General features: G+C 53.1%; 68 protein-coding genes and 2 pseudogenes (1 of these 70 only partly in view). 8 read left to right on the top strand and 62 right to left on the bottom strand.

Translation table 11 applies throughout. The features are described from left to right. Positions 1–40: 40 nt before the first annotated feature. The 7 genes from PT964_RS21010 to PT964_RS21040 all read right to left on the bottom strand — a co-directional run bounded on the left by PT964_RS21010 (position 41) and on the right by PT964_RS21040 (position 4,537). Positions 41–286 carry a hypothetical protein gene (locus tag PT964_RS21010; RefSeq protein WP_274365318.1) on the bottom strand — a complete coding sequence of 82 codons (246 nt, stop codon included), beginning with the start codon at positions 284–286 and terminating at the stop codon, positions 41–43. A gap of 261 nt (positions 287–547) precedes the next feature. Beyond that, positions 548–1,435 (bottom strand): SU10 major capsid protein, encoded by an 888-nt coding sequence (locus tag PT964_RS21015; RefSeq protein ID WP_274365319.1) that lies wholly within the window; start codon positions 1,433–1,435, stop codon positions 548–550. Between the two features lie 15 nt (positions 1,436–1,450). Continuing rightward, entirely contained in the window at positions 1,451–1,861 is a 411-nt protein-coding gene (locus PT964_RS21020) for a hypothetical protein (protein ID WP_274365320.1), read from the bottom strand. Positions 1,862–2,103: 242 nt separating this feature from the next. Next, on the bottom strand, positions 2,104–3,360 hold the full coding sequence (locus tag PT964_RS21025; RefSeq protein WP_274365321.1) for a hypothetical protein: 1,257 nt from the start codon (positions 3,358–3,360) through the stop codon (positions 2,104–2,106). A gap of 181 nt (positions 3,361–3,541) precedes the next feature. Next, positions 3,542–3,778: a hypothetical protein gene (locus tag PT964_RS21030; RefSeq protein WP_274365322.1), complete on the bottom strand. Its 237-nt coding sequence runs from the start codon at positions 3,776–3,778 to the stop codon at positions 3,542–3,544. A gap of 217 nt (positions 3,779–3,995) precedes the next feature. Beyond that, a complete protein-coding gene (locus PT964_RS21035) occupies positions 3,996–4,274 on the bottom strand; it encodes a hypothetical protein (protein ID WP_274365323.1) in 279 nt (92 codons plus the stop codon). Beyond that, positions 4,271–4,537 (bottom strand): DUF7667 family protein, encoded by a 267-nt coding sequence (locus tag PT964_RS21040; RefSeq protein WP_274365324.1) that lies wholly within the window; start codon positions 4,535–4,537, stop codon positions 4,271–4,273. Before PT964_RS21040 ends, PT964_RS21035 begins: the two co-directional genes overlap by 4 nt. 183 nt (positions 4,538–4,720) lie before the next feature. Between PT964_RS21040 and PT964_RS21045 the strand changes: the two genes are divergently transcribed. Further along, positions 4,721–4,933 carry a helix-turn-helix domain-containing protein gene (locus PT964_RS21045; protein ID WP_274365325.1) on the top strand — a complete coding sequence of 71 codons (213 nt, stop codon included), beginning with the start codon at positions 4,721–4,723 and terminating at the stop codon, positions 4,931–4,933. Positions 4,934–4,992: 59 nt separating this feature from the next. On the opposite strand, the gene PT964_RS21050 is transcribed toward PT964_RS21045, so the two are convergent. The 30 genes and pseudogenes from PT964_RS21050 to PT964_RS21190 all read right to left on the bottom strand — a co-directional run bounded on the left by PT964_RS21050 (position 4,993) and on the right by PT964_RS21190 (position 29,015). Further along, positions 4,993–5,544 (bottom strand): hypothetical protein, encoded by a 552-nt coding sequence (locus PT964_RS21050; protein ID WP_274365326.1) that lies wholly within the window; start codon positions 5,542–5,544, stop codon positions 4,993–4,995. Between the two features lie 178 nt (positions 5,545–5,722). Next, positions 5,723–5,953 carry a hypothetical protein gene (locus PT964_RS21055; RefSeq protein ID WP_274365327.1) on the bottom strand — a complete coding sequence of 77 codons (231 nt, stop codon included), beginning with the start codon at positions 5,951–5,953 and terminating at the stop codon, positions 5,723–5,725. A 2-nt stretch (positions 5,954–5,955) separates the two neighbouring features. Then, entirely contained in the window at positions 5,956–6,933 is a 978-nt protein-coding gene (locus PT964_RS21060; protein WP_274365328.1) for a tyrosine-type recombinase/integrase, read from the bottom strand. 161 nt (positions 6,934–7,094) lie between these two features. Then, a pseudogene (locus PT964_RS26675) lies at positions 7,095–7,283 on the bottom strand (sporulation initiation factor Spo0A C-terminal domain-containing protein); the annotation flags it as partial. A 4-nt stretch (positions 7,284–7,287) separates the two neighbouring features. Beyond that, positions 7,288–8,025, bottom strand: a pseudogene (spo0A, locus tag PT964_RS21065) (sporulation transcription factor Spo0A); the annotation flags it as partial. A gap of 148 nt (positions 8,026–8,173) precedes the next feature. Beyond that, the gene (gene spoIVB, locus PT964_RS21070) at positions 8,174–9,502 is read right to left on the bottom strand and encodes a SpoIVB peptidase (RefSeq protein WP_274365329.1); all 1,329 of its coding nucleotides are present in this window, start codon (positions 9,500–9,502) and stop codon (positions 8,174–8,176) included. 121 nt (positions 9,503–9,623) lie between these two features. Then, positions 9,624–11,318 (bottom strand): DNA repair protein RecN, encoded by a 1,695-nt coding sequence (gene recN / locus PT964_RS21075; protein ID WP_274365330.1) that lies wholly within the window; start codon positions 11,316–11,318, stop codon positions 9,624–9,626. A gap of 33 nt (positions 11,319–11,351) precedes the next feature. Continuing rightward, complete coding sequence (gene ahrC, locus PT964_RS21080; protein WP_274365331.1) at positions 11,352–11,801, bottom strand: transcriptional regulator AhrC/ArgR; 450 nt, start codon at positions 11,799–11,801, stop codon at positions 11,352–11,354. 1 nt (position 11,802) lies between these two features. Continuing rightward, positions 11,803–12,258: a hypothetical protein gene (locus tag PT964_RS21085; protein WP_274365332.1), complete on the bottom strand. Its 456-nt coding sequence runs from the start codon at positions 12,256–12,258 to the stop codon at positions 11,803–11,805. Positions 12,259–12,278: 20 nt separating this feature from the next. Next, a complete protein-coding gene (locus tag PT964_RS21090; RefSeq protein ID WP_274365333.1) occupies positions 12,279–13,160 on the bottom strand; it encodes a TlyA family RNA methyltransferase in 882 nt (293 codons plus the stop codon). After that, on the bottom strand, positions 13,153–15,042 hold the full coding sequence (dxs, locus tag PT964_RS21095) for a 1-deoxy-D-xylulose-5-phosphate synthase (protein WP_274365334.1): 1,890 nt from the start codon (positions 15,040–15,042) through the stop codon (positions 13,153–13,155). Before dxs ends, PT964_RS21090 begins: the two co-directional genes overlap by 8 nt. A 552-nt stretch (positions 15,043–15,594) precedes the next feature. After that, positions 15,595–16,512, bottom strand: a complete 918-nt coding sequence (locus tag PT964_RS21100) for a polyprenyl synthetase family protein (protein WP_274365335.1) — start codon at positions 16,510–16,512, stop codon at positions 15,595–15,597. Further along, positions 16,499–16,753 carry an exodeoxyribonuclease VII small subunit gene (xseB, locus tag PT964_RS21105; RefSeq protein ID WP_274365336.1) on the bottom strand — a complete coding sequence of 85 codons (255 nt, stop codon included), beginning with the start codon at positions 16,751–16,753 and terminating at the stop codon, positions 16,499–16,501. The genes PT964_RS21100 and xseB overlap by 14 nt, the downstream gene beginning before the upstream one ends. Continuing rightward, positions 16,746–18,053 carry an exodeoxyribonuclease VII large subunit gene (gene xseA / locus PT964_RS21110; protein ID WP_425262778.1) on the bottom strand — a complete coding sequence of 436 codons (1,308 nt, stop codon included), beginning with the start codon at positions 18,051–18,053 and terminating at the stop codon, positions 16,746–16,748. Before xseA ends, xseB begins: the two co-directional genes overlap by 8 nt. 63 nt (positions 18,054–18,116) lie before the next feature. Next, entirely contained in the window at positions 18,117–18,983 is an 867-nt protein-coding gene (gene folD, locus PT964_RS21115; protein WP_274365338.1) for a bifunctional methylenetetrahydrofolate dehydrogenase/methenyltetrahydrofolate cyclohydrolase FolD, read from the bottom strand. Between the two features lie 18 nt (positions 18,984–19,001). Continuing rightward, positions 19,002–19,463 carry a transcription antitermination factor NusB gene (nusB, locus tag PT964_RS21120; RefSeq protein ID WP_274365339.1) on the bottom strand — a complete coding sequence of 154 codons (462 nt, stop codon included), beginning with the start codon at positions 19,461–19,463 and terminating at the stop codon, positions 19,002–19,004. Positions 19,464–19,557: 94 nt separating this feature from the next. Then, entirely contained in the window at positions 19,558–19,803 is a 246-nt protein-coding gene (locus PT964_RS21125) for a DUF2273 domain-containing protein (protein WP_274365340.1), read from the bottom strand. A gap of 9 nt (positions 19,804–19,812) precedes the next feature. After that, the gene (amaP, locus tag PT964_RS21130; RefSeq protein WP_274365341.1) at positions 19,813–20,358 is read right to left on the bottom strand and encodes an alkaline shock response membrane anchor protein AmaP; all 546 of its coding nucleotides are present in this window, start codon (positions 20,356–20,358) and stop codon (positions 19,813–19,815) included. Positions 20,359–20,452: 94 nt separating this feature from the next. Further along, the gene (locus tag PT964_RS21135) at positions 20,453–20,866 is read right to left on the bottom strand and encodes an Asp23/Gls24 family envelope stress response protein (RefSeq protein ID WP_274365342.1); all 414 of its coding nucleotides are present in this window, start codon (positions 20,864–20,866) and stop codon (positions 20,453–20,455) included. A 99-nt stretch (positions 20,867–20,965) separates the two neighbouring features. Continuing rightward, positions 20,966–22,309 (bottom strand): acetyl-CoA carboxylase biotin carboxylase subunit, encoded by a 1,344-nt coding sequence (accC, locus tag PT964_RS21140; RefSeq protein WP_274365343.1) that lies wholly within the window; start codon positions 22,307–22,309, stop codon positions 20,966–20,968. Positions 22,310–22,331: 22 nt separating this feature from the next. Beyond that, entirely contained in the window at positions 22,332–22,847 is a 516-nt protein-coding gene (gene accB, locus PT964_RS21145) for an acetyl-CoA carboxylase biotin carboxyl carrier protein (protein ID WP_274365344.1), read from the bottom strand. A 182-nt stretch (positions 22,848–23,029) separates the two neighbouring features. Further along, entirely contained in the window at positions 23,030–23,740 is a 711-nt protein-coding gene (locus PT964_RS21150; RefSeq protein WP_274365345.1) for a SpoIIIAH-like family protein, read from the bottom strand. Positions 23,741–23,828: 88 nt separating this feature from the next. After that, on the bottom strand, positions 23,829–24,458 hold the full coding sequence (spoIIIAG, locus tag PT964_RS21155) for a stage III sporulation protein AG (RefSeq protein ID WP_274365346.1): 630 nt from the start codon (positions 24,456–24,458) through the stop codon (positions 23,829–23,831). Between the two features lie 28 nt (positions 24,459–24,486). After that, positions 24,487–25,263, bottom strand: a complete 777-nt coding sequence (locus PT964_RS21160) for a stage III sporulation protein AF (RefSeq protein ID WP_274365347.1) — start codon at positions 25,261–25,263, stop codon at positions 24,487–24,489. Positions 25,264–25,289: 26 nt separating this feature from the next. After that, complete coding sequence (gene spoIIIAE, locus PT964_RS21165) at positions 25,290–26,519, bottom strand: stage III sporulation protein AE (protein ID WP_425262775.1); 1,230 nt, start codon at positions 26,517–26,519, stop codon at positions 25,290–25,292. 39 nt (positions 26,520–26,558) lie between these two features. Then, positions 26,559–26,948: a stage III sporulation protein AD gene (gene spoIIIAD / locus PT964_RS21170; RefSeq protein ID WP_274365348.1), complete on the bottom strand. Its 390-nt coding sequence runs from the start codon at positions 26,946–26,948 to the stop codon at positions 26,559–26,561. Between the two features lie 11 nt (positions 26,949–26,959). Continuing rightward, positions 26,960–27,160 carry a stage III sporulation protein AC gene (gene spoIIIAC / locus PT964_RS21175; protein ID WP_274365349.1) on the bottom strand — a complete coding sequence of 67 codons (201 nt, stop codon included), beginning with the start codon at positions 27,158–27,160 and terminating at the stop codon, positions 26,960–26,962. A 27-nt stretch (positions 27,161–27,187) separates the two neighbouring features. Continuing rightward, complete coding sequence (spoIIIAB, locus tag PT964_RS21180; RefSeq protein ID WP_274365350.1) at positions 27,188–27,709, bottom strand: stage III sporulation protein SpoIIIAB; 522 nt, start codon at positions 27,707–27,709, stop codon at positions 27,188–27,190. Between the two features lie 5 nt (positions 27,710–27,714). Further along, on the bottom strand, positions 27,715–28,677 hold the full coding sequence (gene spoIIIAA, locus PT964_RS21185) for a stage III sporulation protein AA (RefSeq protein ID WP_274365351.1): 963 nt from the start codon (positions 28,675–28,677) through the stop codon (positions 27,715–27,717). Positions 28,678–28,748: 71 nt separating this feature from the next. After that, entirely contained in the window at positions 28,749–29,015 is a 267-nt protein-coding gene (locus PT964_RS21190) for a YqhV family protein (RefSeq protein ID WP_274365352.1), read from the bottom strand. 172 nt (positions 29,016–29,187) lie between these two features. Between PT964_RS21190 and comA the strand changes: the two genes are divergently transcribed. The 3 genes from comA to PT964_RS21205 are packed head-to-tail and all read left to right on the top strand — an operon-like array spanning position 29,188 to position 31,294. Beyond that, positions 29,188–30,003 carry a phosphosulfolactate synthase gene (gene comA, locus PT964_RS21195; RefSeq protein ID WP_274365353.1) on the top strand — a complete coding sequence of 272 codons (816 nt, stop codon included), beginning with the start codon at positions 29,188–29,190 and terminating at the stop codon, positions 30,001–30,003. Positions 30,004–30,035: 32 nt separating this feature from the next. After that, positions 30,036–30,785 carry a 2-phosphosulfolactate phosphatase gene (locus tag PT964_RS21200; protein ID WP_274365354.1) on the top strand — a complete coding sequence of 250 codons (750 nt, stop codon included), beginning with the start codon at positions 30,036–30,038 and terminating at the stop codon, positions 30,783–30,785. A gap of 44 nt (positions 30,786–30,829) precedes the next feature. Further along, positions 30,830–31,294, top strand: a complete 465-nt coding sequence (locus PT964_RS21205) for a DUF441 domain-containing protein (RefSeq protein WP_274365355.1) — start codon at positions 30,830–30,832, stop codon at positions 31,292–31,294. 78 nt (positions 31,295–31,372) lie between these two features. Here the strand turns inward: PT964_RS21205 and PT964_RS21210 are convergent, their stop codons facing one another. The 5 genes from PT964_RS21210 to PT964_RS21230 all read right to left on the bottom strand — a co-directional run bounded on the left by PT964_RS21210 (position 31,373) and on the right by PT964_RS21230 (position 35,546). Then, positions 31,373–32,626 carry an aspartate kinase gene (locus tag PT964_RS21210; RefSeq protein ID WP_274365356.1) on the bottom strand — a complete coding sequence of 418 codons (1,254 nt, stop codon included), beginning with the start codon at positions 32,624–32,626 and terminating at the stop codon, positions 31,373–31,375. A gap of 145 nt (positions 32,627–32,771) precedes the next feature. After that, positions 32,772–33,329 carry an elongation factor P gene (gene efp / locus PT964_RS21215; RefSeq protein ID WP_274365357.1) on the bottom strand — a complete coding sequence of 186 codons (558 nt, stop codon included), beginning with the start codon at positions 33,327–33,329 and terminating at the stop codon, positions 32,772–32,774. A 60-nt stretch (positions 33,330–33,389) separates the two neighbouring features. After that, positions 33,390–34,472, bottom strand: coding sequence for a M24 family metallopeptidase (locus tag PT964_RS21220; protein WP_274365358.1), 1,083 nt, complete (start codon positions 34,470–34,472; stop codon positions 33,390–33,392). A 7-nt stretch (positions 34,473–34,479) separates the two neighbouring features. Then, positions 34,480–34,923 carry a type II 3-dehydroquinate dehydratase gene (gene aroQ, locus PT964_RS21225; protein ID WP_274365359.1) on the bottom strand — a complete coding sequence of 148 codons (444 nt, stop codon included), beginning with the start codon at positions 34,921–34,923 and terminating at the stop codon, positions 34,480–34,482. Positions 34,924–35,027: 104 nt separating this feature from the next. Continuing rightward, a complete protein-coding gene (locus tag PT964_RS21230; RefSeq protein ID WP_274365360.1) occupies positions 35,028–35,546 on the bottom strand; it encodes a YqhR family membrane protein in 519 nt (172 codons plus the stop codon). Positions 35,547–35,720: 174 nt separating this feature from the next. On the opposite strand from PT964_RS21230, the gene PT964_RS21235 reads away from it, so the two are divergent. Both PT964_RS21235 and PT964_RS21240 read left to right on the top strand, forming a co-directional pair. Further along, a complete protein-coding gene (locus tag PT964_RS21235) occupies positions 35,721–36,716 on the top strand; it encodes a DUF1385 domain-containing protein (protein WP_274365361.1) in 996 nt (331 codons plus the stop codon). Between the two features lie 6 nt (positions 36,717–36,722). Beyond that, positions 36,723–37,034, top strand: a complete 312-nt coding sequence (locus tag PT964_RS21240; RefSeq protein WP_274365362.1) for a hypothetical protein — start codon at positions 36,723–36,725, stop codon at positions 37,032–37,034. On the opposite strand, the gene PT964_RS21245 is transcribed toward PT964_RS21240, so the two are convergent. From PT964_RS21245 to mntR, 4 genes are all read right to left on the bottom strand, one after another. Continuing rightward, positions 37,028–38,044 (bottom strand): patatin-like phospholipase family protein, encoded by a 1,017-nt coding sequence (locus PT964_RS21245; protein WP_274365363.1) that lies wholly within the window; start codon positions 38,042–38,044, stop codon positions 37,028–37,030. The two genes, PT964_RS21240 and PT964_RS21245, sit on opposite strands and share 7 nt — an antisense overlap. A gap of 120 nt (positions 38,045–38,164) precedes the next feature. Continuing rightward, positions 38,165–38,431, bottom strand: coding sequence for a hypothetical protein (locus PT964_RS26610; RefSeq protein WP_425262776.1), 267 nt, complete (start codon positions 38,429–38,431; stop codon positions 38,165–38,167). Between the two features lie 75 nt (positions 38,432–38,506). Then, positions 38,507–39,025, bottom strand: coding sequence for a C40 family peptidase (locus tag PT964_RS21255; protein WP_274365364.1), 519 nt, complete (start codon positions 39,023–39,025; stop codon positions 38,507–38,509). Positions 39,026–39,114: 89 nt separating this feature from the next. After that, positions 39,115–39,537, bottom strand: a complete 423-nt coding sequence (mntR, locus tag PT964_RS21260; protein WP_274365365.1) for a transcriptional regulator MntR — start codon at positions 39,535–39,537, stop codon at positions 39,115–39,117. Between the two features lie 187 nt (positions 39,538–39,724). On the opposite strand from mntR, the gene splB reads away from it, so the two are divergent. Next, positions 39,725–40,786, top strand: a complete 1,062-nt coding sequence (splB, locus tag PT964_RS21265) for a spore photoproduct lyase (RefSeq protein ID WP_274365366.1) — start codon at positions 39,725–39,727, stop codon at positions 40,784–40,786. Positions 40,787–40,789: 3 nt separating this feature from the next. Here splB and PT964_RS21270 read toward each other — a convergent pair whose 3' ends face one another. The 11 genes from PT964_RS21270 to PT964_RS21320 form a co-directional block, all read right to left on the bottom strand. Then, a complete protein-coding gene (locus PT964_RS21270; RefSeq protein WP_274365367.1) occupies positions 40,790–41,500 on the bottom strand; it encodes a cytochrome c biogenesis CcdA family protein in 711 nt (236 codons plus the stop codon). A 22-nt stretch (positions 41,501–41,522) separates the two neighbouring features. Continuing rightward, complete coding sequence (locus PT964_RS21275) at positions 41,523–42,329, bottom strand: metal ABC transporter permease (RefSeq protein WP_274365368.1); 807 nt, start codon at positions 42,327–42,329, stop codon at positions 41,523–41,525. A 13-nt stretch (positions 42,330–42,342) separates the two neighbouring features. Continuing rightward, positions 42,343–43,134: a metal ABC transporter ATP-binding protein gene (locus PT964_RS21280; protein WP_425262779.1), complete on the bottom strand. Its 792-nt coding sequence runs from the start codon at positions 43,132–43,134 to the stop codon at positions 42,343–42,345. Positions 43,135–43,155: 21 nt separating this feature from the next. Beyond that, on the bottom strand, positions 43,156–44,142 hold the full coding sequence (locus tag PT964_RS21285) for a metal ABC transporter substrate-binding protein (protein WP_274365370.1): 987 nt from the start codon (positions 44,140–44,142) through the stop codon (positions 43,156–43,158). 185 nt (positions 44,143–44,327) lie between these two features. Then, positions 44,328–46,355: a methionine--tRNA ligase gene (gene metG / locus PT964_RS21290; RefSeq protein ID WP_425262777.1), complete on the bottom strand. Its 2,028-nt coding sequence runs from the start codon at positions 46,353–46,355 to the stop codon at positions 44,328–44,330. A 325-nt stretch (positions 46,356–46,680) separates the two neighbouring features. Beyond that, entirely contained in the window at positions 46,681–46,944 is a 264-nt protein-coding gene (gene yidD, locus PT964_RS21295) for a membrane protein insertion efficiency factor YidD (RefSeq protein WP_274365371.1), read from the bottom strand. After that, complete coding sequence (locus PT964_RS21300; protein WP_274365372.1) at positions 46,931–47,362, bottom strand: Fur family transcriptional regulator; 432 nt, start codon at positions 47,360–47,362, stop codon at positions 46,931–46,933. Before PT964_RS21300 ends, yidD begins: the two co-directional genes overlap by 14 nt. 294 nt (positions 47,363–47,656) lie before the next feature. After that, the gene (locus tag PT964_RS21305; protein WP_274365373.1) at positions 47,657–48,682 is read right to left on the bottom strand and encodes a Gfo/Idh/MocA family protein; all 1,026 of its coding nucleotides are present in this window, start codon (positions 48,680–48,682) and stop codon (positions 47,657–47,659) included. Positions 48,683–48,750: 68 nt separating this feature from the next. Beyond that, positions 48,751–50,217 (bottom strand): amidase family protein, encoded by a 1,467-nt coding sequence (locus PT964_RS21310; RefSeq protein ID WP_274365374.1) that lies wholly within the window; start codon positions 50,215–50,217, stop codon positions 48,751–48,753. A 35-nt stretch (positions 50,218–50,252) separates the two neighbouring features. Then, positions 50,253–50,804 (bottom strand): signal peptidase I, encoded by a 552-nt coding sequence (lepB, locus tag PT964_RS21315; RefSeq protein ID WP_274365375.1) that lies wholly within the window; start codon positions 50,802–50,804, stop codon positions 50,253–50,255. Beyond that, a complete protein-coding gene (locus PT964_RS21320; protein ID WP_274365376.1) occupies positions 50,804–51,328 on the bottom strand; it encodes a YfiT family bacillithiol transferase in 525 nt (174 codons plus the stop codon). The genes lepB and PT964_RS21320 overlap by 1 nt, the downstream gene beginning before the upstream one ends. 182 nt (positions 51,329–51,510) lie before the next feature. Between PT964_RS21320 and PT964_RS21325 the strand changes: the two genes are divergently transcribed. Continuing rightward, positions 51,511–51,729 (top strand): hypothetical protein, encoded by a 219-nt coding sequence (locus PT964_RS21325; RefSeq protein WP_274365377.1) that lies wholly within the window; start codon positions 51,511–51,513, stop codon positions 51,727–51,729. 18 nt (positions 51,730–51,747) lie between these two features. Here PT964_RS21325 and PT964_RS21330 read toward each other — a convergent pair whose 3' ends face one another. The 5 genes from PT964_RS21330 to wsfD all read right to left on the bottom strand — a co-directional run. Continuing rightward, positions 51,748–52,287 (bottom strand): zinc ribbon domain-containing protein, encoded by a 540-nt coding sequence (locus PT964_RS21330; RefSeq protein WP_274365378.1) that lies wholly within the window; start codon positions 52,285–52,287, stop codon positions 51,748–51,750. Positions 52,288–52,381: 94 nt separating this feature from the next. Next, complete coding sequence (locus tag PT964_RS21335; protein WP_274365379.1) at positions 52,382–53,149, bottom strand: LamB/YcsF family protein; 768 nt, start codon at positions 53,147–53,149, stop codon at positions 52,382–52,384. Positions 53,150–53,163: 14 nt separating this feature from the next. After that, positions 53,164–54,177: a 5-oxoprolinase subunit C family protein gene (locus PT964_RS21340; RefSeq protein ID WP_274365380.1), complete on the bottom strand. Its 1,014-nt coding sequence runs from the start codon at positions 54,175–54,177 to the stop codon at positions 53,164–53,166. After that, positions 54,174–54,929, bottom strand: coding sequence for a 5-oxoprolinase subunit PxpB (pxpB, locus tag PT964_RS21345; RefSeq protein ID WP_274365381.1), 756 nt, complete (start codon positions 54,927–54,929; stop codon positions 54,174–54,176). Before pxpB ends, PT964_RS21340 begins: the two co-directional genes overlap by 4 nt. A 16-nt stretch (positions 54,930–54,945) precedes the next feature. Further along, on the bottom strand, positions 54,946–55,596 hold the 3' portion of the coding sequence (gene wsfD, locus PT964_RS21350) for a glycan biosynthesis hexose transferase WsfD (protein ID WP_274365382.1). Its footprint extends 855 nt past the window's final position; only the last 651 of its 1,506 coding nucleotides appear in the window; its start codon lies off the right edge, out of view — the gene reads right to left on this strand; its stop codon occupies positions 54,946–54,948.

Here is a 55,596-nt window from a genome sequence, read left to right on the forward strand (position 1 = left end):
CAATCTTATCTGTCGGTTTCTGTCTACTCTAGTCTAGCATTCACAGTAGTTCCAGATTCCTCTCATCTTTTTGAGTAAGATAATTTCCATCGTGGTCTTTTCTAATAGCTTTTATGGCATACTTAATATTATCTTTTGATATGTACTCATAAACGTGAGCAAAACCACCGATACCGATTATGGGTAAATCCAACTGATCATAATTTTTATTGGATTTTTCCCAAATATCTAAAACATCTCTCAAGGTGCATGGGTCAATTTCCTTTAAAACATTAAGTTGTTTCATGGTTGGTATTCCTCAATAAATTGCTTATAAAGCCGGATCTTCTCAGGAGCCATATCGCATAAATTTCGTTCATACAAACTAATAAGTGCAGGGCTGCATTTTAACCTTTTACATACATCAGAAATTTTCAGATTCTTTTCAATTCTCAAGAGTTTCCACTTCATACGATTCAACATAATCACATCCCTTAAAATGTTTTAATAAAAGCGAAAAATAAAATGAGTGGACGACAATTGCCATCCACCCACTTAATATTGTTAATTAAAGCATAGTGTACTGTGCTACGGCTTTTTTGCTTCCAACCTTCAATGTAGCCTCAGCGATTACTTGACCACGAATCGAATCACCAACTTTAGCAAGCGGTTCGAATTGCGGTTCACGCAAGTAATCAAGCGAAAGATAATTCAAATCAAACACAGTCATCTTATCAACGGAAGCGTGACGAGAAAGTACAAAGTGAACCGTACCATAGTTAGTACGGATCGAATCAACGACAAGACCGAACACACTATTTTGCGCAATATAGGAATACGAATCTTTATATATTCCGTCAATTTGCTCTTTAATATCAGCGTTTACGAGAGCAAAGTATTCACCGCTAGGCAAACCTTGGAGCCACAACTTTTTAACTGTATTCTTTACTTCATCTTCCGTTACAGTGTCGGCAGTTGCACCAGTTACAGTATTAGAAGCATGTGCCCATTTCTCGATGCCATCCATACGGCGAATGAATGGAGTAGCAGACCCATCATTACGTGATCCTGTTGTAAGTGCTTTTTCCATTGCTACTTTAATTTCAAGCAATCGATCGGCAACTTCACCTGAAAATACTTTACCTTGACCATTCACATTGATTGCATTAGCTGTTCCACTGATGGATGCACCCTTTTGGAAAATCTCCAAAATATTATTCAGTTCTGCTCGACCAGATTCATAGAACGTCACGTTCTCGTTACCTTCCGTAACGGATACGTCAGAAGTAGTATCAAGCGAACGTTCGCGCCATGTTTGGACTGTACCATTAGCTTTACCTGTTAGGCCGCGAGCCAACAACAGGGAACTAAGCGGAGTATCTTGTACCCCAATTTTTACAATTTCTTTGGCGAGCGAAATAGATTCCGCAGAAGTAAGATTACTTGTTTTAAACATCCTTATTACATCTCCTTAATTAAATAGTTTTTGTAGTTTTGAATCGATCATGCCAAGAACATCATTATTTTTTTCAGCAATGTCATAAGCAGACTGTTGCTTGTGACTTTCTGGTCTATAAGATGAATCGACTTTTCGAGCCTTTAATACATCATGAAGTTTGCCGATTTTATTTTTTAAATCCTCGGCATCACTAGCTGAAATTAGTTCGGCAAAATCGGAAACATCTGCTTCCTTCATCAGTAGTACCATTTCCTTTTGAAGTAAATCTGCTTGTTTCTGTTCAAGCTGCTTCTCAGCATCCGTTTTTTCTTTCGGTTTGTGTTTCGCTAATTCGTCCTGAACCGGCTGCAATACTTCCTTTTCCCACTTTTGCTTTTCCTGTTGTAGTAACTCATTGACTTGATCTTGTGTGTAAGTTTCCATACAATCATCCCTTCTCTTGAAAGTTTATATTAATCAAGGCAAACGCCCTGATTTTAATAATTGCTGTTACCCCATTCCCCTTAAAATTATTTAATTGCAGAGCAAAAAAAATAGACCGTGTAAACGGTCAAGAGAAAGGGAGATTTGGAGGATAAATAAAATGAACTGAACTTGTAAAAATTGCTCGGTTAGAGGATTTTACCCCTCTATATATAGTGCTAAAAATATAAAGGGGATATGAACTATACTTTTGCTTTCTTAAGATTTTTATTTTTTGTATCTATGTATTGCTTATGTTTATGTATATGTGAATCCAAATCAATAAGATAATTTTGCATAATATCGATACACTTATTATAGATAGACTCGATTTGTTTTATTTCTTTCTTAGTTTTTATATTTGGAAACTCGCCCTTCTCAAGAATATTACTTAGTAATAGCCAAGATTTGGGGTGAAGTTTGTTTTCCAAAATACATCTCATAGATTTTCTTTTATCAATTGTTCCACCATCGGTTAAGACGTCAAATATCGATGTTGTAAAATCCTTTTTATTAAAATCTCGAACTACTTGTTCACCGAGTTGATAATTTAATTTAAGCCACGATACCAAAAACTTAAATTTATACACAATCATATTATCATTTCTGTCTTCTTTAACCATCTCATTAAACCGTAAAAAATGTTCAATTCGTTGAGATACTGGAACAAATTTTGATTGTTTATCAAACCAAGATTCATACAATCGTTTTATTGTCGTGCCTATTTCTTCTTCAATCTCTTTAACTCTTTGCGCCGACACCTTATACTTTGATCCAATTGATTCATATGTTACTCTGTCTGAACGTTTTGTATTGTATTTTTTAGAGTAATATTCCAATAAGTCGTCATAAACCTTTTGTTGCAATTCTGTAAAATGTTCTTTAAAATTAATCCGCTCTATAAATTGCTGAAATGTTTCACTGTTATAATCTTCTTTCCATCTTTTATAACTTGCTAAATTATATGAAGATTTTATATCTCCTTCATCGGTCGCAGACTTTTCTTTTTCCTGAAAATCTGGTCTAAGTATTTTTTTCTCGTCTGAAAGTACTTCAACCCTGTCTTTAAATTCATTATCTGTTACTGTGAGAATCCAATTCACAAGGTTCCTATGATTATGTACCCTACCTTTTGAATCTAAGGGATATTTCCCATCCTTGTTTGACATAAAATCCAAAAGCAATTCATTAAAGATTGATTTTATTTCTTCCCTCGAATAATAATCATAATAGATTTTATAAAGTTGCGTTATCTTAGAGTTGAACTGAGGAATATTATAACGAAATTCATCTATTCTGTTTCTTCCTTTAGCTTTTTTATTGATTTGTAATATTTTCTTTGTTTCTTGATTTTTCCAAAAGAGTTCTTCTAATATTGCATTGTTTCCATTTCGATACTCAATGATAATTTCCTTTAAATCAATATTTTCGTTTTCATTCGTCGTCGTGCTTTGAACCACTTAATCACACTCCAGTTATAATATTTTCTTTTTCGTAGGATCGTCTTCATTTAAAAAACATCCTTTCGTGCGCACAATGCGCTTCTTTTTTAGTTTAACGTCCGGTATATTGCGGTCACTCAGACGGTCAAGTTATTTTTGTTCTCCCGACTATGGGAGACAAAAAATTCATCTTCTTTAATTAACTATTCAAAAAAGCATCTTCACCATCAAGTGTAATTTGAAACTTATACGTTCCATTTTCAATTATTGGGTTATACACTAGATGACTTCCATTCAGTTTTATTAATGCTTGACTAATATGTGCCGTATTAATAAATTCCTTACTCTTCTTCTTTATGTCCGCTTCACTCAACCACTCATCTTTATACTCATACAGCACTTTTAAAACTTGTAGCTGGGTTTTAGTTAATTTCATATACTCACCTCCTTTCGAGAAATAAATTTGTAAAAGTGCTTGCAATAAAACTAGAGATTTATTATAATTGACGACATAGCATACGAATGGGTAAAGTAAATACAATCCAGAAAAAAAGAATAAAAAGGTAGCAACTGTTTTCTTTGGGCAGTCGATACCTTTAATTTATCATTCTATTGTAAATTTTTCAATAGTTTTTTTGGTCTTTATAAGAATATTATTGAATTTCGACTTTTACATACCCGCAATCATACTCGTTCATGTCGCTCAACAACGTTTTAAACGAGCGTTCGAACCACATAAAGTAACCATCCGTTGTCTCCAAGATATTCTCCTGAAAGTTAATCCCAAGGCATCCAGCATCCTCTAAGTCCTCAAGAGTTGCCACGGTATATTCAGGATCGGTTGCAGCTTCCTCCTTATCTAGCGTGAGAATCCATCCATACTCTTCCGAAACGTAAGCATAAACTTTTTTGACGTCGATAGCTTTTTTCATTTTTCATTCTCTCCCTTAGAACTATTTATTGGATGATTATTTAGTTCTTCGATACGATAATAAAGTTCATACTGCCAATCCACATCATGGGTATCTGAGGCGAGTTTAGACAAATTTTCTAATGTAATTAATTTCCAAAAGTGATTTGCATTAGCATCCATTAAAATCGCCATCTCATCAAGTTCTTGTTTGGACAATTCTCTTTGTCGTTTTTGGATAGTCCATAGTTCAGCCATGCGTTGGTGAATAGCCAAGATAGTCAAGTGCGTTACCCCCTTTCATTTTTAAATTTTCCCATAAGAAACTAGCAAAAAAGCGTATACTTTTTTGTTGATGAGTGGTATTATATATTTGATAGTTATACCGATGTCGGTATAACCCTTACCCTTTTATTATACCGTTATCGGTATAATGTCAACACCTAATTTGGGGAGTGAAATCGTACAATGGTCAGACTAAAAATCCGACTACAGGACGTACTCGACGAAAGAGGGATGTCGCAAAATCAATTATCGAAGTTATCCAACGTTACACAATCAAAAATCTCGAATTTATGTAACAACAAATTGCAGGAATTAAACATAGGTATCATTGAACGTATCGCGAATGCGTTGAACATTACGGACATTTCTAAACTAATGCAGTTTGAAGAAGAATAAAAAAAGGATGGGGTCGCAATCGTGATCCCATCCTTTTTTATGATTTTATAAATTGGCCATTAAGTGAAATCTGAGTCGGACAGCCGTGCCTTTATCTTCTTAAAGAAGTCCTCACCGTAAAGTTCTTTGAGTCGTTTCCCTCGATCTGCACCTTTAATTGGCGGTATGGTTGCTGCCTTTATATAGTCCCATTTGAGTTTCATTCGTCCAATGAAACAAGCATATGAAATCCCACTCCTTGCAGCTAATTCCAAGAGTTCAATTGGATATTTTCGGTTCATTTTGCCCAATTGAATTGCGCATTTTCTGTCTCGTTGCTCTAGTGCTTCCTTAATTGTTGTGGTTGCCGCCCGTTGCTCATCCCATCCTCTACGTATTCGATGAGAAAGTGCATTTTCAGAAATTCCGTTCGATTTCGCTAATGATTTTAACACTGGATTGAATTTTTTAATTGCTCGTGGTGGAGTAATAATGGCTTTCCGTTTCCCCCATCCATGACGACGAATACGATCTCTAAGGAGTCCTTTACTTACACCGTGATTTTTCGCTTCATCATAATCTTCATCAGTTATGTACCAATCATAAGGATTGTAACTCTTACTTCTGTCCATCTAAGTTGCTCCTTTTTAAATGTAAATTAAAATAAAGCAAACTAATTTATTTAACATTTATTACCATATATTAATGTTAGCACTACAGGCAAAAAGGGTGCTACCAGTAAATATTTCCACAAAAAGCTGATATCGACTAGAAAAGGAAAACGCCCCCAATCATGAGGGCGTTTCTTGTTTATTTTACATATTTATTGATTAGCGAATCACGTTCCGTTCTAAGGCGCTCAATTTCGTCTTGTATGGCGTTTTTGCGTTCAGCGGTACAAGTTCTATCTAATGCTTCTTTAACAAGCCGTAAATGCCTTCTGGCTAGGTTATACAGTGTATCAGCATCTTCGTCATTCATAATCCAAATCAGGCGATTATAATGTGTAGTATTATCCAGCAATTCGGGTGTCTTCTTCATTGTCAAATCCCCTCCATATTGGCAAGAGGACTATGCTTCTGATATTTCTTCCCGACTTCCTCATCACTAAAATCCAAATATGCCTTTTGGGTAACTTCTACACTGGAATGCCCTAATATGCGTGAGAGTGTGAACCAGTCACCGCCATTTAATATGTAATACTTTGCAAAGTTGTTACGAAGCTGGTGCGGATGTATTTCAACCCCTACCTTATTTCCAGCATCCTTTAGTGCCTTCTCAAAATTACGTATTTCAAGCTGTGTTCCCCTTGTTGTAGGGAAGAGAAAAGGACTCTCCACATAACGATCCTTATATTTTATCCAAGATTTCAGTTCTGCCGAAAGCTTAGGTGAAAAGTACACATATCGTTGCTGTTTGTTTTTCGGGTTAATGATTAAAATGCTTTTGTGATTAAAGTCGATATGCTCAGGCATCAAAGACAAACATTCGCCAATCCGCATTCCTGTATCAAGCAGCGTTTTTGTAATCAAAGCATTCCTATAATCATGGAACTTTGAAACATCGAATTGTTTAATAACTGTGCTTATATCATATGGTGTAAGAGTCCTTTTCAACTTACGTTCTACCTTTGGATTCTCAATGGATTCACATGGATTTTTCGTTATTTCACGTTCAATTCCATGAAGCCAATTAAAAAACACTTTAATGTTGCGAACATAATTAGCAACTGTAGTTGTAGAAACCTGCTTTTTATAGTCCGTTCGGCGGTCAGGATGATTCTGTTCCTTAGTATTTGCATTTGACACTACAGTATACTTTCCACGTTCTTGAACAAACTTGATGTACTGTCTAACGTGTCCCGACTGAACTTTTCTTGCATCTTCAATCTTAAATGAATCTTTAAGGTAAATTCCAAAAAGTTTTAACGTCTGCTCATAACTTGCTAACGTCTTACGCGCCAAGTTACGTGATGAACAGTAAAGCATAAAATTGTCGAGTTGAAAATCAAAATCCGTCATAAAAAATACCACTCCCTCATTGAGTTTTGGCAACCCAATAAAGCAATGGTATTTATACAAGTGACGTATGGAAATTTATCGCCTTAATTTTGCTAATGAAAAAGACATTCTACAAAATTGGTCGGCTCCCATTTTCCCAAAAACCCTTAATATCCCCCGTCTCAGCTAACCTTATTCTCGATCCGCAGCTTGTCCGCCACCATCGCGATAAACTCGCTGTTCGTAGGCTTGGCTTTGGATATGTTGATCGTATAGCCGAACAGATGCGAGATCGAATCGATGTTGCCCCGCGTCCAGGCGACCTCGATTGCATGGCGAATCGCCCGCTCCACCCGGGAAGGGGTCGTCCGGTANGCCGAACAGATGCGAGATCGAATCGATGTTGCCCCGCGTCCAGGCGACCTCGATTGCATGGCGAATCGCCCGCTCCACCCGGGAAGGGGTCGTCCGGTACTTCTCCGCAATGGCCGGATAAAGCGTCTTCGTTACGGCGCTTAACAATTCGATATTGTTATAAACCATCGTAATGGCGTCCCGCAAATATTGATAACCTTTAATATGTGCCGGCACGCCGACCTCGTGAATAATGTTCGTAATGCTTGCGTCCAAATTCGGCTTGCCCGCCGGTCTGGCCGGAGTCATCATCCGTTTGCGCTGCTGCGATTGGAACTGAATGGCGCTCGCGGAAGTGGAGCCGGCAGACACGTTCGGAACACCGGCAAGCTGGCGGATCCGATTGGCCAGCACGTCCATATCGAAAGGCTTCAAGATATAATAAGATGCGCCTAATTGAACGGCTTTTTGGGTAATGTTTTCTTGGCCGAACGCCGTGAGCATAATTATTTTCGGCATCGGATTGAGATCGTATTCCCGAAGCTTCTCAAGTACGCCAAGCCCGTCCAAGTGCGGCATAATGATATCCAGAATTAAAATATCGGGCACCGTATCCCGTTCTTCGAGCAATTTCAGCACTTCTTCCCCGTTATAGGCTACACCCGCAACGGTCATATCTTCCTGTTCGGCGATATATTCGGACAACAAATTCGCAAATTCGCGATTGTCGTCTGCCAGTAAAACTTCAATGGTCTGCAAAACGAATCCTCCTTAAGCTAGCTCATAACTGGCCATTATTTGGTCATATATGGAATTCGACACCGGAACTCAAATTCCTCCTGTCGAAAATTTTTATTTTCCGGCACTTTATTCATTATGTACGGAATAGGGAAAACCCCAAGGTGAGTTAACTCGCCTTAGGATTCGCCTTCTCGGATTTCATTAGAATGCCGGCATCGCGCAGCATCCATTCGATAAAGCAGCCGTATCCGCTTGTCGGGTCGTTAACGAACACATGCGTCACTGCGCCGATCAGCTTGCCGTCCTGAACGATGGGGCTGCCGCTCATCCCTTGTACGATTCCTCCGGTTTTGTCGACAAGCCTCGGGTCCGTAATTTTGATAATCAAGCCTTTGGTCGCCGGGAAAGCCTGCTTCGCCACATGAACGATCTGGATATTGAACTTTTCCACCTTCTGTCCGTTCACTACCGTGTAAATATGTGCCGGACCTTCCTTCACTTCGTTGGCGAAAGCGATCGGGATCGGCTTGTTTTCTTTGCCGTACTCCGGGGCTTCGTTCATTTTGCCGAAAATGCCGAAATCGGTGTTTTTCTCGATATTTCCGAGCACTTTGTCCTCCCGGAAAAAATGCGCCCGTTTTTCGCCCGGTTCGCCGTTGTGGCTTTTGGAGATCGAAGTAACGTTGGAATATACGATTTCGCCTCCGCCGACCACGATCGGAGTTTGCGTATCCATATCGGTGATGACATGGCCCAGCGCGCCGTAAGCCTTCTGATCCGGTGCATAGAACGTCAGCGTTCCGACACCCGCGGCCGAATCGCGGATATAAACGCCCAATCGGTAGGCGCGATCCTCCGCATCCCAAGCGGGTGTTATTTTCGCTTCGATTTCATGACCGCCCCTCAAAATAACGAGGTCGATCGGCTTTTTCTTTTCTCCCGCCGCTTGAACGATGGCAGCGACCTTATTGACGTCATCAAGCGGCTGACCGTTCATCCGAACGATTAAATCGCCGACTTTGATTTTCGCTTCCTCGCCGGGAGAAATTTTGTTCCCCTTGCCGTCGGAAACTAAATGATGACCCACAATAAGAACACCTTTAGACTTAATTTTTACGCCGATCGTCTGCCCGCCCGGAATCACCTTCAGATCCGGAACGACGTTCACCTTGACGGTCTTTAAAGGAATCGTTCCAAACAGCTTCAGCTTCATTTCCGCTTGGCCGGCTTGCTCGCTGCGCAGGGAAATCGGTTTACTCAAGTTTACGTCGATGGAAGGCTTCGACGAACCGTTCACCTTTACGATGTCCGGATTGTCCACCGACACTTGTGCGTGAACCGGCATGCTCAGATGGAGCTGCTTGCCTTGCCCGTCAAACAGATTGAGTTGCTCGGGAAACGTGGCAAAATGTTGAAACGGGGGCGATACGGTAATGAGACAAACAATAAAGACGAGCATAAGTCCGAATAGTCTTTTCTTGATGCCGGATCTCAACCCTTCCTCACGCTCCTTTACGTTTCTCGCTTAAATGGCGAAAAAGTTCGCTCAATAACGTACCTTTAAGGTAACCCCGCCCTAGTTGTTTTATTACTGCAAATGATTCCTTAATGCGTGATTACCACGCTGTTTTTCTTTGTTCGGCCAGGTTAAGCATTTCTTGAGCGTGCTGTAAAGTCGTGTCCGTCACCTCGACGCCTCCGAGCATTCGGGCGAGCTCGCGGGCTCGTTCTCCTTCGCCCAAACGGTGAATTTGCGTGAAGGTCCGGTCGTCTTGCACCGTCTTGACGATCGAATACTGCGCATCGGCCATACAGGCGACCTGCGGAAGGTGCGTAATGGCGAATACTTGGGCTTCTCTGGCGAGACGAGCCATTTTCTCCGCAATCGCTTGGGCGGCTCGGCCGCTGACTCCGGTATCCACTTCGTCAAAAATAAGAACCGGGACCCGGTCCACCTTCGCAAAAATCGACTTTAACGCAAGCATAATTCGGGACAGCTCGCCGCCGGAGGCGATTTTATGAAGGCTGCGGAGCGGCTCCCCCGGATTCGGAGCAATGAGAAATTCCGCCGTATCCGTTCCTTCCTTCGTCCACCGGCCGTCCGTCGAGCCGAGCCCGACCTCGATTTTCGTTTTTTCCATATGCAGGTCCTTCAAATGCTCTGTCAGTTCGCGCGACAGCCGCGCAGCGGCCTCTTTCCGTTTGACGGAGAGCGCTTCGGCTTTTTTGCCCATTTCGCGAAGCTGCCGCTCCAGCTCTTTCTCAAGCTCCGCAATCCGTTCCTCGTGGTTGTCAAGCTTTTCAAGCTCCAGCTTCATGCGCTGTCCGTGCCGGATGACATCCTCCGCCGTTTCTCCGTATTTGCGCTTCAGGTGGGAAATCGTCGCCAGTCTTGTTTCGATTTCGTCCAGCCGGTCAGGATTGAACTCGATGCTTTCCTTGTAATCGCGAAGCTGATACGACGCGTCCTCGATTTGGTAATAAGCCGTCTGCAGCTGATCGATGATCGGAGAAATCGTTTTGCCGTCATATTTTACAATATCCGTAAGGCGTTGAATCGCTTTATTGACCGCTTCCAGCGCCTTCCCGCCGCCGTACAGACAATCGTAGGACTCGTTGGCGGATTGATGAAGCCGTTCGGCGTTCGACAGCTTCCGCTTTTCCTCCTGCAGCCCCTCGTCCTCGTTCGGCTTCAAAGCAGCCGCGGCTATTTCCTCCCACTGAAAGCGGTACAAATCCGCCAGCTGGAGCGCATTTTTGCCGGCATCCTTCGTTTGCTCGAGCTCGTTGCGAACCGCCGTGTAACGGTCGTAAACGGCCCTGTACGCCGCCTTCTCCGGCTCGATATCGGCCGCCGCATACGCGTCAAGCAGCTCCAAGTGCTTGTCCACCCTCAGCAGCGACTGGTGCTCATGCTGGCCGTGGATGTTGACCAGCGTCTCTCCCGCGGCTTTGAGCGTCGCCATCGTGACCAGCTGGCCGTTGATTCGTGCGGTGCTTTTGCCGCTTGCGGAAATTTCCCTTCGGACGATCAGCGGCTCGTCTTCATTCGCCGAAATGCCGTTCATCTCCAAGATGCTCCATACGGGATGATCCTTAGAAATATCAAAAAGAGCCTCGATTTCCGCTTTGTCGTATCCATGACGAACAAGGTCGGCTGAAGCTCTTCCTCCGATTGCAAAGCTTAAAGCATCGATTAATATGGATTTCCCGGCGCCGGTTTCGCCGGTCAGCACATGAAACCCTTCTTGAAAAGAAACGCGAACCTCGTCGATTACGGCCAAATGTTTAACGGACAGCTCCAGGAGCAAATTCGTTCCCTCCGTTATAGTGAAATAATGAGATTACGACAGCATTCCCAAAATTTGCTCGACGACACGCGAGCTTGTTTCCTTGTCGCGGCATATAATAAGCACGGTGTTATCGCCGCTGATCGTCCCCATCACATCGGGCCAATCCAGGTTGTCGATCAGCTCGGCCAGCGTATTCGCCGTACCGGGCAAGCTTTTCATCACGACAAGATGATCCGCATAATCGATCGAACCGAAATAATCGATCAGCGCGCGCTTGAGCTTCATCGCCGGGTTAAACTTCTGATCGGCGGGAAGCGAGTATTTGTAGCGCCCGTTCGCCAGCGGCACTTTGACCAGATGCATCTCCTTAATGTCTCTGGACACAGTGGCCTGCGTAACGGCAAAGCCGGCGGCGCGAAGCGCGTCAACCAGCTCGTCCTGCGTTTCGACTTCCTTGCTTGTAATAATTTCCCGAATTTTAATATGCCGTTGACCTTTCATGTCACAACTCCAGCTCAAAGCGAATTTTATGTACTTTTCGGTTGCTCAAATCCACGTATAACACGCCGGCGGTATTGTCGTATAAGAGCGCATATACAAGCAACGCTTCGCGAATCGCGCTTCCGGCCGCCGTATCGAGGGGTTTTCTGGTTCGGGACAGCTTCACAGCATACGTACGATTATCCTTCTCGGCGAAGTAATCGACAAACAACGAGCTTGCGAGCACTTCCTCATCCTTGTGAACCGTAACGGGCACCTTCACCTTGCCGTGGATGACAGCGTATCCATATTCCCTCAGCAGGTCGACCGCTTCGCCCTCCGGCAGGCTTCCTTCGCCGGCTCTCGGCACCGGCACTTCAGGCCTTTCGCGCAGCCATCGGCGAAGGGCGAAAAGACCCCATAAACAAAAACCGACAATCACAAGCAAAAGCACAATCGAATCGCTGCTGAACGCCAAAGGCCCTCACCTCCCCTTTCCTATTCTAGGGAAGATGTTGGGTTTCCTGCTGCTCTTTGTCCATCCGGCCGCAAAAAAGTGTCATGCGCCTGGTCGACGACACGGTCGATCAAGTCGCTGATTTCAGCCTTGCGGTTTGCGCCGGGCTCGACGCCTTGAGTTTCAGCAACAGACCATAGCGCCAAAAATTCAATGTTTCCTTCTCCTCCGGTGATCGGAGAATGCGTCAACCCTTGCAGCTCAAAGCCGCTGCGCTCCGCGAAAGCCGTCACCGTCTGCAGAACGTCCCGATGCACCTTCGGGTCCCGCACGATTCCTTTGCCCACCGATTCGCGCCCCGCTTCGAACTGCGGCTTCACAAGGGCCACCACTCGGCTTCCCGGCTGCAGCAGCGGTTTAAGCGGAGGAAGAATGAGCTGCAGCGAAATGAACGATACGTCCGTCGCCGCGAAGGTGGGAGCCGGCCCGGTCAGATGCTCCGGCGTAACGAAGCGGAAATTGAACTTCTCCATAACCTTAACCCTCGAATCGGTCCGCAGCGACCAATGCAGCTGATTTGTTCCTACGTCGATCGCATAGACGAACGCCGCACCGTGCTGCAGCGCGCAATCGGTAAATCCGCCCGTCGACGAGCCGATGTCGATCATAACGGCTCCCGACAGATCAAGCCCGAATTCGCGGATCGCCCGCTCCAGCTTTAAACCCCCACGGCTCACATACGGGTGAACGTCGCCTTTGACGATGATGGCGCCGGTAGCGGGCACCTTCATGCCGGCTTTCTCCATCCGTTCCCCGTTAACGAGCACGAGCCCGGCCATAACGGCCGCTTTCGCCTTTTCTCTGCTTTCAAAAAAGCCCTGCTCCACCAATAACACGTCAAGGCGTTCTTTCCGCTCAGACATCGACGCGTACCCCGCTTGCCGTCTTCGACCGAATGACCTCCGCAAGCCTTTCTTGCGTCAATCCGACTTCGTTCCGTTGATCTTGAATGCTGCCGTGTTCGATGAACCGGTCCGGCACGCCTAAGATCGATATATCGGGGACACGCTTGCCGGTAAAAGCATAAAACTCAAGAACCGCGCTGCCGAGCCCTCCTTCGGCAGTGCCCTCTTCCATGACCGCCATCGGGATGCGTTCGTCTGCGAGTTCGTTCAGCAACCGAGCATCGAGCGGCTTCACGAAGCGGGCGTTAATGACCCGAAGCGAAATCCCTTCCTGCTCGAGCGCTTCGGCCGTTCGGAGGGCGACCTCAACCATCGGCCCAATGGCAAGCACCGCCGCGTCCTTGCCCGCTCGAAGCACATCCCATGTGCCGATCGGCACGGCGCGGTATTGTCCGTCCCATTCGACGCCCGTTCCGCTAACCCTCGGGTATCGGACGGCGATCGGCCCGCCGTCGTAACGGACCGCCGTATAAAGCAGGTCGCGCAGCTCGTTCTCGTCCTTGGGCATGGCGATCGTCATGTTCGGAATATGGCGCAAATACGCCATATCGTATACGCCGTGATGCGTCTCCCCGTCCGGACCGACAAAGCCCGCCCGGTCGATGGCGAACACGACGTTCAAATTTTGTCTGCATATGTCGTGCAGCACTTGATCGTACGCTCTTTGGAGGAAGGTCGAGTATACCGCGTATACGGGCTTCATCCCTTCGGCAGCCAGACCGGCGCACATCGTCGCCGCATGCTGCTCGGCGATGCCGACGTCGAACATCCGGTCCGGGAACTTTTCGGCGAACTTCAGCAGCCCCGAGCCGCCCGGCATGGCCGGCGTGACCGCCACAATCCGAGGGTCGCGTTCGGCCAGCTCGATGATCGTCTTGCCGAACACCTCGGTATACATCGGCGGACCTGACGATTTGACGACTTGACCGGACTCGATCTTATAAGCTCCCGCTCCGTGCCATGCGTGCGAATCCGCCTCCGCCGGAGCGTAGCCCTTGCCTTTGGTCGTTACGACATGCACAAGCACCGGACCCGCTACCTTCTCCGCTTGCTTGAACGTTTCCAGCAGCAATGAAATGTTATGTCCGTCCACCGGACCGATATATGTAAAGCCGAGTTCCTCAAACAGCACGCCCGATACGACCAAATATTTCAAGCTATCCTTCAGCTTTTCCGCCCAATTCGCCAAAGTGCCGCCGATGGCGGGCACCTTCTTGAGCAAATTTTCGACTTCGTCCTTCGCCCTCAGGTACGTTTTATCGGAACGAATTTTGCTCAAGTAATTGTGCAGCGCCCCGACGTTCGGAGCGATCGACATTTCGTTGTCGTTCAGCACGACCATCAGATTTTTCCGTTCGTGGCCGATATGGTTCAGCGCCTCTAGCGCCATCCCCCCGGTCATGGCGCCGTCTCCCACAATGGCGATGACTTTGTTGTCCTCGCCCTTCAAATCGCGCGCAATCGCCATGCCCATCGCAGCCGAAAGCGCCGTGCTGCTGTGGCCCGCCTCCCAAACGTCATGCTCGGATTCGGTGCGTTTAATATAGCCGCACAACCCTTTATACTTCCGCAATGTCGGAAACCGGTCTCGCCGGCCGGTCAATATTTTGTGGACGTACGATTGATGGCCCACATCAAAAATAAACTTATCCCTGGGGCTGTTGAACAGGTAGTGAAGCACGATCGTCAGCTCGACAACGCCTAAATTCGGGGACAGATGCCCTCCCGTTACGGATAAGTTCGATATCAAAAATTGTCTTATTTCATGAGCCAGCTGCTCCAAATCGGATAAGGAGAGACGTTTTACGTCGCTTGGCTGATTCACTCGCTCGAGCAGCACATCGGGTTCCCCGCTTTCCTTTGTTGAACACAGAATTCCCACTTTTCCAGCCGAATAACCCCGGCTGAGCGGTGCATCACTTGTGGTATTATACCATAGCGCCAATTCCCGCCTCAATCCGGGAAGGGCTGTGTCCGAAATAAAGCAAAAAAACCGCCTTGTGGCGGAAATCGCCGATATACATTGTTACATTGCGATCGCAGGGTTTGCACCCCGATTCATACATGACTGTGTGTAGGCCGGTTTTTTTTGTGGTGGGGCCAACCAAGGTGCGGAGGCGGAGTAAGTGGAGAAATTCCATTTGGAATACGGAACAAAGCTCCGTTGCAAGTAGCTGGGTAGGAGGCGTGATGGGCTGAAGCGGAAGTAAAGCTCCGTTGGAGGCGGTCGATCAGGCGGCACATCAGAGAGCAACGGAGCATCGTTCCGTTGGAGGCAGCTACTTTGGCGGTGTGCAGGTTGCAGCGGAAGTATGTTCCGTTCGAGGCGGTTGATCGTGCGGCGCGACAGAGTGCAACGGAACTTTTGTTCCGCTGCACGGCCCGCGCGCCTCTACGATTCGCGCGACATCAAATAATCGGCCAATTGCAGCAGACGCCGGGGATCGGGGACGTTCCCCGCGGTCAGCGCCGACTTGCCGCGCTCCGTGAGCTCGGCCACCATAGCGCGGCTGCGTTCCAATCCGATCAAGTACGGATACGTCACCTTGTTCTGCTCGACGTCGCTGTTCACGCTCTTGCCGAGCTTTTCCGCATCCCCGGTCACGTCCAATATGTCGTCTTGGATTTGGAAGGCGAGCCCGATCGAGCTGCCGAACGTAGTGAGCGCCGCAAGCTGGGCATCGTCCGCGCCGCCGATCCGCCCGCCCGCCCGAAGCGAAAACACGATTAAATCGCTCGTCTTATGCGTATGGATATATTCCAAGCCCTCGAGCGTCGTAACGCCTTGTTCGCCGAGAATGTCCGCCGCCTGACCGCCGACCATGCCGCCGGCACCGGCGTACAATGCAAGCTCGCCGGAAATGGCGAGCGCCGCGTCGGGCGGCACGTTCGGTCGGAGCGAAGGCATGGAGGCGAGGCAATAGAAGGCGTGCGTCAGCAGCGCATCCCCCGCAAGAATAGCCATCGCCTCGCCGTACACCTTATGATTGGTCGGCTTTCCGCGGCGAAAATCGTCGTTATCCATGGCCGGAAGATCGTCATGTATGAGCGAATACGTATGAATGAGCTCTACGGCGCAGGCCGCCGGCATCGCATCCTCCGCCGCGCCGCCGAGCGCCTCGCAAGCGGCGATCGTCAGCACGGGTCTCATCCGTTTGCCCCCGGCCATGAGCGAGTAGCTCATCGAATCGCGGAGCGCGGCGGGAACGTCCCAATGCTCGGGCACGATACGCTTCAGTGCGTCCGCCACCGCTTCGCCGTAATGCTTAATATAATGTTCGATTAAAGAGTCCGCGTCAAAAGCCAACATCTTCACCTTTCTCTTCCGCAGGCGAGAACGGCTTTTTGACCGCCTGCCCGTCTTCTTCGAGCAACATCTCTATTTTCCGTTCGACGGATTCCAGCTTCTGGCTGCAAATGCGGGACAAGCGCATCCCCTCTTGAAACAGCTCGATCGCCTGCTCCAGCGGAACGTCTCCGCCTTCCAGCTTCGCCACAATCCGCTCCAGCTCCTCCATCGCCTTCTCAAAGCCGATCGTCTCTTCACTCATCGCCGTTCTCCTCCCTCATCGACCATACTTGGCAGTCCAGCGCGCCGTCCGACAATTGCACGCGGACGAGGTCCCCCAGCTGAACCTGATCGATCGATTTCACCAATCGTTTCTTTTCGTTATACACAAGGCTGTACCCGCGCTGCATGACCTTCAACGGACTGAGCGCATCGAGCCGCCTCAACTCCACCGAAAGCGCGTGCCGGGCATCCTTCACCTGCGCGTTAACCAGCTGCAGCAGCTTCAGTTTCGACATGTCGAGCCGCCTTGACGCCTGCCTGATGGAATCCCGCGGGCTGGCATTCGCCAAACGCCGGTCCAGCCGCGCAAATCGATCGCGGGAAAGCGACGCACGCGCCTTCGCCTTTAGCATCAGAGACGAGGTCAGCCGGTCCAGCCGCTCGGTTTGCTGCAGCATAAGCTGCCGCCTCGGATCCGTCAGGAACGGCGAACGCTTCAATCGGGCGAGCCGTTCGCGCTTCCTCGTCACCTGAGCTTGCAGACCTGACTCGAGCCGCAGCGACAAATGACGTATCGACTGTTTCAGCTCGAGACGATGAGGAACGGCGAGCTCCGCCGCCGCGGTGGGCGTGGCCGCCCGCAGGTCGGCGACAAAGTCGGCGATCGTAAAATCGGTCTCGTGTCCTACGGCGGAAATGACGGGAATAACGGAAGAGGCGATCGCCCGGGCCACCGCCTCCTCGTTAAAGGCCCACAGCTCTTCCAAAGAGCCGCCGCCGCGGCCGACGATCAGCACGTCCGTCTCCTTCCGCTCGTTCATCGTACGGATCGCTTTCACGATCGAAGGAGCCGCGCCCGTCCCCTGAACGGACACCGGATACAGCAGTACCGGAATCGAAGGGTACCTTCGCTGCAGCGTAATGATAATATCCCGCACGGCCGCACCCGTCGGAGACGTGATGACGCCGATCGCCTTCGGGAACCGGGGAATCGGGCGCTTCCGCTCGGCGGCGAACAGCCCTTCCTCCTCGAGCTTCCGTTTCAGCTGCTCATACGCCAAATACAGACTGCCGATACCGTCGGGCTGCATGGAGCTGGCGTAAAACTGATACTGACCGTCCCGCTCATAGACGGCTACGTTGCCTCTCGCAATGACGCGCGTGCCGTCTTTCGGCATAAACGGCAGGCGCGAAGCCTGCGCCGCAAACATGACCGCCTTAATGCGGCTGTCTTTATCCTTTAATGTAAAATATAAATGTCCGCTGGAGTGGCGCGTAAAGTTCGATATTTCCCCCCGAACCCATATGTCTTGCAGCAAAGCGTCGGATTCGAGCTTCATTTTGACGTAACGGGTTAAATCCTTGATCGAAAAAATTCGGCGATTGTCCTCCACGGCGGCGGCTCACCTGCCGTTCCACAACGCTTGCGCCCTCTTCGCTGCCTGTACCGTGTTGCTCATGAGCATCGCGATCGTCATCCGCCCGACGCCGCCCGGAACCGGGGTGATGGCCGAGGCGACCTCTTTGACGGCGTCGAAGTCGACATCGCCGGCAAGCGTTCCGTCCTCCAGGCGATTGACGCCGACGTCGATCACGACGGCACCCGGCTTGACGTATTCGGCCGTTACGAATTTCGGCTTGCCGATCGCCGCAATCAAGATGTCGGCTTCACGGCTTACCTCCGGAAGATTGACCGTGCGGGAGTGGCAAACGGTGACCGTCGCATGCTCGCGAATGAGCAGCGCCGCCATCGGCTTCCCGACAATGTTGCTCCGCCCGATGACGACGGCCCGCTTGCCGGCCGGACTAACCCCGATCGCCCGCAGCATCTCGATAACCCCTGCGGGGGTGCACGGTACGAAGCCTTCGTCGCCGATGAGCAAATTGCCGATGCTGACCGGGTGGAAGCCGTCCACATCCTTGTCGACGCCGATCGCGTCGATGACCGCCTTCTCTTCAATGTGGGAAGGCAGCGGCATCTGCACCAATATTCCGTGAATTTCGTTGCTCTCGTTCAGCTCTCGAATCAAATCAAGGAGCTTGTCCTGCGCCGTCGATTCCGGCAGCCGGTATACCTGCGAATAAATGCCGAGCTCCTGGCAAGCCTTCTCCTTATTCCTGACGTACACGTGCGATGCGGGATCGTCGCCTACCAGAACGACCGCCAGGCCGGGCTTAACGCCGGAGGCGGTCAAAGCCTCAACCTCGCTCTTCAATCTCAGCTTCAATTGTCTCGCAATCGTTTTCCCATCAATGATTGTCGCGCTCAACGTTTCTCCCCCGTCCTATTATTGTGTTGCTCTTGCCGACGCTTTGATGTCGTCCAGCTCCTTGATCATTTTGCCGAGGACGCCGTTAACGAACTTCCCGGACTCTTCCGTCCCGAAATGCTTCGCCAGCTCGATCGCCTCGTTCACCGCCACTTTAGGCGGAATATCGTCGCTGTACACCATCTCGAACACGGCCAGACGGAGCACCTCCCGGTCCACCTTCGACAGCCTGTCCACCTGCCAGCCTTGCAAATACTTGCTTACAATTTGATCAATTTGCTCCTTCTTGCCGACCAATTCGTTCATTAACCGCTTCACATAGGCAAGCAGTTCGTCCGAGCCCGTCATATCCATGCCGGACTCGTTGTCGTTCAGCGCCTCTTCCATCGCCGTGCGCAGCGCCGCGTCCGCGCTTACCCGGTTCATCTCCATAATATATAGGCACTGCACCGCGATCGCTCTCGCGGATCTTCGTTTCATAAGTCAGCCTCCCGAAAAAAATCAATGGTTTATAAGTCTTTCTTTATCATTAAACAACGAAAAATCCCACATCCATGGGATTTCGCCGTTTTCGTTACCGATACCACCGATCCGACAGATAGCGAAAAACGGCCTTTATATCAAACCATTTTTCCCGAATGTCCGATTTTAAACCGAGCCAATATCCGATTGCGACAATAAGCGCAAAAGCCAGCATATCCCAGAAGCCCCAAATGAGATAAATAAATCCGAGAAATACGCCCGCCGAAACGCCTGCTACGCGCCCGAGACGCCCGTCCGCCGCCCATTCGGCAAACCGCTCCATGAATTGTTTCCACATAAGCGGCACCTACTCTACTCTTGCTTTAAACGTCTGGGTTTGGATTACGTTCGCTACGTAGACCGTAACCTTAGACACCGGAATCCCCGTAACCTCCTGGACGTGCTCCGTCACGCCGCGCTGCATCTCTTCGGTTAGCTGAGGGATGGACGTTTCGCCGTCAATGACCGTGCGAATCTGAATTTCCAGCCCGCTGTCGGTCACTCTAACGCGCGAGCGCAAATCCTTCACGCCGCGAATACGGGAAGCTGCTTTAAGAGACAAGTTTTCTACCGTTTCAAGCGAAATGCGGATATCGCCGAAATCGGTCCGTTGGTCGATCGAGCCCGTCTGATTGCGGCTGCGGCGAAGGGATATGTATAAGAAGCGAAGCGATATAAGAAACAAGATCGTGCTGATCGTCAATATAGCGCTGTTTACGCCCGCATCGAACAAAAGCGTATTGACGCGCGAAGGCTGGACCCATTCGAATACGATCGCAAAGCCGAGGACGGTAAGCAAAAGCACCGCCAAGCTGTACACAAACAGTAGGAGCTTGTCTATTATTCTGGCCAACGAAAAACCATTCCCTTCCCTAAAGAGCCGTTTATCCGATGTTTAAGAGGAAACCCCCGGCCGTTAAGTCGGGGGTTTGCAGTTTGAAGCACGATTACTTTACGCGGGCGACAACCGTCGTTTCCTCTTCTTCCGCTCTTTCTTGACCTTTAAACATGACGTCGTGAACATGCACGTTGACTTCAACGACATCGAGACCCGTCATCGAAGCAATCGCGTTCTTGACATTCGCTTGAATGTCCGAGGCCACTTCCGGAATGCGGCGACCGTATTCGATGACGACATTCACGTCGACAGCCGCTTCCCTCTGACCGACCTCGACTTTCACGCCCTTCGACAAGTTTTTGCGGCCGAGCAACTCAGCGACGCCGCTTGCGAAACCGCCGCTCATGCCGGCTACGCCTTCCACTTCCAACGTTGCCAACCCGGCAATAATTTCGATTACTTCTGGAGCGATTTGGATATTCCCCATGTCGGTTTTAACGAAATCCGGGGCAATCGTGTTCATGGCTGACCAACCTCCCTTGTCTTACTTTTATATAACTATACCATCCTGCCATATTTATGACAAATGCGAGAGCTTGCCTCGGCATTTGCGGCTAATGGACTAAATTTCGTATTCTTCAAGGAACTTGATATCGAAATCTCCTTGTTGAAATTTCGGATGGTCCATCAGCTTCAGATGGAACGGAATCGTCGTATGGACACCGTCGACCGCAAACTCGGAAAGCGACCGCTTCATTCGCTGAATAGCCTCTTCCCGGGTCGGAGCCCAGACGATCAGCTTCGCGATCATGGAATCGTAATGCGGCGGAATGACGTATCCCGGATAAGCGGCGCTGTCGACGCGTACGCCCGCTCCGCCCGGCGGCAAGTAAAAGCCGATCTTGCCCGCCGAAGGCATAAAGTTGCGGGACGGATCCTCCGCGTTGACACGGCATTCGATCGCATGCCCGTCGATGGCGATATCCTCCTGACGGAAGCTGAGCGGATTGCCCTCGGCCACCAAAATCATTTCCTTCAAAATGTCGATGCCCGTAACCATTTCGGTAACCGGGTGCTCGACCTGAATGCGCGTATTCATTTCCATAAAATAAAATTCGCCGTCCGGACCCAGCAAAAATTCCAGCGTACCCGCGCCCGAGTAATCAACCGCACGCGCCGCGCGCACGGCAGCCTCGCCCATCCGCTTGCGGACTTCCGGCGAAAGCACCGGACAAGGCGCTTCTTCCACAAGCTTCTGTCTGCGGCGCTGTACGGAGCAATCGCGTTCCCCCAAATGCACGACGTTGCCGTGCTTATCCGCGATAATTTGAATCTCGACATGCTTCATCCCGGTCAGGAATTTCTCCAAATAAACGCCGCCGTTGCCGAACGCCTTCTGCGCTTCCTGCTGCGCGGCCGTCATTCCGGTGATCAGCTCTTCTTCGTCGCGGGCGATCCGGATCCCTTTGCCGCCGCCGCCGGCGGTCGCTTTAATGACGACCGGAAATCCGATGTCGCGGGCGATCGCAAGCGCATCCTCCACCGACTCAAGCAGGCCGATCGATCCCGGAATAACCGGAACGTTCGCGTCCCGCATCGTCTGCTTCGCAACCGCCTTGTCGCCCATCTTCGAAATCGCTTCCGGCGACGGACCGATGAACGTAATATTGCAGCGCTCGCATATTTCGGCGAAATCCGCGTTTTCGGCAAGAAAGCCGTAACCCGGATGAATGGCGTCCGTTCCGGTCAACGTAGCCACGCTCATAATGTTCGTCATGTTCAAGTAGCTGTCCTTCGAAGGGGTCGGACCGATGCAGTACGCCTCGTCGGCCAGCCGCACGTGAAGCGCGTCCCGGTCCGCCTCGGAATAGACGGCAACCGTAAAGATGCCGAGCTCTCTGCACGCGCGAATGATTCGTACGGCAATTTCTCCACGGTTGGCTATCAGCACTTTTTGAAACTTCATCCGTTTATCCTCCCGTTGCCTCTTACCTCTTGACTAAAAACAGCGGTTGGCCGTATTCCACCAGCTGGCCGTTCTCCGCCAAAATTTCTACGATCGTGCCGTTTACTTCCGCTTCGATCTCGTTCATCAGCTTCATCGCTTCCACGATGCAGACGACCGTCTTCTCGCTAACCGAATCGCCCACCTTCACGAAAGGCGCCGCACCCGGAGCGGAAGCCGCATAGAACGTGCCTACCATCGGGGATACGATTCGGTGAAGGTTCGCGTCCGCAGCAGGCGCCTCGCCAGCCGCAGGCTGCGCCTCTGGAGCCGCCGCCGGAACCGCAGGCGCAGCTGCAGCCGCCGGTGCGGGAGCAGCCGCATATACGGGCTGAGCAGCCGCTGCGGCCGCATGGTGAATGACCACGGGCGCTTCCGCAGCTTTCGGCTCTTGCTTGCGAATCGTCAGCTTGCCGTTCTCGTTCTCGATATGTACTTCTTGTATCGTTGTACTGTCCACAATCTTCATCAATTCTTTAATTTCGCTGATTTTATACATAACAGCTTATGTTCACTCCCTAAGCAAAGGTGTCGGCGTTGTTCTCGCGAAAGTACGCCGCGGCCTGTCCTAAATCGACGTATGTATTATATCACAAACATCCGTTCAGTCTAGAACTTATTGGCCCCAAACGAAAGAGTCCGGTTCCCCGGACTCTTTCGCGCCATGTGCCGGACGCTTTGTTATCGATACAGCTTGACGCTGATTTGGTGCATCGAAATACCCAAATCCTCGATCGCCATCTTGATAATGGAAACCGCTTCGCTCTTCTCGAGGGACGGCGAGTTGACGTTCACCGTATAGTGGTTCGTCGCCTCGTCGTAGGTGACGACGGCGTTGCTGTAGTTGCTGACCATCAGCTTCTCTTCGAAGGCGACGAGCCGCGCGTCCAGATCAAACAGCTCGTTCTGGCGCTGCGTCGCTTTGTTGACCGCTTCGTTGCTCGCTTCGCTATCCGTAATCGTTGCCGTCAGCTTCTCAATCTCATCGGCGAATTTTTCCGTACGCTCCATTTGCATAGCGGCAATCGCCTCGCTTCCGTCCTTCTCGGCGGCCAGCTGCCGCAAAATTTCCTCGTCCGTCAGCTCATCCCCTGCGATCGCTGCGCCTTTATCCGCAGTCGAGGTTTCCGGCGCATCGGCCTGGGGATCGGCGGCACCGGTCTCTTCGGAAGCGATATCTTCCAGGTAAACGTCTTCCCCATCTACGACAATCGAATCGTCACCCGCCGAAGGGTCGGCGGTTCGGACGCCGTCCAGCTCGATTTCGTTCTGCGAAACCGTTTGATCGGCAGGCTCCGGCTTCACCTCGTCGGTAAACAAATAATAAGCGGACAGTACCACCATCAAGCCAAGCATCGAAACTAGCCAAACCGTCTGTCTCTTTGTGTTCATTCCTTTTTCCTCCTTCGTTCTCCTCATGATTTTTAATAGGCAAATGTATATTAGGCCCAAATTACAGGCGCTAAAAACGGCTCCCGCACTACCTCTTGCTCGGCACGATCGAAATTTTGTTCGCCGGCACGTCCATGCCCTTCGATACTGCCTCATGGATCATTTTTTTAACGGTCATATTTTCCGCGCCTTCGGCTACGACGACCACGCCGCGAATTTTCGGGCGGACGGTTTTTTTGACGATCGGCGAATCGTTCGATTCCGCGACGTCGCCGCTCTTTGACGTTGAGGTAATGTGCCTCTTTGCGCCCTGAGCGTCCGTTTCGTCGGTCATTTGGCGCGATTCCGACATGTTGTGTTCGATAATAATCTCTTCCGTGGAATCGACCGTCACCAGCACGTCTACTTCGCCGACGCCGACGATTTTCGATAGAATTTCCTTGATCTCGTTCTCGTAGCTCGCTTCGTAGCCCGAAAACTGCGAATACCTTTCCTCCGCCGACGAGAATGCCGCCCGATCCTCCGGGGGAGAGGCGCCGGCGCCGGTTATGCCTCCCCCGGTCGGGTCCATCTCCTTCACAGTCATGAACGAATTTAAAAGCATAATAATGATGCCGACACCTGCGGCGATCAACAGCCAGCGCACCGTGTTCATACGACTCGGTCCCCCGGGTCCCGCCCCGAATTTTTCCTCCAGCATTTGCCACCACTTCGCCAATACGCATCACCCCCTTCGCCGCGCGCCGCTATTTTCCCGATTCGCCCCGGCCGTCAAACGCGACCGTCACGCGGCTTGCGTCAACCTCCCACTGCCTTGCCAGCGACTCGGCCACCTCTTTGCTTTTTTTCGCTTCCGCTTTGGAAGCCGCTTTGCCTTCGCCGAATGCCGGCAAGGACGACGGCTCCCGGCCGACCTGCACCCGAATGTCGACGGGCTCGACCGGTTGTACGCTTCCGAGGCCGGCTTCGGGGTTTCCTTCGGCTTCGCTCTGCGATGCCGATGAAGGAGGCGCCGAGGCAATCACCACGTGCAGCCGGTCCAACCGGGGACTTCCGTCTTTCTCGAGCGACAGACTCGCATCGGCGCTTTTCACCGCAACGCCGTGCTGGGACTCGACCTGTTGCTTGACCATCGACTCCAGCTTCGCCTTAAACAGTGTCAGCGACTCCTCGTTGCGTTTCTTGGCTAGCTTTTCCCCTTCTTCAAGCACCTCGGACAGCGCAGGGATCGCACGGCTGCGGTTGTCCGCCCCCGTCCCGATTCCCAAAGTCTCTTGCCGCAAAACCTTGTCGTCCATCGTCCCTCCGATATCCCACCCTTCGACGGTTGCCGCCAGCATTCTGAGATTCATCCCGGAGCCCACCAAGTTCATAACCGGAGACAGGATCGTAATGAGAATGAACAAGGAAACGACAAGCTTGACATACCTTTGCATGGACCGGTTCGGCAAAAGGAGGTCGACGAACGATGCCAGAAGGACGACAAGTATGATCTGCTTGAGCCACGAGCCCAAAACGTCCACCTCAGCCCCCCCCCTTTTTGCCCGAATTACCTGACCATGACGCTAATATTCGCAGCGGCTATGATGATCGTGACGGCTAAAAAAAACATGAGTCCGACCGTCGCCAAAGCCGCGAATATGTAAATCATGTTTTTGCCGATCGTTTGCAGACACCCGATGATCGGACTGTCTCCGAGCGGCTGCAGCAGCGCTCCCGACGCATTGAAGATAAACGCCAGTACGAGAATTTTCAGCGCGGGAAAGGCGCAGAGCAAAATTAATATCACGACGCCTACGATGCCCACCGCATTTTTCAGCAGCAGCGAAGCGCTTAGGACGGTATCGGTCGCGTCCGAAAACATGCGCCCGACGACCGGGACGAAATTGCCCGTCACATACTTGGCCGTCTTCATCGTGACGCCGTCCGCTACGCCTCCGGTCGCGCCCTGTACCGAGATGACTCCGAGAAAGACGGCAAGCGCCGCGGTCATCGTTCCGAGGGCGACCGTTCGAAGCAGGTTGGCCAGCTGCGTCACCTTGTACTTGTCCGTAAGGCTTGAGACGATATGTAGAACGGCGGAGAAAAACAAGAGCGGGAACACGAAAAAGTAAATGAGATTCCCCACCGTGTGAATCATAAATACAATGAGCGGATGCAAAATCGAGACCGTGGCTACGTTTCCCAGCGACGCCAGCATCGTGAGAACGACGGGGATGACCGCCATCATGAAGTGGATCATGCTCGATATGGCATCCTTGGCGTAGCCGATCGCTACGTTGAACGAGTTAACGGCCAATACGATCAGCACCATATAGGAGATCGCGTATGCCACCTTGCTCACGTTCGTCTTCTCGAACGCGCTTTGCAGCGTTTCCAGCACGATGCTGAAAACCGTAAGAATGACGATCATCGCCAGCAGCTTTCCGTTAACGACAAGCTCATGAAACAGGAACGAAAGCATCCCCTTGAAAATATTGGAGAGCGAGAAGCCTTTGCCTCCGGGAACGATGGCGTCCTGAAACGTCGGATTTCCTTCCGGAAACCAGCCTCCGTATTGCTTCATCAGCGTGTCCCAGTACCGCTCCACCGTGTCGGTTTCCACCAAATCCGCTTGGCTGCGAACCCAGCGGTCCACCGTCTCCGACGGATCCTCCGCCGAAGGAGCGGCTTCCCCGGTCGCCATGGCGTACGCCGCAGCCGGAAATACGCCGGCGGCCGTGGCCGCGAAAACCGCGAATACCGCGCATATCGCCGCAAGGATAAGAAGCAGCCTCATTCTCACATTGCCTCCCCCTCCCGGTTCCGGCCGCGGGCATCATACCGGCATCAGCTTCATCACCGTTTCGACTATGACCGTAATGATCGGTATGGCAAGAACCATGATGAGCACCTTTCCCGCCAGCTCGATTTTGGAGGCGATCGCCTCCTGTCCCGCATCCCGGACGACCTGCGCTCCAAACTCCACGATGTATGCGATCCCGATAATTTTCAGTATCGTTTGCAGAAATACGATGTTTACGTTCGATTGCGCCGCAAGCCGCGTAAGCACCGCGATGACCTCCGATATTTTGCCGATGAGAAGCAGGAAGATGACAATGCCCGTAAACAGAGCGATAAAAAATGCGGCGACCGCCTTCTGCTCTTTGACGATGAGGATCAGAACGGTGGCGATCAAGCCGAGGCCGACGATCTGGATAATGTCCATCCCGCACCGCCTTACTTGAACAAGAACACTCTTTGAATTTCTTGAAACAACGTTTCCAGCTTCTGTATCACCATAAAGAGCACGACGACGAAACCGATCAATGTCGCCCAATGCGCCATATCCTCTTTTCCCATCTGCTTTAATACCGTATGGATCATAGCGATGAGGATACCGACCCCGGCAATTTGGAACACGGCAGTGACTTCGCCCATCTCTTGAACATCCCCTCAATGGTTGCGCTAGTACATTAAAATGACGACGACCGCCGCACCGAGCGCACCTAAACTTCTCCACATCTTCTCGTATCGAGCTTGCTCATCCCTTGCCGTAATTTCCTCCGCCTGCAGCTGAGCGATGCAGAGCTTAATGTGCTTCGATTGATCGGCCCGGTCCGTCACGCCGAGTGTCGCCCCGAGCGAGAGCATCGTCTCCCGTTCGGCTTCCTGCATCGCCGTAGAGGGCCATGCTTCCGATACGGCTTCCTTCCAGCATTCGTCCGCCGTCCGTTCGCCTTGGCTTGCCCGCAGCTTCCGAGCAGCCGAACCGAACAAGTGCGACAGCGGCGAGGGCACCGCCGAGGCGACTCGGTTCAATGCGGCCGGAAGCGGCGTAACGCCGAAGACGATTTCGGATTCGAGCGTCGTGAGCGCGTGCGTCAAATAGCGAAGCTCCCTCGGCCGTCTCGCGTAGCGAGAGGCGCGATAGAAGCCGTATGCGGTGCCTGCGAACATAATGAGCGCGGCGCCGACCAGTTTCAGCATAGCGATCACCTCCTAGCGCCTATCGATACCGGCGGCGATGAATCAACCGGTGCGCCGCGGCCGTCTACGACGGAAAAAATCGACCCCGGCGGCCCGGCGGGACGAAGCGATACGATGCGCTCGAACGCTCCCGATGCCAGCAGCGCAGACAGCGTCGGGCGGCTCCGCACGTCGCTCAAATCGTATCCGTGTGCGGTTGAAACGATCGAAATGCCGGCGTGCAGCGCTTCAAGCACTGCGGCTGCGTCTTCCTCCCGCCCGATCTCATCCACGATGATCACCTCCGGCGAAAGCGAGCGTATCATCATCATAATGCCTTCCGCCTTCGGGCAGGAATCCAGCACGTCGGTTCTCGGACCGACGTCGAAGCTGGGCACGCCGTCCAAGCAAGCGGCGATTTCCGACCGCTCGTCGACGATGCCGACCTTCGATCGCTTTCCGACCGTTCTGGCCAAATCGCGAAGGAGCGTCGTCTTGCCCCGCTGAGGCGGAGAGACGATGAGCGTCGAGTACAAAGCGTTTCTTCTCTTGTTCCACAGGTGCGGCAGCACATGTTCCGCGGCGCCCTTGACTTCCTTGGCGATCCGGATGTTGAAGCCGCCGATTTCCTTCAGTCCGCGGACCGAGCCGCGCTCCGTCACCGCGCGCCCGGCCAGTCCGATCCGGTGGCCGCCCTTGACGGTGATGAAGCCTCTGCGCAGCTGCTCTTCCATCGTATACAACGAATGGTTCGTCGCCGCATCGAGCAGTTTCAAACAGTCTTCCCGATTCGGCAGCAGGCCGAGCCGGGGGTCGTCCGTCATTGCGCCGCTTGCGGTCACGAATACGAAGCCGCCGGCGTAGCACACTTCTAGCGGCCTTCCTTCGCGGATGCGTATTTCTTCGGCCCTGTCGGCAATGTGCGGCGGTACGGCGGCAAGCGCCGTCCGGAGCGCTGCAGGCAGTAAGGCGAGTACGGTTTTCCACATGGCTGCGCAGCCCCCATGTTGTCTAACTTACAACCATGTCTATGCTTGGCCTATCGGTTTATGCCTGCTTGTCATTTTTTCAGAATGCCGAAAAAGATGCACGACAGCCCCAGACCGATCCACAGAAGCCGGCTCCACGATATCTTATCCGAGATGCCGACCAGGCCTAGCGTCGTGACGGCGATAAAGATGAGAGGGCCTACTAGCGCAAGCGACGAGTTTACAAGCAGCGCCTTCTCCACGTTGTTGAAACGATATATGAGGAACGCCGCAAACAGCTCGATCGAGCCGGAAAGCACCCGCAAAGCGGCCATGCTTACCACGATTTTGTCGAGCAAATCTTCACCCCCCTCCCGCTTGGAGACGTTGACTCATGCTGTGTTTGCTTGTCTTTCCACATCTATATGCGGGCTCGTCTTCATTTAGCATACGGGCACATCAACCAGGGCAATCGCATATATTGCTTTGGAGTAAAGGCCAATCAAACTTGATAGCGAAGGAGTAAGGCGAATGGAACAGACCTCAAAGACGGAGTGGCATGAGGCGCTCGCCGATCCGACCGGGAGGCGGGTGACGAAACCGCGCCTAAACGGCAAAACGATGGTCATCGACAAAGGCTTAGGTCTTCACGCCTATGAAGATATGATCCTTACGGCGGGAGCGCACATTGATCTCATCAAGTTGGGCTTCGGAACGGCCGCCTTGTACCCGCAGCACATTTTGCAGCGGAAAATCGAGCTGGCCGGCATTCACGGCATTCCGATCATGCCCGGCGGCACGTTCCTGGAAGTGGCGATCGCGAAAAACAAACTGGATGTTTTTTTCGCAGCCGTCCGCAAGCTCGGCTTTACCGCGCTCGAAGTATCCGACGGCACCATCGACATTCCGCGCCATTTGCGAAGCTCTTTGATTGTAAGAGGGCTGGAGGCAGGCTTGCAGATCGTTACGGAATACGGAAAAAAGATATGGGGTTCTACGATCGAGATCGATGAGCTCGCCCAAACGGTCGATATCGACACCGGGCTGGGCGCCTTGTTCGTTACCATCGAAGGACGGGAGTCGGGGAAAGGAGTCGGCATCTTCGACGGAAACGGCGACTTTAAAGAAGAGGAGCTGTCCCGGCTGACGCAGGCGATTCCCGACCAAAGCAAGCTGATGTGGGAGGCGCCGCTCAAGCAGCAGCAGGCGTATCTTCTGCAATTGCTGGGACCGGAGCTGAATATAGGCAACGTAGCGCCGGACGACGTCATGTCTCTTGAAGCGCTGCGGCGCGGCTTGCGTTCCGACACGTTCCATTTGGGTGCCGCCGGCACCGGAGTGTTGTAATCCTGCCGCGGAAAGTGCAAGGAGGTACCCCTATGCGAATCGACTGCATCTCAAATATTAGCGAAACGCATGCCCACGACTTGTCCGGCAAAACGGTATTCGTCATCGACGTATTGCGCGCCACCTCCGTCATGGTGACGGCGCTCTCCGGCGGCGCCGCCGGCATCGTCCCCGTGGAGACGGTCGCGCTTGCGAAGCAAACGGCTAGGCATGACGAGCTGCTTGCCGGAGAACGCCAATGCAAGCCGATTCCGGGGTTTCACCTCGGCAATTCGCCGGGTGAATATACGAAGGAAATCGTCTCGGGACGAAAAATCGTCATGACGACGACGAACGGCACAAGAGGCATTCAGAAAGCGCTGAAGGGAGCGACCGTATTTGCCGCCTCCTTGCTCAACGCGGAGGCATGCGCGAAGGCGGCGCTGAAGCTGAACCGGGATGTCGTGCTGCTGTGCTCCGGAACGAAGGATGTGTTTGCGCTCGAGGACGGTTTGTGCGCCGGACTGATCGTGCATGAAATTCGGAAAGCTGCGGAGGCTCACGTAGCGGTAAGCGACTTCGCGGCCGCGATGGCGGACGCATACGCATATAATGCGAATCGGCTTCCGGAAGCGCTGCTCGCGTGCGACAGCGGTGTCCGGCTTACCTCTCTCGGCCTTGCGGAAGATGTCCTGTTCTGCGCCCGAACGAATCAATTCAGCCTCGTTCCCGTTTATACGAACGGCGAGATGAAGCCGTACCCGGCTGCGGCGGAAAGTACGGGCTGTTCTAAAACCGGGTGACGTTCATACACTTTAGAGAATCCTTTGTGGACAGGAGTCTCGCTATGAACGGTGAATTGTTATTGGTGGTGCTCATTATCATCGGCATGGTCGGCCGGTCCCATATTATTACGACGGCGGCGTGCATTCTGCTGGTCATTAAATTAATATCGCTGGACCGGTATCTTCCTACGCTCGAACGCCGCGGACTTGAGGTAGGACTGTTATTCCTGACGATGGGAGTATTGGTCCCGTTTGCCAGCGAGCGGATTTCGCACAAGGACATTATGTCCGTGTTCACGAGCGCTCCGGGCATTCTCGCTTTAGCCGGCGGCGCTGTGGCGACGTACATGAACGGCAAAGGTCTTGAGCTGCTGAAGCTCGACCCGCAGCTGATCGTCGGCTTGGTCATCGGTTCGATATTCGGCATTTTGTTCATGCGGGGAATTCCCGTAGGGCCGCTGATGGCTGCGGGAATAACGGCTTTTTTTTTGAAAGTCGCCTATTTTCTGTTCGATAAACTGAGGTGACGGCTTCTCGAAAAAAAATAACGGCTTCGCGCATCCCTTGCCGGAATTTGCGAAGCCGTTATTTTTTTGCGCCTTGCTTTATCTGCGCTCGCTCGGACCGCCGACGAACGCCTGCTCCACCGTATCGAGTCCGTAACCGGTGTGCAGCGCGCGGATGATGTCTTGGAAGCGGTCCGCGTCTACGACGCAGGACACTTTAATTTCGGAGGTGCTGACCATCTTGATGCTTATGCCGAGGCTGGAGATGATTTCGAACATTTTTGCGGCTACGCCCGGGTTGCTTACCATGCCGGCGCCGACGATCGAAATTTTCACCAGGTTCGTCTCGCTCGTAATGTCGTCATAGGAAATATCGGTTTGGATGCGGCGCAGCACGGCCACCGCGTTCTCCACATCGCCGACGCCGACGGAGAAGGAGAAGTCGGCCTTTCCGCCCTGCACGCCGCTTTGCACGATAATATCGACGTTAATATTTTCCGCGGCGAGCGCCGTAAACACCTTCGCTAACTGTCCCGGTACGTCCTTTACGCCCAAAATGCTGATTCTTGCCACATTTTTATCATAAGCGATCCCGCTGACGACTACTCCCTGTTCCAATGTTGCATCCTCCTTCACAATCGTTCCCTCGTTATGGTTAAAGCTGGACCGCACGACAAGCGGCACATTGTAATGCTTGGCGTATTCCACCGCCCGCGGATGCAGCACCGCCGCCCCGAGGTTCGCGAGCTCCAGCATTTCGTCATAAGAAATATCCTTCAGCTTGCGCGCCACCTTCACGATTCGCGGATCGGTCGAGTAGATGCCGTCGACGTCCGTGTAAATTTCGCACAGATCGGCTTTCAGCGCCGCCGCAAGCGCAACGGCCGTCGTGTCGGAGCCGCCTCGACCGAGCGTCGTAATTTCGCCGTCCTCCGTCATGCCTTGAAAGCCGGCGACGACCACGATGCGGCCTTCCGCCAGCGATTTATGAATTCTCTCCGGTTTAATATCGGTAATGCGCGCGCGGCCGTGCGCCTTCTCCGTCATCATGCCGACTTGCCAGCCGGTATACGAAACCGCTTCGTGTCCAAGCCCCTGAACGGTCATGGAAAGAAGCGCGACGGAAACCTGCTCTCCGGTCGTGAGCAGCATGTCCATCTCCCGCGCCGAAGGTTTCTCGTTCAATTGCTTCGAAAGGTCGATCAAATCGTCCGTCGTATCTCCCATTGCCGACACGACGACCACTACTTGGTTTCCTTCTTGCTTTTTCTCTATCACTCTTCCGGCTACGCGCTTCATGCGCTCCGCGTCGCCGACCGAGCTGCCCCCGAACTTCATGACTACCAAAGCCACATTCACCACTCCTAGGCTGCAGGTTCTAACTATATATTTGCATCATTATAACACAGGATTTCTAATGAGTTAACGCTTTAAAGTAAAAGCGCATAGAAAATCCCGACCGCTTCGCTGTCGCAGCCGGGATTGCCGTAAACATGAATTACGCTCTGGAAATATACTTACCTTCGCGGGTATCGATCAGGAGAACGTCGCCTTCGTTAATGAACAGAGGCACTTGCACCTTCAAGCCGGTTTCCATCGTCGCGTTCTTCGTTGCGCCCTGCGCCGTGTTGCCCTTGATGCCCGGCTCGGTTTCCGCTACCTTCAGCTCGACGCTGTTCGGAAGGTTGATGCCGATAATTTCGCCTTGGTACGATACGATGTTGATGACCATATTTTCGATCAGGAAGTTTCTTTCCCACTCGAGCTGCTTTTCCGTCAACGTAATTTGATCGTACGTTTCGTTATCCATGAACGTATATTCCGAGCCCGAATTGTACAAATACTGCATCGGGCGGTTGTCGACGATGGCGCGGGATACGTTCTCGCCGGCGCGGAACGTCTTCTCGACCACGTTGCCGTTGCGGAGCCCCTTCAGCTTGGAGCGGACGAACGCCGCGCCCTTGCCCGGCTTCACGTGCTGGAAGTCGATGACGGTGTAAATGTCGTTGTCTACCTCGATGGTCAGGCCTGTTTTAAAATCGTTAACTGAAATCACTTCTACGTCCTCCTAAAATATGGGTTATATCGATTGCATTAAATATAATGCGCACGGATATTACAAAGTTATGAATTCTTTGGAAGATTTCGTTAAAATGTCGCAGCCGGTTTCGGTAATGACGACCATATCCTCAATCCGCACCCCGCCGAAGCCCGGCAAATAAATTCCCGGCTCCACCGTAACGACCATCCCCGGCTCAAGCACGGACGATTCTCTCTTGTTCAGGTTCGGGGATTCGTGGATCTCCATCCCTACCGAATGTCCCGTTCCGTGGCCGAAGTTGTCGCCGTAGCCGTATTTCGCGATAACGTCTCTGGCGAGCGCGTCGCCTTCCTTCCCCGTCATGCCCGGCTTCAGGCCGGCCAGGCAAGCGAGCTGAGCTTCGAGCACGATGTCCCAAATCTCGCGGTGCTTCGCTGTCGGCTGCCCGATGAACACCGTTCGGGTCATGTCGGAGCAGTACCCTTTGTACAGCGCGCCGTAGTCCATCTTAACAAATTCGTTCGTTCCGAGCACGCGCCCGCTCGCCACGCCGTGCGGCAAAGCGGAACGCTCGCCCGAAGCGACGATCGTCGCAAACGAGGTGGCCGATGCGCCTTGTCTGCGCATAAACGTCTCAAGCTCGAGGGAAACGTCCGTTTCCTTCACTCCCGGCTTTAAGAAAGGCAAAATATGCGTAAACGCGGCATCCGATACGGCGACCGCTTCGCGGATGAGCTGAATTTCCCCCGCGTCCTTAATGCGGCGCAGCCGCTCGACGGTTCCGGCGGTAGGGACAAGCGTTATGTCGCCGCCCAGCTCTGCGGCATACCGGCCGTATGCGCCGTATGAAACGTTTTCCTGTTCGAAGCCCAGCTTGCTAAGGCCTGCGGAACGCATCGCTTCGCGAACGGCCGCCAGCGGATTCGCGCTGTCGTGCTCGATCGTCTCGAACCCGGCGGCCTGCTCGCTTGCTTGCGTGACATAACGGAAATCGGTAAACAACACGGCACGGCTCTCGGTTATTAGAACGTTGCCGGCCGTACCCGTAAAGCCGGTTAAGTATTTCCGGTTCACCGGATTCGTAATGAGCAGCGCGTCGATCTGCAATTCGTTCAACGATTCGCGAAGCTTGGTAACCCGATTGACTGATGCGGACATGAGGCAATCACCCTTTATCCTCAAAATGTGCTGCAAGGGCGCGTAACGCCAGCTCGTACCCGACCGCGCCGAGCCCGGCAATGACCCCGAGAGAAACCGGAGCGGTGACGGACACGTGACGAAACGGCTCACGCTTGTACACGTTGGACAGATGCACTTCGATCGTCGGCAGCTCCACCGCCGCCAGCGCGTCCCGAATCGCGATGCTGTAATGCGTAAAAGCTGCGGGATTCATAATGATCCCGTCCGCCGTGCCCCGGGCGCCGTGAATTTCTTCAATGAGCGCTCCTTCGTAATTCGATTGAAAGAAACGAACGGAAAGCCCCAGCTGTTCGGCCAGACGCTTCATGTTCGCCTCGATTTCATCCAATGTTACCGTGCCGTATACATTTTTTTCACGCCAGCCGAGCGTGTTCAAATTCGGGCCGTTCAAAACAAGTACGGATTTCACCCGCGGCACCACCTTTATATACTAGCGGCGTTTGCACGTTTTTCGCAATGGCTGCAAGCACCATCAGCCATTTTACCATACATTTCCCCGTTTTGAGAATCATTTTATTGCAACCGAAGCGTCCCCTCGCCCGATTCCCGCTGCCTTTCGTCGGAAAACTCGAAGGCAACCGAATAGCCGATGAATACGCCCCATAACACAAATATGCTGCCTTCCGTCCACAGCGTATCCCAGCGGATCAGGCCGATCGGCTTCATCATCCCAAACCACGGCCCGACCAGAAACCAGAACGCGAACCAACAGAGGCCGTACAGCATGCCGATCCAAGGCCCCATGGCCCTATGCAGCAAGAAGGCGTAAATATAAGCGGCCGCGATCGAAAAGACGATCCAGGCGAACCAGCCCACCGCATAACCCCCGGTGCCCGCCAAAAAATCGTGCGTAAAGAACGGCTCGATCAAAAAGCCCGGAACAAGCTCGGTAAAGCGGAACAAGTAGGCGACAATGCGCAAGGCTCCCCAAATGACGCCGGCGAAAAAGCCGAGGTACAATGCGAAAAACCATTTGTTCGTCGGGACGATCGTAGCGGTGCCCGCCTTTTTCATCGTTGTCTTCTTAGCCATGCCTTCTCTGATCTCCCTTAGCTTTAGCGTTCAATTCGAACCTATTATGCGCAAAAGGAGACCGCAGTAACCTTCGTCCCGCCTTTTTATCCGTCCGTTTCCGGTGGAATTTACGCCCGTTTTCGGCTACAATGAAGAGAAACTGCAAGATAAAGAGTGGGAGAGGTGAGGCAATTGACTCAAAAGCAAATCCCTTTTGCATACGGCGGACAGGCTGTCGTCGAGGGCGTTATGTTTGCCGGCAAAACCGTTAACGTTACGGCCGTTCGCAAGAAGGACCGTTCCATTGAATATTTCGAAACACCGAAGCAGGAGATCGGCTGGGTGAAAGCCTTGAAGAAAATACCGCTTCTGCGCGGAATCGTCGGCTTGATCGAATCGAGCGCCAAAGGCTCCGTTCATCTGAACTTCTCGGCGGAATCGTACGCAACCGAAGAAACCGAGGAAGCCAGAACCGGCCCTGCGTCGGAATCGGGCGATGCCCCGAAGCGCAAATCGCTCGGCGAAAACATGACGATGGTTTTAGGCGTGGCGGTAGTCGGGGTGCTGTCTTTCATCGCCGGCAAGCTCATATTTACGCTTGTTCCGGCAGCGCTGGAAGATATGCTTTTCAGCACCGCATTCGATAATATTTTTCTTCACAATTTGATCGAAGGGTTGATCAAGCTTGCGCTGCTTGTCGCTTACATCCAATTGATCGCGCAAACGCCGCTGATCAAACGGCTGTTCCAATATCACGGGGCGGAGCATAAGGTCATCACCGCCTATGAAAACGGCGACCCGCTAACAGTCGAAAACGTGCAAAAATACAACACGCTGCACTACCGGTGCGGCAGCAGCTTTATTATACTGACCGTCATCATCGGGATTTTCCTGTATTCGCTGCCGGTATTCGAGTGGAATTCGATCTGGGAGCGTCTGGGCATCCGGCTGGCGCTATTGCCGGTCGTCATCGGCTTGTCTTACGAGGTGCTGCGCTTCACGAACAGCGTTCGCGACATTCCGGTGCTTCGCTATTTGGGATATCCGGGGCTCATGCTGCAGAAGCTGACTACCAAGCAGCCGACGGACGACCAGGTCGAGGTGGCGATCGCTTCTTTCCAGAGGATGCTTGAGGCGGACCAGAGAACGGCGCCGGCTATCGAACGCGGCTCGGCTGTGGGAGCGTGATCGGGGATGAGACGATTCGGCCGTCACGGCATATTGACTTACGTAATCGTCGGGTTCATGATCATCGGCCTGCTGTACAGCATCGGCTCCAGCTTTACCCGTTGGATCATCCCGGTCGCGGTATTCGGCCTCGTATTTTTGCTGTACCGCTACCCTCCGTCCACTTGGCGTTATTTGGCGCAGCGGCTCCGTTCCGGAGGCTTCGGCAGTTTCGGCGGCAAAGGGGATAGAACGTTCGGACGGAAAACAAAAAAGGCGAAGTTCACCGTCATCCGCGGAAGCAAGCCGGACGACGACGAGCCGCCTAAATATCATTGACGCTTTGCCGCGGGGCCGCTAGGGGCCCCGGCATTTTTTTTGAGCTCGGGGAAGATGGTCTGCATCCATTTGTCCATTTCGGCGGAATAGCCGGAATACGTCCAGCTTTGGAAATATTCGTTCCCTGCTTTCAAGCCGGATTCGAACAGCTCCATCTGCTTCTCCTTGCTGACCGAAAATTCGGTCGACCCCACCATGTCCGACAGGATCTTGATCGTTCGGAACCGGCTGTGCTTCTCGATATACCTTTCATCGTGGGCGCTGACCATCGTGGAAAACAACGCGTGCAGCATAGAGATCGGACCGTTAATATTGTTGGGCGCCGCGCTCGTTCTGCCGACCAATTGAAAGCCGAGCGTCGGGATTCCTCCAGGGCGTTCTTTCAATTCCTTATCGAAAATCCATAGCGGATAATTGCTCAAGATGGCCCCGTCCACTACATATACGGATTTGGGAAGCCGTAATTGCCGGCGCTGCTGCTTCTGGCGGAGCTTGAACACGACCGGATCGAAGAAAAACGGGATGCTGGCGCTCATACGCACGGCTCTGGCGACGGACAGATTCATCGGGTCCATGCCGTACTGCTGAATGTCGCCCGGAAGCTCCAGCAGCTTTCCGAGAGAAATGTCCGAAGCGACCACGCGAAGCGCATTCGGCGGCAAATCTCCGAAGGTGCGGATTCCTTTTCTAGCGAGCTGCTGCTCCACCCAGCGTTCGATCGGGTCGCCCGAGTACAATCCCTTCTTTACAAGCAGTCGAACTGCAGGTCCGACAAACGTCAAATGATGAATCCAGTCCTTTCGCGTAAATTGCTCCAGCGGCATTTCCAGAATGAGCGACTTCATTTCGTCCGCCGAATAACCGGCCGCTACTAACGAAGCGACTACAGCTCCTACCGACGTTCCCGCCGTTTGATGAAATGTCACCCCGTACCGTTCGGCGGCGTAAATCGCTCCGACGAGCCCGATCCCCTTGACGCCGCCGCCTTGAAAAACAGCGTTTACCCGCACGGCTTCCCCTCCCCTCATACTTTCCTAATCGTATGTATGCGGGTATTGCACGTCCTTATGATGGAAAAATAAAACCTTGCCCGGCCTGCTTTCGCCGAGCAAGGTTTAGTAAGGGGAAGCTTACACCAGCAATGTACGGCTGATGATAACGAGCAGGATGAAAAGCACCAGAATCGCGCCCGCAGAGTAACCGAAGTCGTAGCCATAACCATAACCGTCAAAACCGCCGTAGTAAGGGTAGCCTGCACCGGCTGCTCCAAGTGCCGCCGGCGCATTGATGTTCGCACCGTGCAAACCCGCTTCGGGACCCAAATTCGCTCCCATACCCATAGGACCCATTCCTAACATATGATCCAACTCCTTGATGGTTGTTTTGTTTTCGTTCACAATCCCATCATATGTGGAGGGGACATTCGTGGAATGGTGACCTGCCTAGCAGTAAAAAAATAGGTGAACGACCAGTCAGGTGTCCACCAGAAACTGAAAATTCGGATGTTTGTATACCGATTCGAAATGGGGATCTTTGCTGCAGACCGCATCCAAATCTTCCGGTGTAAAGAGATAATAATCGTTATAAAAAGGATACCCGGCTCCGTAATAATAGCTAAGCCACACGAGCTTCGAGCAGTAAATCGACGACCACGGATCCGCAAGCGGAATTTGCGGCGAGAAAGAAAATTTCGGGATCGCGATCCCGCTTCTATAGTTCGCATCGCATTGCAGGAAATATTTCACGGCAAAATTCGCGGCGGACGCCCCCATCTTCGCGTCGACGGGCCGGTACACCGCATGCTTCGGATGAACGGTCAGAAAGCTATCGATCGTGCTTGCTTGAACGTAGGGATACGTTATAACCGCCTCTATCATGTAGCGGTTGTCCGCGACAATCGCCGCATGGCCAATATAGCCGGGGGGCACATCAAACTCGTTGTCGCAAGCGGTCAATATGTCGCCGGCCCGGTAGCCGATTTCGTTCGTCATCGTTCCTTTCACCACCCACAATAGCCTATTCAAGCGGCGGGCGTACGGTGCAAGCGTAAAAAAGGCCGCACCGGGAAAGTGCGGACCTTCTATTCCATATCCAATTCGTTCCGGATGCTGCGCAGCTCCTCCAGGCGGTTCTGGTCTCTGCGGAAATATTCGACAAGCGTCTCGATGCAGGTGATCGAGTCCCAGCTCAAATGGTGCTCGATGCCTTCCACATCCTTATAAATATTTTCTTCCTGAACGCCGATCAACGCTAAAAATTGTTCAAGCAAATGATGGCGGTCCACCAGCCTTTTGCCAATCTTTTTCCCTTTGGCCGTGAGGATCAAGCCTCGATATTTTTCGTATACCAAATAATTGTCTTTATCCAGCTTCTGAATCATCTTAGTAACCGAAGACGGATGCACTTCCAATCCTTCGGCTATGTCAGACACCCGGGCATACCCTTTCTCGTCGATCAAACGATAGATTCGCTCCAGATAATCCTCCATGCTCGGTGTTGCCAAACCGGCTTTCCCCTCTCATTACCTTCTTTTGCACTCGTTTGCAATCGTTATTTGTTAACTATACAGCTAGTATGCGGGCAAAAGCAAGCGACGGGATGCGGTTTTGGCCGCGGTATGACGCAAGAGGAGCATGCGAATGCTATTCCCATGACCATCATTATGATCGTACGAAAGGGGATGAAAAAAAGTGGCGACCGAAACGCCGGTACGTCCGAAAACCGACTTAAAAGCATTCACGCCCGAGCTCGTTTACTTTGAGCCCGATTCGTTGGAATATCCGATGGGGGCGAGAATTTACAGATGGGCCCAAGAGCAAGGATTGCCGATCCGCATGACGACCTCCCATAACCGAATCACGAATTTGCCGGGGGAGTCGGAGCTTGAGAAATACAGAATGGCCAAGCGGACGCTCGTTGTGGGCATTCGAAAGACGCTCGATTTCGATCAGTCTAAGCCTTCCGCCGAATATGCCATTCCGATCGCGACCGGATGCATGGCCCACTGCCATTACTGCTATTTGCAGACGACGCTCGGAGCAAAGCCGTATGTTCGGGTTTATGTAAACATCGACGACATTACGAACCGGGCGCTTCAATATATTCAGGAGCGTGCGCCGGAGACGACTCGCTTCGAGGCGGCCTGTACGTCCGACCCGGTAAGCCTGGAGCACATCACGGGCTCGCTCGCGCAATTGATTGAGTTCATGGGGAAGCAGGAATACGGAAGACTTCGGTTTGTCACCAAATTCAACAACGTCGATTCGCTGCTCGGCCTTCATCACAACAAGCATACGCGAATCCGGTTTTCCGTCAACGCGGACTACGTCATCAAGAGCTTCGAGCCCGGGACGTCAAGCTTCGCCGCCCGTATCGAAGCTGCGGGCAAGGTCGCGCGCGCCGGATACCCGCTAGGGTTCATCATTGCGCCGATCATTTGGCATGAAGGCTGGGAAGAAGGCTATGCGGAGCTGCTTCGGAAGCTTAAGGCGGAAGTCCCTCCCGAGGCGGAGGAGGAGCTGACGTTCGAGCTGATTCAGCACCGGTTTACGAAGACGGCGAAGCGGGTCATCGAAGCGAGATACCCGAAGACGAAGCTGGAGATGGACGAGACGAAGCGTAAGTATAAATGGGGCCGTTGGGGGCAAGGAAAATATGTATATCCGGACGAGCAGGCGCACGCGCTTCGGGAATTCATCACGGAGCAAATCTTTGAGAACTTCCCGAAGGCGGCGATCGATTACTTTACGTAACGGTTAGAACCGGAGCCATTCCGGCGTAATTTGATTGAACCAGACCGTGATCCTCAGCATTTGGCCGGTATACAGCAGGATGCCGAACAGCACGAGGAATGCGCCGCCGAGCTTCATAAGCCGGTTCGAATATTTCAGAATCCACTTGGTCGAGCCGATAAAGAACGCCATAATAAAAAACGGAAGCCCGAAGCCGAGCGTATAGGCCGTCGTCAGTTGGAACCATATGCCCGGCTCGGTCGTGGACAGCGAGATGATCGCCGAGAAAATCGGACCGATGCACGGAGACCAGCCCGCCGCAAAACCGATGCCGATGAGCATGGAACCGAGCAGCGTAGCCGGCTTTGCGTTCACGCGAAGCTTCATGTCCTTCATCAAAAATTGAGGCTGAAACACCCCTAGCAGAAACAGTCCTACTAAAATCAACAAGATTGCGGAAAGCTTCGCAATTAAATCCTGATAATCCCGAAATATTTCCGCAATGAGTCCGGCGCCTGCGCCAAGAGCGTAAAAGACGATGGAAAAGCCGATGATGAAAAACAGCGTGTGGCTGAGCGTCCGCAGCCGCACTTCTTTCTTGTGGTCCGTTTTTAGCTGCGATACGGATATGCCGGTAATATATGATAGATAGGAAGGATACAGCGGCAGGCAGCATGGTGAAATAAACGAAGCGAGCCCGGCCGCGAAAGCGACCCACAAATTAATATCCGACATTCCGCATCCCCTTTGTTGCGCGTTATAGTCTAAAACCTTTTTTTAGACCTAACAAAACGATTAAGATCAATACCAATAATAACACAACTGTTGAGCCCGGCGCCAAGTTGAACACGCCTGCCCCGATCAGTCCGAGGATTACGGCGCTTTCGGAAAAGATAAGCGCCCAAATAATCGAGTGGCGGAAGCTCCTGGCAATCAGCAGGCTGCAAGCGACAGGAATGATGAGCAGTGCCGAGACGAGCAGCGCCCCTAATATTTTTATAGATACGCTGACTACTAAAGCCGTTAGCACCGTTTGCGCAATATTTAACGTTTTGACGGGAAGTCCGCTTACGCTGGCAGCATCTTCATCGAACGTCAGCAAAAAATATTCTTTCAAATGAAAGGCAATGACGCCCAGCACGACGATGCTTACGGCGAAAATCGTAATCAGATCGACGGTATCCAGCGAGTAGACGCTTCCGAAAAAATAGCTCGTCACATTCATATTCAGCCCTTGCCCGAGCGTGAATAGCATTGTAGCGAGCGCCACACTGCCGGAAAGCAATATGGCGATCGAAAGCTCCGCATAAGTGCGATAAGTGCGCCGCAGCCGCTCGATAACGAGGGCGCCGAACAGCGCGAACGCCAGCCCGATGCCGACCGGGTAGACGTTGATCAGGAATCCGAGGGCGATCCCGGCAATCGAAACGTGCGCGATCGTATCGCCGATCATGGAAAGGCGGCGGAGCACCAAAAATACGCCTAGGAGCGGCGCCATCGCCCCGATCAGCGCCCCTCCGAGCAGCGCCCGTTGAAAAAACGGAAAGGCAAATATGTCGAACAAGGGTACGTCCTCCTTAATGAGCCACCGGGATTCGCTCGCCGGCCTGGTTCCAGTCTTTCAAAGCATGCGTCAGATCCGTTTCGGAGCAGGAAATGTCGTTGTGCATCGATTTAACGTAGAAAGCAAGCTTGCCGCTTGTCAGTACAGGGAAGTCGCCCAAAAACGACTTCATCGCCTCTACATCGTGAGACACCATTAAAAAGGTGATGTCATGTTGGGCATGCATATGGCGCAGCATCGAGAAGAACGACCTCTGCGTTTCCACATCGATGCCGACCGTCGGCTCGTCAAGGATGAGCAGCTCGGGGTTGCCGATCAGCGCACGCGCCAGAAACACGCGCTGCTGCTGACCGCCCGAAAGCTGTCCGATGCGCCGATGGGCGAGATCGGCGATTTGCAGCGCGGCTAGCGCATCGTCGCAGCGCTGCTGATCGGCCGCCGTAATCCGGCGGTACAGCTTATGCTTTCCGTACAGACCGGAAAGCACCACCTCTCTTACCGTAGCCGGGAACAGCGGGTTAAGCGCCGTCTTCTGCGGAACGTAACCGATACGGCGCCATTCGTTGAATTTGGCGATTGGCGTACCGAACAGCTTGAGCTCTCCCTCCGTGGGCTTCAGCAAGCCGACCAGCATGCGGAGAAGCGTCGTCTTGCCGGCGCCGTTCGAGCCGATCAGGCCGACAAAATCGCGCCGGTTGATTTGAAAATCGAGCCCGTCGATTACCGACTTGTTTTCATAGGAAAACCGAAGGCCTTCCATGCTGACGACAGGTCCGGTCTTGCTTTGCTGTTGATCGTTTTCCATTGCACTCATAGCGGCATCTCCTTATTGCAGTGCTTTCAGCAAGTGGTTCAAATTTTGCTCCATTAACGAGACGTACGTTGCGCCGGACTTCGCTTCCTCGTCCGTCAAGCCTTCCAGCGGATGAAGCACTAACGTCTCTACGCCGAGATCGTTCGCGAGCGTCTTGGCCAAGGCGTCCGACAGCAGCTCTTCCGTGAAAATATAATGAACGTCGTGCTCCTTGATAAAGTCGCTGATCTCCTTCAAATTCTGGGCGGTAGGCTCCGCTTCATGGGAAAGCCCCATGAGCGACACTTCGACGAGCCCGTAATCTCTCGCCAAGTAACCGAACGCTTGATGCTGTACGACGATTTCCCGTTTGGACACCCCGGACAGCTGCTGCCTGAACGAATCGTCCAGCGCTTTGATTTGCGCAGCGAGCGCTTCATAGTTGCTCTCGTAATCGGCTGCGTGCTCCGGGTCGGCTTCTGTCAGGCCGTTTTTAATATTCTCGGCCATAATAAGCGCGGAGCTCGGACTTAACCAAGTGTGCGGATCGAACCCGCCTTCCGCGTGGCTGCCGTGGCTCTCAGAGGCGTGATCGTCGTGATCGTCGTGATCGTCGTGTTCGTCGTGTTCGTCGTGTTCGTCATGCGCGTTCGGAGAAGCCGGCAGCAGTTCGATCCCTTTGCTTGCTTCGACGACTACAAGCTTGCTTTTGTCGATTCCGCCAAGGACGTCTTCCGTCCAGCCTTCGAAGCCGGCGCCTTGGTAAACAAACATTTGCGCCTTTGCAATGTTCGTCATGTCCCGGCTTTTCGGCGTCCAATCATGCGGCTCAACGCCGGTAGGAACCATATTTACGACATTGACATGGTCTCCTCCGATTTGCTTTGAAAAATCGTATAAAGGGAAAAAAGAGGTCACCACATTGATCTTGCCTTCCACCAATGTGTTTTTGTCCGCGGCGCAGCCCGACGCGATGCCGAGCGTCAGCACGGCGGCAAACAGCATAATCAGTTTTTTCATTACGAATCTCCACCCTCCGGTTCGATAACCGTTTCTCTTAATCGTAACGTTTACGATTTACATAAATCAGATTATACGTTTGCCTATAAAAATATGTCAAGCAAGTTTTATCAAGTTTTGCCTCTTCAAAAACAAATATTCCGCCCCTTGGGAATCAAGGAACGGAATATGGGCGTTATCGCAACTTATTTTACCTTGGCGCCGTTCGGAATATCTCCGTCGACGGTGGCCAGCGTAAGCATGTCGCCGGCGGAGGCCGCCAAAATCATACCCTGCGACAGCTCCCCGCGCAGCTTCACCGGCTTCAGGTTCGTAATGCAGATCAGCTTCTTGCCGACGAGCTGCTCGGGCTTATAAAATTTCGCGATGCCGGAGACGACTTGGCGCCGTTCGGTGCCCAAATCGAGCTGCAGCTTCAGCAGCTTATCCGCCTTCGGCACCGGCTCCGCTTCAAGCACCTGCGCCACGCGAAGCTCGACCTTCATGAAATCGTCGATTCCGATTTCCGCAATGCCTTCGATTTTCTCTTCGCCGCTTTCCTTGCTTGTGCCCGACGGCTTCGCGGCCGCCTGCGCTTCGCCTTGGGCCGTTGACGGAACCGCAGCAGCAGCAGCGCCGGCGTTGCCGCCGCTCATCGCTTCAACGATATACGCAACCTCCGTTTCGGCTTCGAGCCGCGGGAACATCGGCACAGCCTTCTGTACGTTCGTTCCCGCGGGCAGCAGCCCGAACTTGGCTAAGCTGTCCCAGCCGGTCAGCTTCTCGTCGGACGCGTCGATTCCAAGCTGCGCTTGAATCGAGCCCGGAGCGGAGATGAGGAACGGACGGAGCAGCACCGAGACGATGCGGAGCGATTCCGCCAGGTGGTACATAACGGAGCCGAGCGCTCCGCGTTTGTCTTCGTCCTTCACGAGCATCCAAGGCTGCGTTTCGTCGATATATTTGTTGGTGCGGGAAATAAGCTGCCAAATCGCCGTCAGCGCGACGGAAAACTCCATGTTCTCCATCGCTTCCTCCACTTTGCGGACCGCCGCGTTCGCCGTCTCCACCAAATCGGCGTCGAACGGCGTAGCCCCTTCAATCCGCTCGGGGATCGTTCCGCGGAAATATTTGTCGATCATGACGACGGTCCGGTTCAGCAGGTTGCCGAGATCGTTCGCCAGATCGTAGTTGATCCGCTCGACGAAGCCTTCCGGCGTGAACGTTCCGTCTGCGCCGAACGGCACCTCGCGGAGCAAATAATAACGGAGCGCGTCCAAGCCGTACCGGTCGATCAAAGTGACCGGATCGATGACGTTGCCCTTCGATTTCGACATTTTGCCGTCCTTCATGAGCAGCCAGCCGTGCGCAAACACCTTCTTCGGCAGCGGCAGTCCGAGCGCCATCAGCATAATCGGCCAATAAATCGTATGGAATCGTACGATTTCCTTCCCGACCAAATGCACGTCGGCCGGCCAAAACTTCCGATACAGCGAGTCGTCGTTCGTTGCGTATCCGAGCGCCGTAATGTAGTTCGACAGCGCGTCGATCCAGACATAGATGACATGCTTCGGGTTGGAAGGCACCTTGACGCCCCAATCGAACGCCGTTCTCGACACGGCCAAATCCTCAAGACCCGGCTTGATGAAATTGTTGATCATTTCGTTTTTGCGGGATTCCGGTTGAATGAAATCCGGATGCTCCTCGTAATGCTTCAGCAAGCGGTCGGCATATTTGCTCATCCGGAAGAAATAGCATTCCTCCTTCACGAGCTCAACCGCCCGGCCGCAGTCCGGACATTTGCCGTCCACAAGCTGCCGCTCCGTGAAAAATGCTTCATCCGGCGTACAATACCAGCCTTCGTACGTGCCTAAATAAATATCGCCTTGATCGAGCAGCTGCTGGAATATTTTTTCTACGACTTGCTTGTGGCGCCCTTCGGTCGTCCGAATAAAATCGTCATGGCTAATATGGAGCTTCCCCCACAAATCGTGAATGCCCTTGACGATGTCGTCCACGTATTGCTGCGGCGTAACGCCTTTCTCCTTCGCCTTCCGCTCGATTTTTTGGCCGTGCTCGTCCGTCCCCGTCAGGAAGCGGACATCGTAGCCGCGCAGCCGTTTATACCGCGCCATCGCGTCGCCTGCCACCGTCGTGTAAGCGTGCCCGATATGAAGCTTGTCGCTCGGGTAATAAATCGGCGTCGTAATGTAGAACGTTTTGTTCGTGCTCATCGCTAATTCCTCCTGCTTAAATAAATAAAAAAAGCCCTCATCCCCTATGGGACGAAAGCTTACGCTCACGCGGTACCACCCAAATTCCGCTCCTGCCGGCTAGGGCAAGGAACGCTCAACGAGTCGCGTCGGACTCGGCCGATAACGCCGGCGCAGCGTGCCGAGCTTGTGCGACTTGCTTTCGCATTCGCACTCACGGGGCAATCCTCCCGGACCATCTTCCACTTGTCGGCTATGCCGGCTTGCACCTGACCCGGCTCTCTGAAGATTAGACGAAACAAATGTACTTATCCGTTCATAGGATGAAACTATATTTCCCAATAGATTACCGATTATTTTCGGCAAAGTCAAGGGAATCGGGGTTTTCGGGCGGGGGCACACGGTCGACGCCCCCGGGATGAAACGGATGGCATTTCACGATCCGCTTGGCCGCCAGCACGGAACCTTTGAGCGGCCCGTGCACTTCGATCGCCTCCAGCGCATAAGCGGAGCAGGTCGGATAAAACCGGCAGGTAGGCGGCTTGAGCGGTGAAATAAACCTCCGGTAAAACCGAATCGGCGCCTGCAAGGCCCGCTTAGCCGTTTTCATGCTTGGCTCCCGCGCATTCGTTGCAATGCCCGTAAATCTCGAATTTATGCTTTACGACATCGAACCCATCCGGCAGCTCCACTTTGACATCCATCGGGCAGAACGGCACGGCGTACGTACGCGCGCAGCCGAGGCATATCGCGTGATGATGGTGTCCGTGCTCTCCGCAGCGAGCTCTGAATTTCACGCCGTCCTCGAACACGAATTGCTCAAGAACATCCATTTCGTGCAGAAGCCGCAGGTTGCGGTACACCGTATCGAAGCTCAGCCCGGCATATGTTTTGCCCATCGATTCGTAGACGTCCTTCGCCGACAAATAACCGTGCGCGTCCGCAAACAGGCAGGCCAGCGTCTTGCGCTGGTCCGTTACCCGCAATCCTTTCTTGGACATCGCGTCAATGATTTCTTGAGCTTCCACGTTATTCTCTCCCTGAACTTCGTCTTCTTCTCTTAATGATGCATCAAAAATGCCGCTCCGTCAAAGGTCCGGTGCCAGCCTGCCGCTTTTATGAAAAATTTAAGGGAATCAAATGTCCGCTAAATTTGTCGAACCGGTCAAAAATGGATAAATAACGGAACTGCGTGTCCGCTAGCTTTACAAATATGATAAATCAGGCCGGATTTCGGACGATTAGCGGACATTTCGTTCCGTTAACGTAAAACGAGCTCCCCCCGTCGTTCTAGCGGGGAAGCTCGTTCTGCGTTTACGCCGTTATGCTTTTACCTTCACAATGGCGCCCTTCTCTTCCGACTCAAGCGCCGCAATAATAACGGCCAGCGATTTAGCGCCTTCTTCGCCGGAAACGGACGGAGGGGTTTTCGTAACGATCGACTCGACGAACGCGTCGATGACGCCGCTGGCAAGCTGCCTTTCGTTCGTCGATATGCCGCCGACCTTATACTTCTCCACCGTGCCGTTGCGAAGCTCCACAATGACCTCTTCAACCGGATCCGTGCCGATTTTCATGACGCCGTTCTCGCACCACAGCACCGTGCTGTTGTCTTCGCCGCGGTAGTACGTCCAGGATGCGACCAGCGAGCCGATGGCTCCGCTTTTCATCCGAAGAATGCAAGTCGCGTTATCGTCCACATCGGTATTTTCTTTATGCAAAGTGCCGACGAACGCGCCCACTTCCTCCACTTCGTCATCCAGCATCCAGCGAATCAAATCCGCTTTGTGGACGCCGAGATCGCCCATTGCGCCGACGAACGCTTTGTCCTTTTGGAAAAACCAGCTGCCTTTGCCGTCTACGCTCCAGCCTTCCGGTCCCGGATGGCCGAACGACGTACGGAACGTAAGCACATTGCCTAGCTTGCCGGATTTCAAAATTTCCTTCGCTTTCACATGCGGAGGCATAAAGCGCTGGTTATGGCCGATCATCAAATATACGTTATTTTGTTTTGCCGCGGCGATCATCGCTTCGGCCTCATCGGCGGAAACAGCCATCGGCTTTTCGCAGAGCACGTGAGCGCCGGCGTTCGCCGCATCGATCGAAACCGGGGCGTGAAGCGCGTTAGGCAAACAAACGCTGACTGCATCCGGCTTTTCCGCTTTCAGCATTTCTTTGTGGTCCGTATAAGCTTTTCCGCCGTATTTGGAGGCCATCTTTTCGGCTCTTTCCAGTACGGTATCGACGAACGCAACAACCTCCACGTTCGGATTGGATGCATACTCCGGCGCGTGCCGATGAATGGCGATCGCGCCGCAGCCGATGACGGCAACTTTCAACTTGGTCATAGGATGAATCCCCTTTCGTCGTGTTTCGTCTATACTATAACATGTTTCTCCCATACCGCCTATTATACTCAAAGCACGGGAGGCTTTCGGTGAAGGGTCGCCCGCTCGAACGCATAGGCAAGCTTTATTAGCGCGGGCTCCGAATACGCGCCGGCCGTAAAGGTGATTCCTATCGGCTCCTGACCGTTAAAGCCCGCCGGGACGGTTATGAGCGGATAACCGGCTTTGCAAGCGATGCCGCAGCCCCAGTTGTTCGGGAACACGACGGCATCCAACCGGTGCTCCTTCAACACGTAATCGATGCCCATCGCCTGCGACCGTTCAAGATCGGTGCGGCGGGCGCGCTTATACTCCTCTTCCTCCAGCGTGCCGGACGTAGCCTCCGATTCTAGCAAAATCGCTTGTCCGTACTTGAGCGCCCGATCGGCATGCTTTTCATTGTAAGAAATCAGATCGGCCAGCGACTTTACGGGCACATGCGGCGCGGTCCGGCTTAAATAAGCGTTCAAGTCGGGCTTGAACTCGTATTTCAGCACGTTATAATCCCATGCGTCCGCTTCCGAAGGAAACGAGACCGGATCGATCACTTCGGCGCCTGCGTTTCGGAGCGCCTCGAACGCTTGCTCCATGACGGACAGCGCTGCTTCGGGCAAATCTTTATAATAAGCCCTCGGTACGCCGATGCGAGCCCCCTTCAAAGCGTCCGCATCCAAATACGCCGTGTAATCCTGTGCCGCACGGATGCTGCCTTCGGATGTCGCCGAGTCAAGCAGGTCCGCTCCGGCGATCGCCGTCAGCACGATGGCGGCGTCTTCTACCGTTCGCGCCATCGGCCCCGCCGTATCCTGACTGCGGGAGATCGGGATAATGCCTCCTCTTGATACTAGGCCGACAGTTGGCTTAATACCTACCAGGCTGTGCTGGCTTGACGGAGAAATGATGGAGCCCGATGTTTCCGTGCCGATGGCGGCGGAGGCGAAGCTGGCCGCCGCGGCCGCCCCGGAGCCGGAGCTCGAACCTCCGGTATCCAGCAGACCCGGGCCGTACGGGTTCAGCACCTGTCCTCCTCTGGAAGAATAGCCGTTCGGCATATGATCCGACATGAAGTTGGCCCATTCGGTCATATTCGTCTTTCCGAGCAGCACCGCCCCCGCCTCGCGAAGCTTGGCGGCCACCGTTGCGTCCCGCTCCGCGAACGACTCGGAGAGCGCGATGGAGCCGGCGCTCGTATGCATCCGGTCCGCCGTATCGATATTGTCCTTGATCACGATCGGGATTCCATGCAGCGGTCCGCGCACGCGGCCCGCTTTCCGCTCCTCATCCCGCTCTCTTGCAATGCCGTATGCATCGGGATTGATCTCCAAGACGGAGTTAATCCGCAGCCCGTCCCGGTCGTGATTCACGATCCGCATGACATACATCATGACAAGCTCTTCGCTGGTGACCTCGCCTTGCTCCATCGCCAGCCGAAGCTCGGAAATCGTGCGCTCCGGAAGCCACGTCTCGCTTCGGTGCCTCAATTGTTCGATATTCACTTTGATCCCGGCTTTCTGTACATAATCTAGGACTCTTAGTATGTGAAAATGACTTTGCCGACCACATTCCCGAGCGGTATGCTTCCGATCACTCGGCTGTCGGTGCTGTTGTTGCGGTTGTCGCCCATCACGAAAATATGGCCTTCGGGAACCGTGACTTCATCGAGGTTCGACAGCGTCGGCTCGCTTGTATACGGTTCCTCCAGCGCCTTGCCGTTCCGGTAGACGACGCCGTCTTTAATTTCCAGCCTGTCGCCCGCTTTCCCGATCACCCTTTTGACCCAAAGATATTCTTGCTGCACGCCTCTGAGATTCGCGACAAGCGGATGCTCGAGCACCGGATCAAGCCAGGAGCGGTGTTTATCAATGCGGCTGTCGATGATGACGATGTCCCCGTAATCGTATGAGGTTTGAATTTTAAAAGCAAAGGTCGAATCCGCGTTATGCAGCGTCGGCAGCATGGACTCTCCTTTGACCTGAAACGCCTGCAGCACATATGCGTTAATGAGCACCGCCGCCGTAACGGCGACGGCCCCGGTTTTCGTCCACTCCCAGAGCGAGGTGCGGAACGTTCTTTTCTTTTCCACTAGGACCATCCCATTCTTTGTTTCAAATTCTCGATGTGCGCCAAATGGTGGGCGCCGTGCCAGGTATACAAGCCGATGATGTAATCAAGCCGCTTGGCGCCCGATTCCGGATGCAGAAATTCCCGTTGTAGCTGCTCGTTCGTAAGACTTCGCAGCAAAGCGACCCACCGCTCGGTCAATGCGTCCAACAGACGAAGCGATACCTCCGGGGAAAGAGAGCAGTCTGCGGTTTCGGCCCAAACGTCCTCGCGATACGGCTTGATCACCGGACGATCCTCGGTGATCGCCAGTTTGCATCGTATATAGCTGTTCATATGGCTGTCCGCTACATGATGAACGACTTGACGAACCGTCCAGCCGCCGGGCCGATAAGGGGTATTTAGCTGTTCGCCGTTCAAAGCGCGAATCGCTTCGCGCAGCTTCCCGGGCAAAGCTTCGATTTCATCGATCCATCCGGACACGGTTTCTTTGTCGTATGCCGCGTTCCACTCAAAAGCTCCGATCGGATAACGCAAAGCGTCCATACATCTTCCTCCTTCGTCCTGCAACTTTATGTATTCGAAACGGCACGCACAAATTCCTGCCGGAAGCCCGTGCAGGACGTCTTGAAAAAAAAGTTGTAATTATTCGGAAATTCATCTTCACAATCGAACGAATGTTTGGTATATTGGATATGCAAACAAATGTTCGATGAGGTGGTGCTCATATGGCAAACGCATTGCAAAACTATCGGTTTATAGAGCGGGGATTCGACTATACGTTCCGGTTTTACCCGAACGGCTCGGTTACGATTATCGACAACGATACGAACACAATGGTTAAGCCAAGCCAATTGAAGGGAGCGCCGCTCAAATTTTACGCTTTAAAGCAAATTCAATTCATTAAAAATAAGCTGCAGGAAGCGAAAGCCTCTGCAGCCGGTTGATGGTAAACATTTGATTCATTACAGCCTTTGTCCGCACTCCGTACAGTAAGATGCATCCGCGTCGTTAAGATGATTGCAGGCTGCGCATTGCTTCTGAACCGGCAACGTGCTCCCGCAGCCTTTGCAGTATTTCGAATTTCGTTCATTCTCCGTTCCGCAGTCGTCACATACAATTCCCGGAAGGTCAGGCGCAGATGTCCCTTGACCTTCCGCAAAGCCTTTGGAGATCTCACGTACGCCCGGTTTTACGCCCGCGGCGAATTCATTGAACGTCTCTTTCGCTACCGGTGTCAATTCCTTGGACTGGTACTTCGCTACGGCGCCCATAAAGCCGTAGCTCGTCATTACGAAACCGACGAACAGCAGCGGTATCCCGATAAAGAAGTAATGAAACTTGGTCGGCCCCGGGCTGAACGGCCCGCCGAATTTATCGAATGTAAAAAAGTCGACCATCGCCGTTCCGATACTCATGATGCCTGCAGCAATGAATAAAATCCCCAGCACCCGAAGAATGCTTCTTGTCGATTGATGCCGGTTGTCTTGTTTACGATTTTCCATATGTCGGCATTTCCCCCTCCAGTCACTTTCTATTAATATACGAAGCAGCGAGAAGCAAGGTTGCCGATTTTTCGGATTGTATCAAATGATGACGTCAATCGAACCGAAGCGATTTCAACGAAACCCCTTCGTTCAGAAGGGCTTGATGTACGCGTCGCGCGATGGTTAAAGCATGTGCCGAGTCGCTGTGAATGCAAAGGGTATCCGCCTTCAGGCTCTCTTCACGTCCGCCAATCGTCCGAACCGCGCCTTTGACCGCGATCGATACGGCTTGCTCCGCAGCGGCCGACGCATCGGCAAGAACGGCGCCCGGCGCAGTCCTGGGGGCGAGCTGAGACGCCGAAGCATAAGCTCGATCGGCGAACGCTTCATGTACGACAGGCAATCCCGCGCTTTGCGCGCTTGCCGCCAACCGGCCGCTCGCCATCCCGTAAACGCATAAAGTACGATCGTACGCCACGGCCGCCTTCACGATCGCCTCCGCGACGCCCGGAACGGACTCCGCCATATGATACAGTGCGCCGTGAGGCTTCACATGCCGAAGCTCGGCTCCTGCCGAGCGTACGAACGCACCGAGAGCCCCAAGCTGATACAGGACGAGCTCATAAACTTCCTCGGCGCCGATTGCCATCGTTCTTCTGCCGAAGCCCTCAAGGTCGCGCAGCCCGGGGTGCGCTCCGACAGCGACACCTTTAGCCAAGCATGCCTCCACGGTTCTCCGCATCGTGGACGGATCTCCCGCGTGAAAGCCGCAGGCTACATTTGCCGACGTGACGTAATCCAAAATTTGTTCATCCTCGCCCAGCCGGTAAACGCCGAAACTTTCGCCAAGATCGCAATTGATATCCATGTACCGCTTCATGTTTACCCCCTTGTTTACAGTCGTTTACGATTCAAACCCGCCAACATCCGCTCGAATTGCCGCTCACGCTCAAGCAGCAGCGATTCGGCTTCTTCCGCCGTAACGGCAATAAATCGCAGGCTATCCCCCGGCCGCGCTTGGGCAAGCTTCGGAAGATCCACCCGCGCAACCTGTCCGATCCGCGGGTAGCCCCCCGTCGTTTGACGGTCGGCCATCAACACGATCGGCAGGCCGTCCGCCGGCACCTGAACGGTGCCCATCGTGACGGCGTCCGACAGCATGCTGACCGGCTCCGCCGTTTGGAGCCGTACGCCCGATAAGCGCAAGCCCATCCGGTCGGATTGCGCCGTCACGTTGAAAGTTGCGCCAAGAAAGCTTCCCAAGCTGTCCGGGCGGAATCGGTCCCACTCCGGACCGGGTACAACGCGGATGGAATGCTCGGAGCGGGCGTCGCGGGACGCTCCTGTGCCGCTCCAATCTCCCCGGACGAACCAAGAAGGGTATCGCATACGCCCTGTGCAGACCCATGACAGTTCGATGGCCCGCTGTCGATCCGGCGAAACCGGTTTCGTTTCCAGCTTGTCGCCGGGACGCAGCGGACGGCCGAGCAGGCCCGGGAACCCGCTGCGCAACGCGGCGGACCTGCTGCCGAGCAGCTCCGGCAGCTCGATGCCGCCGGCTGCTGCAACGACCGTACGGCAGCCTTCGCTTGCCGGCCCGAATGTTACGATGCTGTCCGCCGAAATAAGCACCGGACGATTCATCGGCAACGGCCGGCCGTCGACCGTTGCATTCATGTCGCTGCCGCATACCGCCGCAATGATGTCCTTTTCGGTTTGAAGCGTCGCACCAACAACGGTCATCTCGATCGCTGCGGCGCCGGCGTCATTGCCGACGAGCGCGTTAGCCAGCCGCAACGCCCCTTCATCCATCGCACCGCCGACGGATACGCCGTAACGCTGCCATCCCGCCCGGCCGAGGTCCTGGATCGTCGAAAGCATGCCCGGTTTTTGCACGATGAACGTCATGACGAAACACCCGCTTCGAATTCGGAATGCGCCGCAGGCACGAAGCGTACCGCATCCCCCGCCGAGAGCAGGCTGGGCGGCCGCCGCTCCGGACGAAACAGCGGGATGCCCGTACGCCCGATCAATCTCCACCCGCCGGGCGATGCAAGCGGATATACGCCGGTTTGACTTCCTGCGATTCCTACACTGCCGGCGGGAACCGATGCGCGAGGCGTATTCAGACGCGGAGTGGCGATTTTCTCGGACATTCCCCCCAAATAAGGGAATCCGGGCAAAAAACCGATCATATAAACGGTGTAGCTTGCCGCTGTATGTATGCGGACAACCTCATCGACGGAAAGCCGGTGATATGTCGCTACGTCCCTTAAATCCGGGCCGCATTGCTCGCAGTAGCATACACGAATTCGCACTTCTTTGGGAGATGGCGTCACCGTACTGCCGTTCGGGTTCGGGGAAGCGTTCAGCGATCGCACGCGTGACTCGAGCCAGCTTCGCACCTGTTCCTGCGGACGGTTGACACCGTGTGCGTTGTCCCCTGCGCGTCCGGCCGCACGATAGACCGCGATAGGATCATAGTAAACCGTCACCGACGCATAGGCGGGTACTGCCTCCACAAAACCCGGAAACGGCGCCCTCTCCAGGCTCTTCGACAATTGAAGCACGGCCTTGTGGATGTCCGGCGCGATCGAGCTGCCCAGCGTCACGATGAGAGCGCATTCCCCAAGAGGCTTAATATTCGCCTGTACGCTCATTTCGGATATCACGCCTTTATTCGTTCATTTTGTTCTTATTGTAATTCATGTTGCGCACCGTTGGAAGCGCGAAAGCGGCTTTGACCGCCGCGGAGAGGAGAGACGCGGCGTACACAAGCGCCCAGGCGGCTGCGGCCGCGAGCAGCAAATCGAAGCAAACATGAAACAAAAACAAATGTTTGCTGAGATCGGCTTCGCCGTCCCCGATCAAGGGGACGACAAAAGCTATGCCGCCGCTGGCCGCCACAAGCGCCCACAGCTCGGCTTGGGCGCGTTCGGCCGCCGAGGCGGCATGCCGCCATGCGCGGAACGTTGCCGCGCATATCAGCAGCGCGAAGCCGAGCAGCGCCGGCAGCGTGGGCATGGAGCGGCGCTTGAAGCCGCTCCACCACGCGAAGCGGTCGTCGACGGCGCCGCGCTCAAGCCCTGCCTCGGCCTCGAAGTTGCCTAGGTAATACGGGCGGAACATAGCGGCGTGTTCCGCAGCTCTCTCGAGCTTTTTATATAGCCGAAGGGGGTGCTTCAAGTAAAATAATGCAATATCCGCATGCGACACGCTCGAATACAGCGTCTGCTGCAGCATCGGATCGTTCTGCGGGATCGGCGCATCCTTTGTAAAAAAGTTCGTTCCCGCATTCGCCGCCAGCCGCTCCGGCAGCCCAAGCTC

This window comes from Paenibacillus thermotolerans (genome assembly GCF_028745515.1).
Classification (GTDB): Bacteria; Bacillota; Bacilli; order Paenibacillales; family YIM-B00363; genus Paenibacillus_AE; species Paenibacillus_AE thermotolerans.

Excerpts from the sequence above, each read along its gene's own strand:
- PT964_RS21010 (WP_274365318.1), bottom strand. The coding sequence starts at position 286 with ATGAAACAACTTAATGTTTTAAAGGAAATTGACCCATGCACCTTGAGA.
- PT964_RS21015 (WP_274365319.1), bottom strand. The coding sequence starts at position 1,435 with ATGTTTAAAACAAGTAATCTTACTTCTGCGGAATCTATTTCGCTCGCC.
- PT964_RS21020 (WP_274365320.1), bottom strand. The coding sequence starts at position 1,861 with ATGGAAACTTACACACAAGATCAAGTCAATGAGTTACTACAACAGGAA.
- PT964_RS21030 (WP_274365322.1), bottom strand. The coding sequence starts at position 3,778 with ATGAAATTAACTAAAACCCAGCTACAAGTTTTAAAAGTGCTGTATGAG.
- PT964_RS21035 (WP_274365323.1), bottom strand. The coding sequence starts at position 4,274 with ATGAAAAAAGCTATCGACGTCAAAAAAGTTTATGCTTACGTTTCGGAA.
- PT964_RS21045 (WP_274365325.1), top strand. The coding sequence starts at position 4,721 with ATGGTCAGACTAAAAATCCGACTACAGGACGTACTCGACGAAAGAGGG.
- PT964_RS21050 (WP_274365326.1), bottom strand. The coding sequence starts at position 5,544 with ATGGACAGAAGTAAGAGTTACAATCCTTATGATTGGTACATAACTGAT.
- PT964_RS21055 (WP_274365327.1), bottom strand. The coding sequence starts at position 5,953 with ATGAAGAAGACACCCGAATTGCTGGATAATACTACACATTATAATCGC.
- PT964_RS21060 (WP_274365328.1), bottom strand. The coding sequence starts at position 6,933 with ATGACGGATTTTGATTTTCAACTCGACAATTTTATGCTTTACTGTTCA.
- ahrC (WP_274365331.1), bottom strand. The coding sequence starts at position 11,801 with ATGAAAGGTCAACGGCATATTAAAATTCGGGAAATTATTACAAGCAAG.
- PT964_RS21090 (WP_274365333.1), bottom strand. The coding sequence starts at position 13,160 with ATGTCTGAGCGGAAAGAACGCCTTGACGTGTTATTGGTGGAGCAGGGC.
- PT964_RS21100 (WP_274365335.1), bottom strand. The coding sequence starts at position 16,512 with ATGTTGGCTTTTGACGCGGACTCTTTAATCGAACATTATATTAAGCAT.
- xseB (WP_274365336.1), bottom strand. The coding sequence starts at position 16,753 with ATGAGTGAAGAGACGATCGGCTTTGAGAAGGCGATGGAGGAGCTGGAG.
- xseA (WP_425262778.1), bottom strand. The coding sequence starts at position 18,053 with ATGAAGCTCGAATCCGACGCTTTGCTGCAAGACATATGGGTTCGGGGG.
- nusB (WP_274365339.1), bottom strand. The coding sequence starts at position 19,463 with ATGAAACGAAGATCCGCGAGAGCGATCGCGGTGCAGTGCCTATATATT.
- PT964_RS21125 (WP_274365340.1), bottom strand. The coding sequence starts at position 19,803 with ATGTGGAAACAATTCATGGAGCGGTTTGCCGAATGGGCGGCGGACGGG.
- PT964_RS21135 (WP_274365342.1), bottom strand. The coding sequence starts at position 20,866 with ATGAACACGATTGCCCCGGATTTCGTTAAAACCGACATGGGGAATATC.
- accC (WP_274365343.1), bottom strand. The coding sequence starts at position 22,309 with ATGAAGTTTCAAAAAGTGCTGATAGCCAACCGTGGAGAAATTGCCGTA.
- accB (WP_274365344.1), bottom strand. The coding sequence starts at position 22,847 with ATGTATAAAATCAGCGAAATTAAAGAATTGATGAAGATTGTGGACAGT.
- PT964_RS21150 (WP_274365345.1), bottom strand. The coding sequence starts at position 23,740 with ATGAACACAAAGAGACAGACGGTTTGGCTAGTTTCGATGCTTGGCTTG.
- spoIIIAE (WP_425262775.1), bottom strand. The coding sequence starts at position 26,519 with ATGAGGCTGCTTCTTATCCTTGCGGCGATATGCGCGGTATTCGCGGTT.
- spoIIIAD (WP_274365348.1), bottom strand. The coding sequence starts at position 26,948 with ATGGACATTATCCAGATCGTCGGCCTCGGCTTGATCGCCACCGTTCTG.
- spoIIIAC (WP_274365349.1), bottom strand. The coding sequence starts at position 27,160 with ATGGGCGAAGTCACTGCCGTGTTCCAAATTGCCGGGGTCGGTATCCTC.
- spoIIIAB (WP_274365350.1), bottom strand. The coding sequence starts at position 27,709 with ATGCTGAAACTGGTCGGCGCCGCGCTCATTATGTTCGCAGGCACCGCA.
- spoIIIAA (WP_274365351.1), bottom strand. The coding sequence starts at position 28,677 with ATGTGGAAAACCGTACTCGCCTTACTGCCTGCAGCGCTCCGGACGGCG.
- comA (WP_274365353.1), top strand. The coding sequence starts at position 29,188 with ATGGAACAGACCTCAAAGACGGAGTGGCATGAGGCGCTCGCCGATCCG.
- PT964_RS21200 (WP_274365354.1), top strand. The coding sequence starts at position 30,036 with ATGCGAATCGACTGCATCTCAAATATTAGCGAAACGCATGCCCACGAC.
- PT964_RS21205 (WP_274365355.1), top strand. The coding sequence starts at position 30,830 with ATGAACGGTGAATTGTTATTGGTGGTGCTCATTATCATCGGCATGGTC.
- PT964_RS21220 (WP_274365358.1), bottom strand. The coding sequence starts at position 34,472 with ATGTCCGCATCAGTCAATCGGGTTACCAAGCTTCGCGAATCGTTGAAC.
- PT964_RS21230 (WP_274365360.1), bottom strand. The coding sequence starts at position 35,546 with ATGGCTAAGAAGACAACGATGAAAAAGGCGGGCACCGCTACGATCGTC.
- PT964_RS21240 (WP_274365362.1), top strand. The coding sequence starts at position 36,723 with ATGAGACGATTCGGCCGTCACGGCATATTGACTTACGTAATCGTCGGG.
- PT964_RS21255 (WP_274365364.1), bottom strand. The coding sequence starts at position 39,025 with ATGACGAACGAAATCGGCTACCGGGCCGGCGACATATTGACCGCTTGC.
- PT964_RS21270 (WP_274365367.1), bottom strand. The coding sequence starts at position 41,500 with ATGTCGGATATTAATTTGTGGGTCGCTTTCGCGGCCGGGCTCGCTTCG.
- PT964_RS21280 (WP_425262779.1), bottom strand. The coding sequence starts at position 43,134 with ATGGAAAACGATCAACAGCAAAGCAAGACCGGACCTGTCGTCAGCATG.
- PT964_RS21285 (WP_274365370.1), bottom strand. The coding sequence starts at position 44,142 with ATGAAAAAACTGATTATGCTGTTTGCCGCCGTGCTGACGCTCGGCATC.
- metG (WP_425262777.1), bottom strand. The coding sequence starts at position 46,355 with ATGAGCACGAACAAAACGTTCTACATTACGACGCCGATTTATTACCCG.
- yidD (WP_274365371.1), bottom strand. The coding sequence starts at position 46,944 with ATGAAAACGGCTAAGCGGGCCTTGCAGGCGCCGATTCGGTTTTACCGG.
- PT964_RS21305 (WP_274365373.1), bottom strand. The coding sequence starts at position 48,682 with ATGACCAAGTTGAAAGTTGCCGTCATCGGCTGCGGCGCGATCGCCATT.
- PT964_RS21320 (WP_274365376.1), bottom strand. The coding sequence starts at position 51,328 with ATGGACGCTTTGCGTTATCCGATCGGAGCTTTTGAGTGGAACGCGGCA.
- PT964_RS21325 (WP_274365377.1), top strand. The coding sequence starts at position 51,511 with ATGGCAAACGCATTGCAAAACTATCGGTTTATAGAGCGGGGATTCGAC.
- PT964_RS21330 (WP_274365378.1), bottom strand. The coding sequence starts at position 52,287 with ATGGAAAATCGTAAACAAGACAACCGGCATCAATCGACAAGAAGCATT.
- PT964_RS21335 (WP_274365379.1), bottom strand. The coding sequence starts at position 53,149 with ATGAAGCGGTACATGGATATCAATTGCGATCTTGGCGAAAGTTTCGGC.
- PT964_RS21340 (WP_274365380.1), bottom strand. The coding sequence starts at position 54,177 with ATGACGTTCATCGTGCAAAAACCGGGCATGCTTTCGACGATCCAGGAC.
- pxpB (WP_274365381.1), bottom strand. The coding sequence starts at position 54,929 with ATGAGCGTACAGGCGAATATTAAGCCTCTTGGGGAATGCGCTCTCATC.